This window comes from Acinetobacter sp. AL9, assembly GCF_041464035.1.
Lineage (GTDB): Bacteria > Pseudomonadota > Gammaproteobacteria > Pseudomonadales > Moraxellaceae > Acinetobacter > Acinetobacter towneri.
Genome location: NZ_JAYFSK010000006.1, coordinates 1 through 57,671, shown reverse-complemented (window position 1 = coordinate 57,671; position 57,671 = coordinate 1). Strand labels below are relative to the sequence as shown.

The window sequence follows — 57,671 nt, the reverse complement described above, 5'->3', positions numbered from 1 at the left end:
GGGTATTTTTACCCGTCGTGCGCCTGAAAGCGTTTCACCATGTTTTGCTGAAACAGCAGTGTTTCACATGGATTCATTGTCAGATTTTCAAGACAAAATTGATGTGCTGATTTTATGTGGTGGTTCAAAAGACGACTTGCCACAACAAGGTCCAGTACTGGCGAGCCAATTTAATATTGTCGATAGTTTCGATACGCATGCACGTATTCCTGAATATTATGCATCTGTAGATGCACCTGCGACAGCGAACAAGAAAACTGCACTCATCTCAATTGGTTGGGATCCAGGCATGTTCTCGATTAATCGTTTATTTGGTGAAGCGTTGTTACCTGATGGTGAAACCTATACTTTTTGGGGTAAAGGTTTAAGTCAGGGTCACTCAGATGCCATTCGTCGTGTTGATGGTGTAAAAGCAGGTGTGCAATATACCATTCCATCGAATGATGCCATTGAACAAGTGCGTAGCGGTGCGCGTCCTGTATTAAGCACCAAAGATAAACATACTCGTGAATGTTATGTCGTACTTGCAGAAGGTGCCGATGCTGCTGCGGTAGAGCAAGCGATTGTGACCATGCCAGATTATTTCGCTGACTACAACACAACCGTAAATTTCATTGATGAAGCGACTTTAGCCAAAGATCACCAACGCATGCCACATGGTGGTTTTGTCATTCGCAGTGGTAATACCAGCGATGAACAAAAACAAGTGCTTGAATTCTCATTGAAGTTAGACAGCAATCCTGAGTTTACCGCGAGTATTTTGGTGGCTTATGCACGTGCTTGCTATCGTTTAAACCAAATGCAGCAATATGGTGCAAAAACTGCTTATGATGTTGCGCCAGGTTTATTGTCAATGAAATCGCCTGAACAGTTGCGTGCAGAATTGCTCTAAACTTTTTAAAGCTATAAGCAAAAAGACGAATCAATGATTCGTCTTTTTACTTTTTGAATAAAGAAAGGTTAGGGAATGACTTTATTCAATCTACCTCAATCCCTCTTTACGAAATAGGGGTTGCAAGGCACTTAAAGTAATTCAATCGCGACCGCAGTTGCTTCACCACCACCAATACAGAGAGCAGCCACACCACGCTTGCCACCTGTACGTTTAAGCGCATGAATCAAAGTTAGGATAATACGTGAACCTGTAGAACCCACAGGATGCCCAAGCGCACATGCACCACCGTTGATATTCACTTTTTCAGGATCAAGCTTGAACTCATCCATTGGGCACATGGTGACCATAGCAAAAGCTTCATTAATTTCCCATAAATCTACATCTGCAACTTGCCAAGCTGCTTTATCCAATACTTTTTGAATCGCAGCAACAGGGGCGATCGTGAACTCCGATGGATGTTGTGAATTGGTGGCATAAGCCACAATTTTCGCTAATGGTTGTAAACCTTTATTTGCTGCATTTTCTGCAGACGTTAGGACTAAGGCTGAAGCACCATCTGAAATTGAGCTGGCATTGGCTGCGGTAATTGTGCCATCTTTGGCAAAAGCTGGACGAAGGGTTGGGATTTTTTCAATATTGGCATTAAACGGTTGTTCGTCTTTATCGACAACCACGTCACCTTTACGTGTTGAAACATGTACAGGCACAATTTCATCGGCAAAATAGCCTTCATTTACGGCAGTTTGCGCGCGTTTGAGAGAGCGAATCGCAAAATCATCCATTTGTTCACGGGTATAGCCTTTGCTATTGGCCATATCTTGTGCGAATGAGCCCATTAAACGCCCTGTTTCTGCATCTTCTAAGCCATCTAAGAACATGTGATCTTTCACATCACCGTGTCCCATGCGGTAACCCGCACGTGCTTTAGTCAGAATATAAGGTGCATTACTCATTGACTCCATACCACCAGCGACAATGATTGAGGCAGAACCTGCTTTGATTGCATCGGCTGCTTGCATGACAGCTTTCATACCAGAACCACAGAGTTTGTTGATGGTGACCGCACCTGTAGAATCTGGTAAGCCTGCTTGACGCATCGCCTGACGAGCAGGGCCTTGCTTTAAGCCTGCAGGCAGGACGCAGCCCATAATGACTTCATCGATTTCTGTTGCTTGTACCCCCGCACGTTGAATGGCCGCTTGGATACTTGCCGCACCTAATTCTGGTGCAGTCACATTGGCTAAACTGCCTTGAAAGCCACCCATTGCAGTGCGTGCACCATTTACAATAACGATATCCGTCATTTTATTCTCCCAGTTTTTTATATGTGCTTTTGTCTAGATTTAATTCCAAGCAGGAATAGATCACTTCAGCAGTATAGGCAAAAAAAGATGAGAATAAAGTGACAATATAAAGATCATTTAGACTGCTCAGTTAACATCCATTGATGTCTTCAGCTCGAGTTTGCCCCATTTTACTAAGCACCAGTCGTTTGCTCGCGACGTGAGTAGAGCAGTAAAAGAAACTACCATTCGAGCCGATCGGCAAACCTTGTTGTGCATTAAAAGTTACACTGGGTATGTTTAAAGTGCCACGCCAATCCAAGGTACCGTATTTAAGTGCAGTTTTTTCTGTATAAAGAATGTATTCATTGTTGTCTATCTGACGATTTTTATTTCGATCAATAAAAATCATAAAACCCGTATTCCAGTTTTGCTTACTGCATTGGCTAAAGTCATGTGTTGGACAGATCACAACATTACTATGATGGGTGAAGGCATGGGAGCGTGCTATTTTCAGGCTGGACTGTAATGAATACTGAATTCGCTTGAGTTCTTGTTGTGCCATCAGCTGATGAAAATAGGGCAGGGCAATCATGACTAAAATCGCACTAATTGCTAACGTGACGATCAATTCAAACAGCGTGAAGCCGTTTTTGCTTATATTTGACATAAGTCTATACCTGTTATTGTTATGTTTTTTTATGATTAATTTGAGTAATTTGTTGTTTTATAGCGCTTTATCTGCTGTATAATAAATATTAAACAACTTTCGAGAAAGCTGTTAAAATAAAGCGCAAGAAAGATAAGCTATTCACAATAAAAAATTGAGTAGAAAGTTACCGAATTACAACGGAAATTGTAAGTAATTTTGTCAATAATTTACTTGATTAAAATTATCAAGCACTTGGAAAAGTAATAAAGTGTTTGTATGATTCAAAGTGACTAGCTTAAAAATAATACTGGGGTATAAGAAAGCCTATCTCAGGGTAGTCGAAAATTTAGGCTTGAGCTTGAACAACAATTGTTATCTCTGGAGGATAAATCCATGAAAATGAGTCGTATTGCATTAGCAATGCTCGTAGCTGCTCCTTTAGCTGCTGCAAACGCGGGCGTAACTGTTACCCCATTAATGCTTGGTTACACTTTCCAAGATACTCAACACAACAATGACAAGCTAACAGATGGTCCAGAATTACAGGATGATTTATTTGTTGGTGCAGCACTTGGTGTTGAACTTACTCCTTGGTTAGGTTTCGAAGCTGAATATAGCCAAGTTAAAGGTGATGTAGAAGGTCTTGGTGCGGGTGCTGAGTATAAAGCTCAAAATATTGCTGGTAACTTCTATGCAACTTCTGACTTGATCACTAAAAACTACGACAGCAAAATCAAGCCATACGTACTTTTAGGTGCTGGTCATTATAAATACTCGCCAGAAGGCTCTATTGCTGGTGAAGATATTGAAGGTACTTTAGGTAATGCAGGTGTTGGTGCGTTCTTCCGTTTGAACGATGCTTTATCTCTTCGTACAGAAGCGCGTGGTACTTACCACTTTGACGAAAAATTCTGGAACTACACAGCTTTAGCTGGTCTTAACGTTGTTCTTGGTGGTCACTTGAAGCCAGCTGCTCCTGTAGTAGAAGTTGCTCCAGTTGAAACCGTTGCTCCAGTTCAACCAGTTCAACCAGCTCCACAAGAGTTGACTGAAGACCTGAACATGGAACTTCGTGTGTTCTTTGATACGAACAAATCAAACATCAAAGATCAGTACAAGCCAGAAGTCGCTAAAGTTGCAGAGAAGTTAGTTGAATATCCAAACGCTACTGCTCGCATCGAAGGTCACACTGACAACACTGGTCCACGTGCATTGAACGAACGTTTATCTTTAGCTCGTGCGAACTCTGTTAAATCTTCACTTGTAAATGAATACAATGTAGATCCAGCTCGTTTGTCTACTCAAGGTTTCGCTTGGGATCAACCGATTGCTGACAACAACACTAAAGAAGGTCGTGCTATGAACCGTCGTGTATTCGCGACGATCACTGGCAGCCGTACAGTGACTGTTGAACAACAAGCTCAATAATTTGAGTTAAGTTGAAAAAACGACTCTTCGGAGTCGTTTTTTTATACTTCTTTTTTTATGAGGTGTTTGGATTAAAGAGTGCCTGAAATAATTTACATTCAATACGTTTAAAAAATATTGTAAAAGTATGATTTTTAGAATAAAGAGTAAATAAGGTAGAGGCTGATGGTGCTTAATATTTCGGTCTGTTGACTCGTAAACTTAGTCGAATTTTTATACCAAGTTTATCGTCAATTCATTAAAAAACTCCAAAGCGTCGTCGCAGATCAAAATTTTAAAATAAGATATATGTACTCGATGTCTATCAGTCGATCAAGTCGTTGTTTAGCGATTATAAAATCAACATTGAGCAGTCTGTGGCGTGATCTCTCGCCGTAATAATGATAACAAAATATGTTGTAAATCGAATTTGGTTTAAATTTACCCTAAAAAACAGCCAAATGTTGGCTGTTTTTTTGAACCTTAGCTTCTTAAATGAAGTGAATAGAAGAAGAAATTTTTTAGTCATGATCAGGGTGTAGTGGTTTCACATCCATCTCCTGATATGCAATCAGTTTGGTTTTGTGTTTCCATTTATAGCCTAACCAAATGACCAAGAACAAAAGAATACCAATATAAGTCGATAAAACAGCGAGCCATTCACCTTCAAGCACTGCTTGGTAGTTTTGCCCTAATACAACAATCGCACATAAAATAAAGGCAAACCATGGCGCAAAAGGAAAGAATTTGGCGCGGTAATCTAAATCTTCAAGTTTGTAGCCTTGTGCCAAATAGCCTTTACGGAAGCGGTAATGCGATACAGCAATTCCGAGCCAAACGATAAAGCCACACATGCCTGACATATTCAGAAGCCAGTTAAATACTTGTTTTTCGCCAATAAATGTTGTTAAAAAACATAGTGCAGCGATTGCTGTTGTGGCATACAGTGCATTCATTGGGACGCCACGAGCATCCAAGCGGGCAAAAGCTTTTGGTGCACTGCCTTTACGTGCCATATCAAATAGCATACGGGTCGATGAATACATACCCGAGTTACCAGCAGAAAGAATCGCAGTTAAAATTACTGCATTCATGACACTTGCGGCAAAGGCAAAGCCTGCCTGTTCATATAGTAAAGTAAACGGAGAGAGTGCAATGTTATCGGTGGCGGCTGCTTGAAGTAAACGTGGGTCATCATAGGCGATTAAGGTACCAATAATAAAAATACACACGATATAAAACAACAAAATACGCCAGAAGATTTGTTTAATTGCAATTGGAATGGTTTTCTTAGGATTTTTAGATTCACCCGCTGCAACGCCAACCATTTCAGTACCTTGAAATGAGAATCCTGCAATCATCGCCACACCAATTAAGGCAGATAGTCCACCTACAAATGGCGCTTCGCCTTTGCTCCAATTGGCAAATGTAGCAACATCAGGGTTGAGCATGATTTTGACAATCATAAAAATACCGATAATGATGAATGCCACAATCGCAAGTACTTTGACCAAAGAAAAGAAGAACTCAGACTCACCAAAACCTTTGACGGTTAATGCGTTAATTGCGAAAACCACCGCTAAAAATAATGCACTCCAGTAAAAGCCAGGAATATCAGGAAACCAAAATTTCATGATGAATTGCACCGCAACCAATTCAAATGCCACGGTAATGGCCCAGTTGTACCAATAGTTCCAACCTAGTGCAAAACCGAAACCACCTTCGACATATTTACTGCCATAGGTAAAGAACGCGCCTGAAGTTGGATTATGCGTTGCAAGTTCGCCTAGACTGGTCATCAAAAAATAAATCATGACGCCAATTAGGGCATACGCAAGCAAGGCGCCACCAGGACCTGCATTGGCAATGGTCGCACCTGAAGCAAGGAATAAACCTGTACCAATTGAGCCACCAATGGCGATCATGTTTAAATGACGCGCACCGAGCTTACGCTGCAGTTTTCTACTGTTGTGTGAGTCGCTCATCCTACTTCCTTTGTATTTTTCTGCGTGCTGGCAAACAGCACTTTAAAGCCTTGTTGATCTGCCTTGATTGTGCATTGACCGAAACTTTGTTCAATTAAGAGTGGATAATTCAAAAAGCGATTGGCCACAATCCAAAGTTCACCACCCGATTTCAGGTGACGACGTGAGGTTTTACACAGATTTTCACTGGCATCGTAATGTGTGTGAATGCCTTGGTGGAACGGGGGGTTACTCACGATGGCATGCAAAAATAGCGGTGCATCCTCAATGCCTGTCACGGCTTTAATTTCAAGCTGTTGTGGATTGAGCTGATTTTTTTCAAACGTCATTTGCGTTGACGCTAAAGCAAAGGCATCGACATCTAAGGCAAAAATACGATTTTCAGGGTTAAGTTTGGCTAAGTAAGCACTGATCACACCCGCACCACAGCCAAAATCTGCAATTTTCCCAGCAGTAACCTGATTCAAATAAGGCAGTAATACAGCCGTGCCAACATCCAAGTGTTTTTGGCTAAATACACCCGGCAAGGCACAAATCTGTAAATCGCCTTTAGGTGTAGCAACTGTATAGTTTTGCGCCCAATCTGCTAAGGCTTTAGTTTGAACCTTGCAGTCTAAAATCAGCTGCCATAGTTGGCAGTGGCGGGCGCTATCTAGTTTGAGTGTTTTGCCATAAGGTTGTAATTGCTTTGCAGCCCGTTCAATTCCTGCTTTCTTTTCACCGACTAAAAATACGCTGCTGCCTTGTGGGAGTTGTGCGGCAATGGTGTGAATCAGGTAATTGAGCAGTTCCTTGGATTTCGGCACAAAAATAACAGCCTGATCAAATTCACCTGCAGGCAATTCTGCACCAAAATGCACTTGCGCCTGTCGATTTTGAAAGTATTGATAGTCGTTAAAATTCCATGTCCAAACAGAAGTTTGGATTGAGTCACCCAATTCTGCGAGGAGTTGATCGGTCGGGGCATTGATCAGTAGAACGCGACCAGACAAATAGTCATATTGTCTGAGTAAAACTTCGCTTTGGGGGTTCATGGTTCTCTCTCCAATAGAAAAACACTGCCCAAGTTCAGCTCAGACAGTGTTTTTTGGACATGCAATTACTTTTTAGTTTCAGGAAGCACAATATTTAAAATGAGTGCTGCAATACCGCCTGTTGCAACGCCTGAACTGAAAATATTACGGAATAATTCAGGTAAGTGTTCCAGAATTTGTGGCACTTGTGCAACACCTAAGCCTAAGCCTAATGAAATTGCAATAATCAGTAAGGCACGACGATCTAAAGCGACACCTGAAAGAATATTGATTCCCGAAGCGGCAACGGCACCGAACATCACCATCACAGCACCACCCAACACGGCTTGAGGCACAGCCTGAATCACACCCGCGACTGCAGGAAGTAAACCTAAAATGATGAGTAGAGCAGCAATCCAGATACCGACATAACGGCTAGCAACACCTGTAAGTTGAATCACGCCATTGTTTTGGGCAAATACCGAACTTGGGAAGGTGTTGAAAATACCTGCCAAGAATGAGTTAACGCCATTTACCAATACACCGCCTTTAATGCGTTGCATCCACTGTGGGCCATCGACAGGTTGATTGGAGAGTTTAGAGGTCGCGGTAATATCACCAATGGCTTCCAGTGAAGTCACCAAATAAATAAATGCTAAAGGAATGAATAAGCTCCAAGAGAAATCCAGTCCAAAATGCATCGGTGTCGGAACTTGTACCAAAGAGGCATCTTTCAGACCTGAAAAGTCGAGATGACCCATCATGCCTGCCATTGCATAACCAATCACCAAGGCAATTAAAATGGCAGAGCTTTTAATCCACGTGATATTGATGCGGTTCAAAATAATAATAATCGCCAAGACCGTACACGACATAATCAGGTTGTCGGTATTTGCAAAGGTATTATTGCTCATGGCTTGATAGCCACCACCCATACTGATTAAACCTTCTTTAATTAAGGTTAAGCCAATCAGAAGTACCACAATGCCTGTGACCAGTGGGGTAATCAGCTTTTTGACCCACGGTAAAATTTGCGATACGCCCATTTCAATAAACGAACCCGCAATGACCACGCCAAAAATTGCCGCCATGACCGATTCAACAGGTGTGCCTGCGGCGACCATGGCAGAGCCAATACCAATAATTGGGCCAATAAAGTTAAAACTGGTGCCTTGCACAATGAGCAAACCTGTACCAAAAGGGCCGACTTTTTTACATTGTAAAAAGGTTGCAATACCTGAAATGACCAAAGACATTGACAAGATCATGTTGGTATCTTGTTTGGAAACGCCTAAAGCCAAGCAAATTAAGAGGCCTGGTGTGACAATCGGAACAATAATTGCCAGTAAATGCTGAAAAGCTGCTAAAAAAGCGATGAATGGTTTTGGACGGTCATTCAGACCATAGACCAAATCGAGCTGGTCTTTTGGGTGGGGAGAGTGGTTTAAATCAGACATGAGTCATAAAAAATTGCAAAAGTGGCGCTATTCTAATCGAGTTACACAGCTTTACAAAACCCAAAGCACGCCACTCATCAAAAAAAATTGTGTGTGTCAATAAAGTGTCACTATAAAACTTTAGTATTTTTCTGTATAATTTGCCCTCAAATTTATAGCGTATTGAATTTAAATGTCTGATATTAAAACTCTCCGCAACATCGCAATTATTGCGCACGTTGACCACGGAAAAACAACTCTTGTGGATAAACTTTTACAACAATCGGGCGCACTCGGTGAACGAGCGGGCGAGATTGAGCGTGTCATGGATTCAGGCGCTATTGAAAGTGAACGTGGTATTACCATTCTTGCAAAAAACACTGCAATCAAATGGTTAGACAAACGTACTGATACTGAATACCGCATTAACATTGTGGACACCCCGGGACACGCCGACTTCGGTGGCGAAGTTGAACGTGTAATGTCGATGGTGGATTGCGTACTTCTTTTGGTTGACTCACAAGAAGGCCCAATGCCACAAACACGTTTCGTAACGCAAAAAGCGTTCGCACGTGGTTTAAAGCCAATCGTGATCATCAACAAAGTAGACAAGCCAAACGCGCGTCCAGACTGGGTTATTGATCAAGTATTTGACTTGTTTGATAACTTGGGTGCAACCGATGACCAATTAGACTTCCCAATCGTATATGCATCAGGCTTACGTGGTGTTGCTGGTCCTGCGCCAGACGAATTAGCGGAAGATATGACGCCGTTATTCCAAACAATTGTAGATATCGTCGAGCCACCAGCAGTTGATGTTGATGGTCCATTCCAAATGCAAGTCTCTTCACTTGACTATAATAGTTTCGTGGGTGTGATTGGTGTGGGTCGTATTCAACGTGGTTCTGTGAAATTGAATACACCTGTAACCGTGATTGACCAAGAAGGCAAAACACGTAACGGTCGTATCTTAAAAATCATGGGTTACCACGGTTTAGAGCGTATCGACATCGAATCTGCATCTGCAGGTGACATCGTTTGTGTAACAGGCATGGACGAATTACATATTTCTGACACGATTTGTGATCCGAAAAATGTAGAAGCTTTACCGCCGCTTTCTGTAGACGAACCAACCGTATCGATGACTTTCCAAGTTAACAACTCACCTTTTGCGGGTAAAGAAGGTAAGTTTGTGACTTCACGTAACATCCGTGAACGTCTTGACCGTGAATTGATTCATAACGTTGCACTTCGTGTAGAAGATACTGACAGTCCAGACCGTTTCAAAGTATCTGGTCGTGGTGAGCTTCACCTTTCTGTATTAATTGAAAACATGCGCCGTGAAGGCTTCGAAATGGGTGTATCTCGTCCGCAAGTCATCTTGAAAGAGATTGATGGCGAAATGCAAGAACCATACGAAAACGTGACTTTTGACGTGGAAGAACAGCACCAAGGCGCTGTGATGGAACAAATGGGTAACCGTAAAGGTGAGATGACCAATATGGAAGTAGACGGTAAAGGCCGTATCCGTATTGAAGCCACTGTGCCTTCACGTGGTTTAATTGGTTTCCGTTCTGAATTCATGACCATGACTTCTGGTACGGGTATCATGACGTCAAGCTTCTCACACTATGGCCCAATGAAAGCAGGTCAAGTTGCCAAACGTCAAAACGGTGTGTTGATCTCTATGGTTCAAGGTACGTGCTTGGGTTATGCATTGTTCAGCTTGCAAGACCGTGGTCGTTTATTCGCCAAGCCTCAGTTAGAAGTTTACGAAGGTATGATCATTGGTATTAACTCTCGTTCAGATGATATGGTGGTTAACCCAACCAAAGCGAAACAGTTAACAAACGTACGTGCTTCTGGTACTGATGATGCGTTGACACTGGTACCTGCAATTGAATTCACGCTTGAACAAGCGCTTGAATTTATTGAAGATGATGAGCTGGTTGAAGTAACGCCAAAGTCAATTCGTATCCGTAAGCGTTACTTGACTGAAAACGAACGTAAACGTAACCGTTCTGGTAAATAAGTTTTAAAAATGATGTTGTCCTCATGCGGGGCAGCAAAATTTAAAAATGCCATCAATTTATTGATGGCATTTTTTGTTTAAAATTAGCAAACCAATATATAAAAGCAGATGATTTCCGAGTAAATTACGTGGAAATGAAGCTATAAAATTAATGTATACTTCGTCACATAAATTAAAGTCAAAAAAACTGGAGATTTAAATGAGTATTATTCAAGAGTTCCGCGAATTTGCGGTAAAAGGTAACATGATCGACTTGGCTGTCGGTGTGATTATTGGTGGGGCATTTGGTAAAATTGTTGACTCATTAGTGAAAGATATCATCATGCCATTGATTACTGTGATCACTGGCGGTGGTGTGGATTTCACACAAAAGTTCTTTGTTTTGGGCGATAACCCAAACAATTTACAGTCTTTAGATGAGTTAACCAAAGCAGGTGTAAATGTCCTGACCTATGGTAACTTCCTTACGATTTTAATTAACTTCATTATTTTGGCATGGGTGGTGTTCTTAATGGTGAAAATGATTAATCGTATGCGCCGTAAACAAGAAGAAGCAGCGCCAGAACCAGCAGCAACGCCAGAAGATATCGCGTTGCTACGTGAAATTCGTGATGAATTGAAAAAACGTCAATAATTTTTAATACGCAATCAAAACAAACGGCGCTTTATGCGCCGTTTGTTTGCACCCTATTCTCTAGGATGGAGAGGCGCTGAAGGCATAAAAATTACATCCGAAACTTTACTTCTACCAAATGAAAACCAAACTGACTTTTTACAGGTCCGTGTAGTACGCGTTCTGCTGCGGTAAACACTAATTTATCAATGACGGGTACCAATTGTCCTTTTTTGACCTCACTCAATTCCCCACCTTTTTTTCCTGAAGGGCAGGTCGAAAATTGTTTGGCAATTTTGGCAAAATCAGCACCCGATTGAATCCGCTTTTTCAGTTGCTCACAGGTTTCTTTATCTTTCACTAAGATATGACGCACAATTGCGGTTCTCATATTGATTTACCTCGTTTGCTTGTTGCAGCTTTGGTCGCGGTAGGTACTTTTTTCAAAGGCTGACATTCAGGACAAAATACCGAGGCACGTTGGCCCAGTTTTAAATTTTCTAGTGTGGTTTCACAGTTCACACACATTTCACCTGCACGTCCATACGCCAACAAGGTTTGTTGGAAATAGCCATTTTCGCCCATCGCATTGCTGTAATCACGTAAGGTCGAACCGCCTAAATCAATCGCTTGTTTTAAAATGCGTTTGATTTCGAGCACTAGTTTTTCAATCTGTTTCAAACTGAGTGATGATGCAGGTTGTGCAGGGTGAATACCTAAATTAAACAGACTTTCCGTGGCATAAATATTGCCCACACCCACCACGACATGGTTATCCATAATTGCAACTTTGATGCCAACATTTTTGTTTTTGAGCTTCTGTGCAAGATAGTCGGGGTTAAAAGCGTCACTTAAAGGCTCAGGGCCAAGTGGATCAATCAGTTTCTGTTGCGAGCTTTCATCTAGCCATAAAATACAACCAAAACGACGTGGGTCGTGGTAGCGCAATTGCATATCTTCAAATTGAATAATCAGATGGTCGTGTTTGCGTAAATCTTCATGTGCATCGCAAAGACGAAAACTGCCTGACATACCCAAATGCCACAACATACTGTCTTGTTCAAACTGCGCCAAAATGTATTTGGATCTGCGGGTCAATTGCAGCAGTTTTTGCCCTTTAAGCTTGAGCAAGTCGTCTGGAATGGGCCAGCGTAAACTGGCTTGACGCACTTCTACATTGATAACTTTTTGTTCAAGCAGGGGCAATAAACTGGTTTTAGTGGTTTCAACTTCGGGTAATTCAGGCATGGGACGCTTTTGATCAAAGAATAAGGCAATTGGGCGGAAGCATTAAAACTGATGCACTTAATATAGGGGATGATTGGCAGAATACAAGTCATTGCCAAGTACCGCAAAATTATTCTGTGTGCAGTAAAATGCTGTCTTTGCAAAAATGATACAACACGTTATAAATAAAATACTTTTTATGTTGAGTATCTTGCATCATTTGAGTTAGTTTTAATTCAAATTTTCAGAAAATAGATTCATCCCGCCATCTTAAAAATGTAGCCTGCTTTAAAGTGGATGATTGCTTTAAACAACAATGTTGGCATGGATGAATTAACTTCAAATTATCTTTGATCAGGTTACATTTTGAGTGTAATCGCACAATATGAGGGCGTGCAGCGTGACGTTACTTTTTCAGCCGATTCAATTTGGATCACTGCAACTTGCCAACAAAATTGTTATCGCCCCGATGTGTCAATATTCTGCCAATGAACAAGGTGAGTTGAGCTATTGGCATGAGCAGCAATGGGCCAATTATGCCTTGTCCGGCGCAGGGATGTGTATAGTAGAAGCCACGGCAGTGCAGGCAGAAGGACGTATTAGTTATGCAGATTTAGGCTTATGGAATGACATGCAGCGTGCGCAGATGAAAGCACTATTGCATAAAGTTAAAAGTTTATCGCCTATGCCATTTGCTGTGCAGTTGGCACATGCGGGTCGTAAAGCTTCAACCGATAAACCGTGGCAGGGCAAAGGACAGTTTGCACCGAATGAAGAACATGGCTGGCAGACGGTATCGGCCAGTGAGTTACCATTTCAACCGCACGAACATCCTCCGCATGCTTTAACGCAAGATGAAATTCAACAGGTCATTGCAGACTTTGCCAGCGCCGCAGTGCGAGCGGTGGATGCAGGTTTTGACTTAATCGAAATTCATGCCGCACATGGCTATTTATTGCATCAATTTATGTCGCCATTGTCTAATCACCGCCAAGATGAATATGGCGGCAGTTTGGAAAATCGGATTCGCCTTACATTGGAAGTATTTCAAGCCATTCAAAATGCTGTACCAAAAGGCTATCCAATTGGCGTGCGAATTTCTGCAACAGACTGGATGGATGATGCAGATGGCTGGAATGTGGAATCTTCTGTGGGTTTGGCAAAGGCACTAGAGCATTTAGGTGCGGCTTATATTCACGTGTCTAGCGGAGGTTTGCATGTCGATCAAAAAATTGATGTGCATGCGGGTTATCAAACGTCGTTTGCTCATGCAATTAAGCAAGCTGTAAAAATTCCTGTAATTGCGGTGGGTTTGATTACCGAAGCGATGCAGGCAGAAGGTATTTTGCAATATGAACAGGCCGATGCGATTGCGATCGCACGTGCGATTTTATATGACCCTCGTTGGCCATGGCATGCTGCGGCAGAATTGGGTGAAAAAATTGAGATTGCCCCGCAATATTTGCGCTGTCAGCCGCATGGGTTTCGTACTTTATTTGCGCCGTTTAAATCCACAGATACGGAAGTGGAATCCTAATATTTTATCTGCTTAAAATAAGTGAAACTTAAACTATTTTGCCGTGCTTTATAGGGAGATTCGGTGTAAGGTAAATCAGTAAAAACCATGTCGATCATGGGCAACACTGAAAAAGGATGTCAGGGTGTTACTGAGTATTTTATTTCCCATTTGTACCGTAGTACTGTTGGGATATTTTGCCGTCAGAAGCCAATTTATTGAGACCAGTGCGATTCAGTTTCTAGGTCAATTTGTCATGAAAGTGGCGTTGCCTGCATTTCTTTTGCAGGCATTGGCCAGTAAAAGTTTGTCAGAAATCTGGCATCCCGCTTATTTTTTAGGTTACGGTGGCGGTTCTATTCTGCTGTTTATCTTTGCCTTTTTACTGTATCGGCATTATTTTAATTCAAACTTAACCCATGCCAGTGTCTTGGCAATGGGTGCATCAATGTCAAATACAGGGTTTATTGGCACTGCTATTTTGACTTTGTTGATTGGCAGTCAATCGGCAATTTATTTGTCTTTAACTTTAATTGTCGAAAATTTAATTATTGTGGCATTGATGCTGATTTTGGCAGAACGAGGGCTACAATCTTCAGCGAAATCAGGTTGGCAGGTGTATGCCGAAACTGTGCAGCGCTTACTGAAAAATCCAGTAATTTTATCTATTTTATTGGGTATGCTGTGCGTATTGTTGAATTTCAAACTGCCGCAAGCTATTGCACAAGTGCTGGAAATGTTGGGCAAAACTGCTTCACCTTTGGCTTTATTTGTGATTGGTGGAAGTTTGGTCGGCATGCAAATCAAGTCGGTGAATTTGTAAAGTCTTGTTTTGGTTGCATTCAAAGTATTGCTGATGCCACTCACGATTTTTGGAATTTTATGGGCATTAGATGTGAACCGAGAAATGCTATTTGTCGGGACTTTGCTTGCGGCTTTACCAATGCCAATTGCCTTTGGTATTTTCGGGCAGCACTATGGTTTACATGAAAAAGCCTTAGCCCCCTTGGTGTTGAGTACAGTTTTTGGTTTTGTGATGGTGGCGATTTTATTGACACAATCGGGTAAGTATTTATAGCAACGGTATCGAAGTGCTCAAATCATAAAAAAAAGTCTGTACCATGCTGATACAGACTTTTTTAAAAATTTCTCTGATTAATAGCTTTTATAAAGAAACTATCTTAACTTTTCTTAGCGGTTGCCTTGTTGGAAGCTTTGGCTTGATCTGCCATCATTTTTTCAACCACAGCCAATGATTCTTTGGCTTGCGCTACATTTTCCTGTGCCAGTGAGGCAAAAATCTTTTTCGCTTCAGGCAAGTTTTGCGGCACGATATTGCCATTCACAAACATATTGCCCACTGCCATGAGTGCAGGAATATAACCCTTTTGCGCCAAGTTTTGAATGCTTTGCAGCCCTTGCTTAATTGGTGCTTCATCTTTGTTTTTAAAGCCTGTGCTAATTTCGTACAAGGCTTTTGCATGTATGGCTTGATAATGATCTTTGGCAATTAAAGGTTGTAATAGTTTTAAACCTTTTTGGTCAGATGCTGCCGTATTTTCCGAGAAATATAAAACGGCTAAATCGACTGTGGCATCATTAAAACCCTGATTGGATGCCGTCTGTAAATATTGTTTGGCTTTTGCAGCATCCTGTTTTAAACCCAGTGCGCCAGTAAGATAGTTTTTGCCTAAAACATAACTCGCAACAGGGTAGCCTTTTTGGGCAGATTGCTCATACAACTGAATGGCTTTCTTTTCATTTTTTGCTGTGCCTTGTCCAGTTTGTGTCAAATAGCCTAAGTTATACATGGCTTGCGCATTGCCTGTTTTGGCAAGCTTTTCTAATTCCTGATAGGCATCTTTAACCTTGTTGGCTTGCATTAATTGTTCAATTTTGGCAAAAGCAGGATCGGTTGGAATGTTGCTATTTGCCATACTGATGCTGCTAGATAGGGCGATTGCACCCGCAATGAGTAGTTTTTTCATCATTTGAGTTGTACCTTGTTCTCTTTTACACATTATTCCGTTGATGTGCGTTTTGTTTTTACAGTGGTGCATTCATCATAAGTTGAAAAGTGTGAATGTAAATATAAAAAATGTGTACGAATGCTTTTTTTTTCATTGTCATTTGAAGGGAATCTTGCGACTCCCTTAACCTGAGCGGGTGGAATCTATTTTATTGCGGACGTGCAACATCGCCATTCAAATGTTCAGGCAAAGCCAATACTTGTACAGCTAACTCTTCCAAAGCACTTGGTTTGGCAACCACCAACGCTTTAAAACCTTCTGCAGTCGCTATGCTATTCACCACTTCCACATCATTATTCAGTTTGGCGGCAGGTGCAGGTGCTTCGCCTGAACCCTGAATTAAATGCAACCAATGTTTTGGTTTGGCTTTAAACCATAAACGTGCCACGACTTCCTGACCCAAATAACAGCCTTTGTCATAATGCACGCCATCTCGTTGATGCAAACGCAATTCCTGCGGTTGAAACACTTCTGCTGTTGAGGCTTGAATCCATGCCTGACCTGTTTCAATCGCTTGTAGTTGCCATGCGTTTAAATCAGTCACTTCAGCTGAAAATTCAGTTTGATTGCCCTGAATGGTTGGGTAAACCGTACCGATGGTTTCAAGCTGCATTTTTGAAAATGCACCAAACTTTTTAATATGTTTGGCTAAATCTTCGGCTTGGTCGGCTGTGCTGATGATTTCAAAACATTCGGACGAGATTTTTTTAAGCCAGAAGCCAAACTGAACGCGTCCTTTTAAACTGCAAATTGCGGTATAACAGGTTGTATTTTCAGCTAATGTTTCGACATTGACTGTTACCTGACCTTGCAGGAATTTTTGTGCATCGACACCGTTTAAACTTAAAGCACTGAAAGCTAAATCGCGCATGAATAACCTTTCACATTGAAATCTAAGACTAAAGAATGAGGTCAATTTTGCGCTATTTTTCAAAAAAAAGCATTTTTAGGGCAAGAATTTTACTCAAAATGTAATTAAATGTTTCAAAAACCCCTGTTTTTATATTTAAGTGTATGAAATATATAGGATTTGGGAAATGGGTTTTTGGCAGCGTACAATGCTTTCGACGGGTGGAAACAATCATCCCATAAGATGTTGAGAACAATAGAGTAAGGGCGAATACCAGATGAATAACAACTACCGCAAACCACTGCAAGGCACTCAGCTCGATTTTTATGACGTGCGACAAGCCGTTGAAGATATCCAGCCAGGCGCTTATGCCAAACTTCCTTATACCTCAAAAGTACTTGTAGAACAGTTAGTGCGCCGTTGTGATCCTGCAATTTTAGAACAATCTTTAAAACAATTGATTGAGCGTAAACAAGAGCATGATTTTCCGTGGTATCCAGCGCGTGTGGTATGTCACGACATCTTGGGGCAAACTGCGCTCGTTGACTTAGCAGGTTTACGTGATGCAATTGCCGATCAAGGTGGCGATCCTTCTAAAGTGAATCCTGTCGTACCTACCCAGTTAATTGTCGATCACTCTTTAGCTGTGGAATATGGCGGTTTTGACCCAGATGCTTTCCGTAAAAACCGTGAAGTGGAAGATCGTCGTAATGAAGACCGTTTCCACTTTATTGAATGGACGAAAACTGCATTTGAAAATGTTGATGTGATTCCTGCAGGCAACGGCATCATGCACCAGATTAATCTGGAAAAAATGTCACCAGTCATTCAAAACCGTGAAGGCATTGCATTCCCAGATACTTGTGTGGGTACAGACTCACACACACCACATACCGATGCTTTGGGTGTCATTTCTGTAGGTGTAGGCGGTCTTGAAGCTGAAAACGTGATGTTGGGTCGTGCTTCTTGGATGCGTCTGCCAGATATTATTGGTGTGGAATTAGTCGGTCAGCGTCAGGCGGGTATTACAGCAACTGACATCGTATTGGCTTTAACCGAGTTCTTGCGTAAAGAACGTGTGGTAGGTGCTTATTTAGAATTCTTTGGTGAAGGTGCAGACAGCATGTCGGTGGGTGATCGTGCCACGATTTCCAACATGACCCCTGAATATGGTGCAACTGCAGCGATGTTCTACATCGACCAAAACACCATTGACTATTTAACCCTGACTGGTCGTGAAGCAGAGCAGGTAAAACTGGTTGAAAACTATGCCAAAGAAATTGGTCTTTGGGCATCTGATATGACTCAGGCAGAGTATCCACGTGTGTTACGTTTTGATCTTTCGACGGTTACGCGTAACATTGCAGGCCCATCTAACCCGCATGCGCGTGTATCTACCGCAGACTTGAAAGAAAAAGGCATTGCAGGTGTGGTTGAGCAGCGTAGCGATGGCTTAATGCCAGATGGTGCGATCATTATTGCGGCCATTACCTCTTGTACCAATACCTCAAACCCACGTAATACCGTGGCGGCAGGTTTATTGGCACGTAAAGCCAATGAATTAGGCTTGGTGCGTAAGCCTTGGGTGAAGTCGTCATTTGCACCAGGTTCTAAAGCAGCTGCATTGTACTTGGAAGAAGCAGGCGTACTGAAAGACTTAGAAAAACTTGGCTTTGGTATTGTGGCCTATGCATGTACTACCTGTAATGGTATGTCTGGTGCATTAGATCCAGTTATTCAGCAAGAAATTATTGATCGTGATTTGTATGCGACTGCGGTGCTTTCAGGTAACCGTAACTTCGATGGTCGTATCCATCCGTATGCGAAACAAGCTTTCTTGGCATCTCCACCATTGGTTGTGGCTTATGCGATTGCGGGTACCATCCGTTTTGACATCGAAAAAGATGCATTAGGTACAGATCAAAATGGCAACCCAATTTACTTAAAAGATATTTGGCCATCTGATGCTGAAATTGATGCTTTGGTGAAAGAGTCAGTTAAACCTGAACAATTCCGCCAAGTGTATATCCCAATGTTTGATTTGGGCGAGTCTGAAAAATCCGAAAGTCCGCTATATGACTGGCGTCCACAAAGTACTTATATCCGTCGTCCGCCGTATTGGGAAGGTGCATTGGCGGCACCGCGTACTTTAGCCAATATGCGTCCTTTGGCTATTTTGGGCGATAACATCACCACAGACCATTTATCTCCATCGAACGCGATTATTTTAGATTCGGCAGCAGGTGAGTACTTGGCAAAAATGGGCTTGCCAGAAGAAGATTTCAACTCTTATGCAACGCACCGTGGTGATCACCTAACAGCACAACGTGCAACTTTGGCGAATCCAAAACTGTTTAATGAAATGGTGGTACGTTCAGACGGCACAATTAAGCAAGGTTCTAAAGCGCGTGTTGAGCCAGAAGGCGAAGTAATGCGTATGTGGGAAGCGATTGAAACCTATATGAACCGTAAACAGCCGTTAATTATTATTGCGGGTGCGGATTATGGTCAGGGTTCAAGCCGTGACTGGGCTGCAAAAGGTGTGCGTCTTGCTGGTGTGGAAGCAATTGTCGCTGAAGGTTTTGAGCGTATTCACCGTACCAACTTGGTGGGCATGGGCGTATTGCCACTTGAGTTTAAAGCGGGTGTAAACCGTAAAACTTTAGGTTTGGATGGTACAGAACTCTATAGCGTGATGGGTAATATTGCGCCACGTTCAGACTTAACTTTGGTGATTGAGCGTTCAACTGCAGACGGCAAAAATCAAATGATTGAAGTGCCAGTAACTTGTCGCTTAGATACTGAAGAGGAAGTGTCTGTGTATGAAGCGGGCGGTGTATTGCAACGCTTTGCGCAGGATTTCTTGGAAGGGAATGTGGCTTGATGATGTTTTAAGAATCTTCTTTAATTTTTCTTCTTTAAAGAAATGTTAGAGAATGATTATTGTTGAGAAAAGACCTCATTGTTAAGTGAGGTCTTTTTTTTTGGAAGATGAATATATTGTGAATTAAACAGCAAACTCCTTGTAAACCTAACTTAATTTTCTAAAAAGTATCTTTCATTCAAAAAATCAGCAGTTATCAAAAACAATAAAATTTAAAAGTAGAAGTTTATTTGGTTGAAAAACACCCAATAAATACCTATCATAAGATATGTATCAAAAACGATGGAGTAGCCCAATGACTACCGCAAAAGTTTTTATGACAGGACGAAGTCAAGCCATTCGATTGCCTAAAGAATTTCGCTTTGAAGGCAAAGAAGTTGAAATCTTTCGTCGTGGTGATGAAGTGATTCTTCGTGAAAAACCAGTCACGGTAGATCGGTTATTTAAAGCGTTATCCCAAATGCCAAATGACTTTTATGCAGATGAAAGAGAAGATCTGCCGCCTCAAGAACGGGAAATGTTCTAATGCAAGTACAATATTTATTAGATACAAATATTTGTATTTACATTATTAAATACCAAACTGAAATTGTGCGTCAGTATTTTGAAAAACATCTTCCGCATCGAAATATATTAATTTCTGTCATTACGTTGGGAGAATTACGTTTTGGTGCAGAAAAAAGTCAACATAAAGAAAAGGCTTTAAAAGTCATAGATGAATTAACATCAATGATTCAAGTGGTTGAATTGGATGAAAATGTTGCACACCATTATGCAGAAATACGCCAGAACTTTGCATCTAAGGGGCAGATCATTGGCGCAAATGACTTATGGTTAGCAGCACATGCACGTGCAAATCATTGGGTCATGGTCACCAATAACGAAAAAGAATTTACTCGTGTCGATGGATTAAAAGTCGAAAACTGGGTATCTAATCCTTTGTAAGTGAGTTAGATTTTTTATAAAAATCATCCTTTGCCTAACTGCCCTCATCACCCGTCAAAATGGACAATAGACAATCATCACAGAATAGATATACTGGATTGACCATTTCTAAACCACACGGAGAACAAAGATGGTAACTGCAGGTGATAAACCAGGAACAGGCTTCTATTTTTGTGTCCAATGCGGGCATCGCGTTTACTTAGAAATTGGTACAGACCGTCTACCACCGTGTACCAAATGCCATGGCACCGAATATAACAACAAGGTTGCCTAAGCTAGACGACTTAAAACAGCTGATCCTGTTTTTAATCTAAAGCCCTATCACCCGATGGGGCTTTTTGCTATTTTAGCCATAGAAAACCCAAGGCAATGAGGTACAACATGGAAACAATACTCGGTTTATGTGTCGGCATTGGACTAAGTGCTGCCAGTGGTTTTCGGGTTTTCGTGCCTTTGCTGGTCATGAGTGTCGCAGCACTCATGGGTTGGTTTGAACCCTTGAAAGGTTTTGAATGGTTGGCGATGCCTGCTGTTTGTCTAGCTTTGACCGTGGCAACAATCAGTGAAATTGCTGCGTATTATGTGCCGTGGGTCGATAATTTGCTCGACACTGTTGCAACGCCTGCCGCCATGATTGCAGGTACACTCACTACAATGGCTGTAAGCAGTGGCGAAATGTCGCAATTTGCCAGTTGGGCTTCGGCCATTATTGTCGGTGGCGGTACAGCGGGTGTGGTGCAAATGAGTACAGTTGCGGCACGTGGCGTATCAACCGCAACCACAGGCGGTGTTGCTAATCCTGTGATTTCTACAGGAGAGTGGATTGGGGCTGCCGTACTTTCAGTGTTGTCTTTCATTGTGCCTGTATTGGTGGTTTTTGTAGTGCTACTGACCTTAATTTGGGCAACTCGCTGGATTCGAGGCAAAAAGAAAGTTGTTGAATCCTCCACATAGATTTTTGGTCAGTTTGAAAACATTTGAAAATAATCATGGTAATAAATTCAATATTTAAGCTTTATTTGATGATTTAAGTGCATAAAAAATGTCTATTTGGAAAATTTTTTAAAATATAACTTAAAAAGTGATAAAAATTTTAAAAATTAATCAAAATAAAATCATTTCGGGGAAACAATCCCATCCTCAAATCACTACTATATATCTCAAGGGTGTGATGGGGATCGAAAAGAGTAGATTGCTGCCAGTTGCGTACAACGTGCGTGTAGTACTTACCCAAAAGGTCTCGATTCGGCTTAGGACGCTATAAACCAGAAGTTTATAGGCTATAAGATCATGACTTATCCAGCATGATAGTTGAAGTAAACCACAGTTGTTTTCCCTAACACCCTAAAGAATATTGTTAAAAATATAAAAAACAAAACATGATCAAGAAAATAAAATCCAGACAAAATAAAAACTTAAATGAATTTTAAACCATCTTTTAGCTACAAAACTCCCATCAAATTTTTCATTCAAATCTGTTAATTTGCAATAATCATCTACATCTAATTAGGTGTGATATGAGTGTTGATTACGATTTTTGGTGTCGCTTATTACTGACCTGCGCACTGATTAACTATGCCATTTTAATGCTGTGGTTTGTGGTGGTGATTTTTGCGCATGACTGGCTGCGACAGTTACATGGTAGATGGTTCAAATTGTCAGACGCAAGTTTTGATGCCATTCATTATGGCGGCATGGCGGTCTATAAAATTGGGGTATTGCTATTGAATATCGCGCCACTCATCGCGCTGTATATGATGCGACCTTAATTTAAAACTCTATAAACAAGCAACCGCTTTAAACAGTACATTAAAAACACACGGTCATCGAAATAGAGGCGAAAAGCCCGCAATTTGAGGAGTTGGCAAACATGAATCAATTTAAACCTGCACTGATTTTAGGCGGTCTAATTTGTTTGGGGATGGTGCTCGCGGGTTGGATTTTGGGCAATAGCGCACTCAAAATTAAACAATATGAGCGTGTGGTTTCAGTCAAAGGTTTGTCTGAACGAGAAGTAAAAGCCAATGTGGCGGTGTGGCCAATTCGTTTTAGTACTGCCAGTCAAGACTTGGCAGCGCTATACGACACCATGCAAAGCCAAACCTCCCAAATTCAAAACTTTTTAAAAAATGAAGGTTTTAGTTCTGAAGAAATTACCATTGCGGCACCTGTAATTACCGATAAATACGCCCAGCAATATGGTGGCGATGGTAATGTTGCTTTACGTTATACCGCACATCAAACCATTACGGTCTATACCAAAAATATTGATAAAGTGCGCAGCGCACAAAGTCGCTTGGTCGATTTAGGTAAAAATGGAATTGCCTTTGGCGGTGAGGATTACGGGCAACGCACCGAATATTTATATACGCAACTAAATGACATCAAACCTGCCATGATTGAGCAAGCCACACAAAATGCCCGCAGTGTTGCAGAAAAATTTGCTGCAGATTCTGACAGTCGTTTAGGCAAAATTAAATCGGCCAATCAGGGCGTATTTAGTATTGAAGACCGTGACAGCAACACGCCATATTTGAAAAAAGTACGTGTGGTGTCTACGGTGGAATACTATTTAGCAGACTAAGTTTGGCAGACTAAGTTTCGCAGACTAAGTTTGGCAGATTTAGCTTGGCAGACTCAGCCAATTCAAAATTTAAATCTTTACACTAAAAAGTACATCGCCCGACTGAATTGACAGTTTGGGCTGTGCTTGATATTTTGCCCGCACCGCTTTGCATGCTGTATGTTCATGGCTTTAAACGACAACTTTATTTATGCACCTCCACAAGAACCCTTAGTGATTGTCTATGAAGATGACGATTTATTGGTGATTGATAAGCCCGCAGGTTTATTGTCGGTGCCTGGGCGTTTGCCTCAACATCAAGACAGCGCATATTTAAGAGTGCTCGCAAATTATCCTCAGGCAAAAATTGCCCATCGTTTAGACATGGCCACCTCAGGTATTCTCATGTTTGCCAAGCATCGTGATGCAGAAGTCGCATTGAGTAAAATGTTTCAGGCACGAACAGTAGAAAAAAACTACATTGCTTTAATTCAAGGCAAACTTGAAGGTGAGGGCAGTGTCGATGTGCCTTTAATTACTGACTGGGAAAACCGTCCACGCCAAATTGTGCATTTCGATTTAGGCAAGCCTGCGCAAACGCTGTATCAAGCTTTGGAATATTGTGCGGTTGAAGATATTACCCGTGTTTTGCTCACCCCAATCACAGGGCGTTCGCATCAGTTACGGGTACACATGCAATATATTGGACATCCCATTACAGGCGATAAGTTATATCATCCTGAACCGAAAAAAAGTACTTTAGGTCGGATGGCGCTGCATGCCAGTTATTTGGCTTTCACGCAACCTTTAAGCCAAGTTCCTGTTGCAATTCGAGCACAGCTTCCTTTTTAGAGATTTTGGGATTCAATTTTTCTAACAGGCGCACATTTTTCAATTTTTTTGTGAAAATACTCAAAAATTGGGATAGTCTTCGTGCCGCTAACTCGCTAACGTATCCTTAGAGCTGTCGTTATTCATTTGCCTTGGCATAAATGAAGGAAATGAATAACTCGCTGTTTTAAAATTTTGTGTTTTTGAGTGTGGTGGGCTGTCAAAGCGGGTTAGAAAGCGTCTTTAAAACTGAAGATGACTTTTTAAAATATGGCAGACCAATGCGGTGGGAGAAGTTATATGCTGTATATATTGGGTGCAATCATTATTGTTTTGGTGGTGATTATTTTTTGGCAATCTCAGCGCCGCCGTGAGTTGTCTGCCAGCATTCAATCTTTACAAAGCAATTTAGACCGCACTCGCTCCAATTTGGCGTCCGATGAGTTAGAAAGTAATGAATTAGAGCATCAGCTCACCATGCTACGCATCGAAATAGGCAGTTTAAAAGGTCGTTTAGAAACCTTGCAGCACTATCAACATATTTTAGACGTTGAGCAATATGTATTAGAACGTCGTCAACAAGTAGAAATGTTTGTAGAAATGATTAAATCCGAAGCGGAAAATACGCGGGAGCAGTGCAAGCAACAAGTTGAAAAAGTCCGAGATTTTTTAGCCGAGCATGAGCAAAAAACCAAAGCCAAAACGCTTAAAACAGCACAAGATCAATTGGGTGCTTTTTATAACTTGGTTGAAGAACGTCAGCAACTCGAACAGATTATGACCGCGCTGTATCATAAAATTGAACATCATACGCCTGCTTTTCAGTTGCCTGCACAGCAGCTATTGGATGATCTGATTGAAGGTTATGGCTATAGTGATGCAGCACAACACCTGCAGCAAGTACGACACAAGATTCAAGATGCGGTCAAAAATCAAGAAGTTGCGCATTGTGCTTTTGTCGATGAGCAACGCCGTCTAGCGGCAGTGACTTTACTGACTCAAGCATTTAATAGTAAAGCAGATTTATATTTGGCGCAGCTGACTGAACATAATCTGGCTGAATCGCTTCAAGCTTTGCAGGATGATTTTACTTTGCTGAATCATTATGCGGCTGCATTTGGACACGCAAAAATTCTAGACTCTTACTTAACACTTCGACAAGAAGAATTAAAGTTTGCTGCTTTACTGTTGGCATTTAAACAGGAAAGCATCTTGTCAGATGCCACAAATTAAACTGGCTGCAAATGCTTAAAGCAATTGTAGTGTCATGTAAAAGCAAGCTTCTGGGTAATTCAGACTAAAGTCAGTGTAAAACGAGATGAAAATTGAGTCCTTCGGGCAAATTTGTGCTATGTTGAATTCACTATTTTGTCACTTGCCAGATATATATTGGCTAAAAAGATAACAAGGATATTCGCATGACACGTGACTATGAACAATTCCCTGATGATGATAATGGCAATGTACTTTGGCAAATGCATGAAGATGGGGATGACCTGACAGAGCCACATGAGATTGAGTACTCCATCGCTTTTACCACACAAGAACAAGCTGAAAAATGTGCTTTGTATTTGTTGGCCGAAGAACAAAAAATTTCATTATTCCAAGATGAAGAATCTGACGCAGTTGAATGGATCATTACCATTTATGTTTACATGGAACCAGAGTATTCAGACATTATCGATTTAGAGCAATGGTTCAGCAAAATTGCTGAAGAACATGGCGGTGAATACGATGGCTGGGGCTGTATGGCTTACGTCTACGATGATGAAGACGAAGACGATTACGAAGATTAAATCGGGTATCTGAAAAGCATGTGTTGATCACATGCTTTTTTATTTGTGATACATAATCTGCTGCCTAAAACTTTGGCGCTGATGACGTCATCATAAAAGATGCAGAGGTGCAAATATGGATATTGCAATGAAACGCGCTTATCTTGAAGCGACTCAGGCAGATGGAACACGGGTGCTGGTTGATCGCTTATGGCCGCGTGGTGTGAGTAAAGAACGCGCTCGTATTGACTTATGGCCCAAAGAAATTACGCCTTCGACTGGGCTGCGTAAATGGTATCATCAAAACCCTGAACAACATTGGGATGAGTTTCAGCAGCGTTATATAGCTGAATTAGCAGAGCAAGAAGAGGCTTTACAGGCGTTGTGTGAACTGGCACAGCAGCAAAAAATCACTCTGGTCACAGCAGCTAAAGATGAGCAGCACAATCATGTAGTGGTATTAAAACGCGTGATGCTGCAACGCTTAGCACAGTCCAATTAAAGAGTTTTATTTGATTATCCTTGTGCTTTATAAGGATTTTAAGTTTATGAAAATTCAGTAAAAAATGCTATAATATAGTTTTTGAGGTTTTTTATGTCTTTGCCAAATTGCCCAAAATGCCAATCAGAATACACTTACCAAGATGGCGACCTACTGATTTGTCCTGAATGCTCACATGAGTGGAAAGAAGGGGAACAGCTAGAAGAAACTGCTGCTGTGATTAAAGATGCAAACGGCAACGTGTTGGCAGATGGCGACACGGTGACTGTGATTAAAGACCTGAAAATTAAAGGTTCTTCGGCTGCTGTAAAAGTGGGAACGAAAGTGAAAAATATTCGCTTAATTCCAGATGCAGCAGATGGTCATGACATTGATTGTAAGATTGATGGCATGGGGGCTATGAAATTAAAATCTGAATATGTGAAAAAAGCTTAAGTTTAAGCAGATTTCAACAGCGCAGGCGACTTGAGTTGCCTGCGCTTTTTTATGGAGTTTATAAAAGTATTTTAGTATTCAAATTGAGCAACAATAACTTTAAGAGTGTACAAAATTAATACTGTTTTCTTGTGCCTAAGTCCTTTATATTTTAAGTGAAAAGAATAATTTTTAGGCAGTTTAAAGCCTAGCATCATTCAACAACACACTTCACCACTCATAAGAAAACTGGGGGCAAGTATGTCAGGATGGTTTGAGATTTCACAAGCAAGCAATGGTCAGTACCGCTTTGTACTTAAAGCTGGGAATGGCGAAATTATCTTAACCAGTGAACAGTATAAGGCGAAAGCATCGGCAAAAAATGGCATCGCTTCGGTACAAAAGAACAGTCAGGATGATGGGCGTTATGATCGACTGACATCTAAGAATGATAAGCCGTATTTTAATTTAAAAGCTGCCAACCATCAGATTATTGGTACGAGTCAGCTCTATACTTCTGAACAATCACGTGACAAAGGAATTGAGTCAGTGAAAACCAATGGCGCAAGCACCACGGTCAAGGATTTAACACAGGAATCGTAATTTTTTACATTAAATCTTGATGTTCAATTGCATTAGAAAAGCATGCTCTGGCGTGCTTTTTTATTGAGCTGAGTAGGCAAGGTGCTAAATTTAGCTTTGATTGAGCCGTTGAATTATAGATGACCATTTCAGGAGTTGCGAAGATTATGAATTTCAGATGCAATCTAAAAATATTGCTGGCGATCAGTGGTTTATTCGGTAGTGTTGGTATTTTTGCAGCACCGATCACTGCTGAAAAAACGATTGCTTCAAGCCAGTCGACTGCTTTGCAAGGACTGTATTTTCAGCATCAAGATTGGGAGTTGGCCTGTGATAATACAGGAACCTGCCGTGCCGCAGGCTACCAAAGCGATGATGATTTTGAACAACCGATCAGTATGTTATTGACCCGTCAAGCAGGTGCAAAGAGTGCTGTACAAGGGCAATTGCAAATTCAAGAAGATATTGCTCAAGCGACTTTATTTTTAAATGGACGCACTTTGCAACAATTAAACTTTCATGAAAGTATCGCCAATTTATCTGCTGCCAGTGTGCAAAAGCTGTTGGCGCAGGCGCGTCAGCATGTCGTGATCGAGTTAAAACATGGTCAACAACGCTGGAAATTGTCTGATGCAGGCATGAGTGCAGTGTTGCTAAAAATGGATGAATTTCAAAAACGTGTGGGTACAGACTCCGCAATATTGGCAAAAGGCAATCAAGCATCCACGCAGGTCTTAAAAGCGCAAGCGATGCCTAAAATTAACATTCTCATGCAGCCTCAACACCGAACCGCCAAAGCACAGGTGCTTACCGCGGCCAGTGCAGAAAAGTTATATCCAATTTTACAAAAAACCGTAGATCGTGAAGATTGTTATATGCTGTTTGAACCTGAACAAGCAGAACAGCAGATTCATACTTATCTCTTAAATCAAGATAGCGTGTTGGTTGAGGCAAGCTGTTGGCGAGGGGCTTATAATTGGGGTGTGGCTTATTGGGTTATGGATAAAAAACTGCAAAAGATACAGCAATTTGTAACTGATTCTGCTTCAGAATTTAGCAATGGACAGATTTTTGCCTATCAAAAAGGGCGTGGAATTGGCGATTGTTTCAGTCAAATTGAGTGGGCGTGGAATGGTCAGCAGTTTGTCAAAAGCTATCAATTCGATGCAAGACAATGCAAAGGTTTTGCAGGCAGTGCATGGGAAATGCCAAGCTTTGTCAGCAAGGTTGAATAGCCGATATTCACTAGGGGCTTTTGACATTTCATAAATGGCTTGCGCTGTAGGCTAAAACTGAGCAGATCAGGCATGAAACGCAAGTAATAGCGAGACTATTGCTAAGTTTCATAACACAATCTGAGAAAGTTTTAGCCACAGCCTTTCAGGGCGAGCATATTTTTTGCTGCTATTGCGTTATGTGCCAGTCATTTAGAATGACTAAATTTCCTGTCCCATGCCTTATATCAGCTAAAAAATATGCATCGCCGCAAACATAGACGAATTGTCAGCAGACCCTAATAAAAGCTGAAATTTTTTAGATGAAGCTTGAGTTTGATGGATTCAATGTTTAAGTCGTGTGCGCGACTAATTTTTCAATGATTTCATCCAGCTTTTTCAGACGCTTGATTTCATCCCACAAAGCTTTGGCTTCGGGATAATGTTTCGACATCATGCCGAGCCATTGTTTATAACGTCCCAGCATCCCAATTTCTGTTTTGGCAGGGCCGTGAATAAAGCGAATTTGTAGTTGCAGCAAATCTTGCCAACTCAGCAAAGGCAGGTCTGAATTTTGACGAATACATTGGGTCAAGTCTGGGGTGGTGACCGCACCACGACCAATCATCAAATCTTCACAGCCCGATTCTAACTGGCATTGTTTGGCATCGGCATTGTTCCAAATTTCACCATTGGCGATGACGTTAATCTTCAAGGCTTCACGAATAGGACGTAGCTGATCCCAAAATGCGGGAGGCGTATAGCCATCGGCTTTGGTACGTGCATGTACTGTAACCCATGCTGCGCCTGCATCTTCAATGGCGTGCGCATTTTCTAGCATGAAGTTCCGATCCATATAGCCTAGACGCATTTTGGCGGAAACTGGAATATGAGCAGGAACGGCATCGCGAACCGCTTTAACCAGTTCATATACTACTTCGGGTTCATCGAGTAAAACTGAACCGCCACGATGCCGATTGACTGTTTTGGCAGGGCAGCCAAAGTTCATATCAATTGCAGGTGCACCCATAGCCGCAACTTTGGCTGCATTGGCGGCTAACATTTCAGGATTATTCCCCAAAAACTGAACATGCACAGGCGTACCTGCCGCAGTTTTGCCATTGGTGAGTAGTTCTGGGCAATAGGTGTGGTAGATATGGTCTGGCAAAATGCTGTCTGTGACCCGAATAAACTCTGTTACACACCAGTCAAAACTGCCTACAGACGTGATTACATCACGCATGATGGGGTCGGTTAAGCCTTCCATGGGTGCAAGAATCAGTTTCACAAGATGCTGCCAGTTCAAACAAAAGTGGAGTTATACGTTTTTTTCTGTGGGTTGTCTAGGAAAAGGGTTTTGAATTGAAGTGGTTGTAGCTAAGGTTCTGGTATTTAAGCTGTTTTATTTGACACAGTGATCTGTATCTCAAGTTTTATCTAGTCCATGCAGTTGATGTGCATCCTAGACTAGATCTTTTAATTGAGTTCTTACATCGTTAGAAATCATTTAAATGATTGGCTTAATTTAAACAGCCCATTCCCCCTCGACTATGCTATTAAATAATTGATCATCCTACACTTTGAATGAGCAAAATAAAAACACCTTACTTACTCAAAATCATTTCCAACACAAATTTAGAACCAATAAAACCGAGCGCCAATAAAAAGAAGCCAATAATGGTAAAGCGAATCGCTTTTTGTCCACGCCAGCCAAACTTATAACGCCCAAGTAACAACGACCCATAGACAAACCAAGAAATAATACTAAAGGCAGTTTTATGTGCTAAATGCTGTGCAAAGAAATGTTCTACCGTAAAGAAACCAAAACCTAGTGCGACTGTGAGTAAGGCAAAACCTGCAATCAACATATCAAACAGCAAAGATTCCATATCTTGCAAAGACGGCAGCAAATTTACCCAAACCCGACGTTTTTGTTTGTTTTTCAGTTCGCGGTTTTGAAACCACATGAGCACGGCATGAATGGTCGCCATCAACAATACGGCATAAGCAGACAGCGATAAAATAATATGAATATCTAAACCAATCGAGTTTTGGTTAATAAATAAATTATGTTGGCTGAATGAAAAACCTGCAATTAAACCCACTGCTGCTACAGGAATACCAATCAAATTTAGCGCAATTACAGGTCGGTAACTGCTGAACAGCAAGCTCAATAACAACATTAAACCTGCAGTAAATGACATCAGGTTAAACACGTTGTAGTTGACACCCATCGGTGTCCACATATCGTTATACAACACGGCAGCATGCAGCAATAAGCCTAAACTGAGCAGAAAACGAATAAACCAGTGATTTGGCGCACGTTTAGACATTAAATGTGAAAATAAATACCAAAAAGAACTGGTATAAGCGATTAATGCTAAAATCGTATAAACCAAGGGGAGACTGATCATGTCAAACCTTTTTCAGGATGATGAATATTCATTTATATAAATTCGATGCGAACTACAGTATCCTATAGCATCTTGTGCATAAATTTTCTATTTTAAAGAAACATTTTTTTGCTAATGGCTATTTTAAGCGGAATTTGCAATGTTTGATACCTTAACAGAACGACTCACGCAGAGTTTAAGAAATGTTACTGGCTCAGGGCAGCTAACCGAAGACAATATTAAAGATACGTTACGTGAAGTACGTATGGCACTTCTTGAAGCCGATGTGGCGTTACCTGTAACTCGTGAATTCATCGCGAAAGTTAAGGAAGAGGCATTGGGTCAGGAAGTGATGACTCAGTTATCCCCTGGTCAGGCGTTCGTCAAAATTGTCTATGACGAACTCACAAAAATGATGGGCGAGGCCAATGAAAGCCTTGACCTTGCTGCCAAGCCACCGGTTGTGGTGTTATTGGCAGGTTTGCAGGGTGCGGGTAAAACCACCACTGCAGCAAAATTGGCACGTTTCTTACAAGAACGTCAAAAGAAAAAAGTGGCGATGGTGTCTGCCGACGTTTACCGTCCTGCGGCAATTAAACAGCTACAAACGGTTGCAGGCGAAGTTGGCGCAATTTTCTTTGACTCAAATGCCAATGAAAACCCTGTCGATATTGCCAACCGTGCCATCGAACAGGCAAAAATTCAGTTTGCTGATGTGTTAATTGTCGATACTGCAGGTCGTTTGCACGTCGATGATGACATGATGGATGAAATCAAGGCATTACATTCAGCGATTAAACCGACTGAAACCTTGTTCGTGGTCGATGCCATGACGGGTCAGGATGCGGCAAATACAGCCAAAGCCTTTAATGATGCCTTGCCATTAACAGGTGTAATCCTTACTAAAACTGATGGTGATGCGCGCGGTGGTGCAGCACTTTCAGTTCGTGCGATTACGGGTAAACCAATTAAATTCTTGGGGATGGGTGAAAAACTCGATGCCCTAGAGCCATTCCACCCAGAACGTGTTGCACAACGTATTTTGGGCATGGGTGACGTGCTGTCTTTGGTCGAAGAAGTTGAACGTAAAATCGACAAAGAAAAAGCCGAAAAAATGGCGAAAAAACTGCAAAAAGGCGGCAGCTTCAACTTTGAAGATATGCTGATGCAGTTTGAACAAATGAATAAAATGGGCGGCATGATGGGCTTCTTAGACAAGTTGCCTGGCATGAGCAACTCAGGTATTCAAGATGCAATTGCGCAAGCCAATCCTGAAAAGCAAGTGAAAAAGATGGAAGCGATTATCCAGTCGATGACCATCAAAGAGCGTCGTAACCCAGACCTGATGAATCCAAGCCGTAAAAAACGTATTGCTGCGGGTTGTGGTATGGATGTGTCAGAAGTGAATAAGTTGATCAAGCAACATGCACAAATGGCAAAAATGATGAAAAAATTTGCCAATCCATCGGGCATGGCAAAAATGATGCGTTCACTGGGCGGTTTACAAAAGCAATTCAGTGGCGGCGGTATGGGGCCATTGTTTGGTGGCAACGACCCAACCAAGAAATAATTGTTAAAAACATCTTAGAATCAAAGTGTTAAAAAAGCAGGCGCATAAAAATGCGCCTGCTTTTTTGTTGTTCTTTATTCGTAGATGACAGCTATACCGAAAGATTTATCAGCGTAGATGGAGCAATGTTTGGTTTTTAGTGCACTTCATGGGTTGCATATTGAATATAACGCTGCAAACCTTTGAGCAATAAATCTTGCTCGACTTGCGGTTGATATTGCTGCAAGAATTTGGCAAACAGCGGTGCATCGCCACCCGTTAAAATCAGTTTACGTGGTGACTGTCGAATTACATGCTCAATGGTGCTGAGCAAGCCGAGTAAAATACCATGATGAACAGCATCAATGGTGCTGCGTCCTGGGGTGAGTTCATCAAATGCAGCATCGGGAATTTTAATGCCTTTGGTGTTTTGAATCAGTGCATCACGTTGCAAATATAAGTTCGGTAAAATATAGCCGCCTAAATGCGTCAGTCCATCCGCCAAATCAATAGTCAGCGCCGTACCACAACTAATGACACAATAATTTTCTTGTGGGTCATTTGCCACGGCAAGCACTTGCAGCCAGCGATCTATCCCCAGTTGTTGAATATCATATTCACAATGCAAACCTGCATAATCTGCATGCACTTTGGCATAAATCACAGGCACATTCAGGGTTTTTAAAATCAAGTGAATGCGTTGATTATTCTTCTGATCTTGTACCGATGACACGCCTACTTTATGCACATTCAGACTTTTAAAGTGTTGAATCAAACCCAGCAACAAATCGGCAGGAGATTGCAAATGCAATTCTGCTTCATGTTCGATGATGCGGTCTTGTTCTGTGACCCAATATTTCAGGCGGGTGTTACCAATATCTAGCCATAAATTTTTCATGAAGATGACTCGGCATGATCGATAGGGCGTAAACGTCCCTGATAAAAAACTTCAAGCCCTTGTGCTGTTTCAATTTGCACTGCGCCATCATCCTGAATGCCTAAAAAAGTACCCTGACAAGTACCTTTAAAATGTTCAAATTCAACTTGTTGTTGCATAAATGCGGCATGATGATTGAAGCGAGATGCCAAATTATAGCAATCGTGATTAAACCAGTCGCAGGCTTGTTGAATGGCAAGATAAAGCTCTGCGATCAGGCGCACACGATCAATAGATACCAAACCCAGTTCGGTTAAAGATGTGGTTTTTTGATCAATAACTGCTGAGCTGACAGGTGCAAGATTAAGCCCAACCCCAACAATGACTTGCTGTGCAGAAATTGGCTCAATTAAGATGCCGCCCCATTTGCCTTGCGGGCTGTATAAGTCATTTGGCCATTTTACTTGTAGATTCAGCGCCTGTAGACTCGGCATTTGCAAGATATTTAACGCAATTTCTAAAGCCAAACGCCCATTTACAGGTGTTCGTAAATTTAGCAATGTGCTTAAATAGATGTTCCCTTCGGGTGATACCCATTGCCGTTGACGTTGTCCTCGACCATGCGTTTGTCTGGTACTGCATACCAAGACACTCTGCACACCTTTTTGTGCAATTTCCCGTACATCATCATTGGTGGAAGTGGTAATCGGCTTCAGGATGAGTACTTCTGGAAGCTGTCCTGCTTCTGTGAGTTGTTGTTGCAGTTGTCGGGTTTCTACATCCATACGAATTTACAAATAGTGGAATATATTTATGGAGTTAATCATATATTTATTGATTGGTGCAATTGCTGGATTTGCAGCAGGGCTGTTTGGCGTGGGCGGCGGCTTAATTATTGTGCCAATTTTATATATTGTGTTCACTCAACTCAATTATGACCCATCGGTGTTAATGCACATGGCGGTGGGGACATCATTGGCAACCATTATTGTAACTTCGATCAGCTCAGTTACGGCACACCATAAAAAAGGTGCGGTGATGTGGCCTGTATTTCGTAATCTTGCGCCTGGTTTAATTGTGGGTGCATTTGTTGGTGCAGGTATTGCCGATTTCCTTTCGGGGCAAGGCTTACAATTATTAATTGGCGGTTTTGCACTGTGGGTGGCTTTTAAGATGTTTAGAGGCGCAAATATTGCGGTTGATCCTTCACATCATTTGCCTTCAACTGCAAAGCAAGTCATGGCGGGCGGTGGGATTGGCATTGCCTCTGCAATTTTTGGGATTGGCGGTGGCAGTTTAACAGTGCCGTACTTAAACCGTTACGGCGTGGTCATGCAAAAAGCGGTAGCAACCTCAGCCGCTTGTGGTTTGCCAATTGCGGTGGCGGGCGCATTAGGCTTTATGTGGTTTGGTAAGCAAGCCGAAGTTGCAGTACCCAATACCATTGGTTATATCCACATTTATGCATTTATAGGCATTAGTGTGATGAGCTTTATTACTGCCAAAGTTGGTGCGAAAGTGGCACATTTGTTATCGCCAGCGATGTTGAAAAAATGTTTTGCCTGCTTGCTGACCACCGTTGGCTGTTATTTTGTATATCAGGGTATGCGAGTATTTTTCTAAGTTGAGTCGCTATTTTCTTTGTTTTAAGCCATGTAAAATTGGCTCTAGCGCCATGAAATTGTCGGACAATGTCATGGCGTTGTGATCTGTTTCGCAGTAAAAAGAAAGATGCTTGTATCGGAGCTATGCTTGCAGTCGAAGGATGATCCTGAGATGTCTTAAATGAGAGTAGCTCCGAATTTTCATCACTGCATCTTATAAAAACAAGATAGGAACAGTATGCAACAACAAGAATCAGAAAGTTTATCGGAACAAATTGCCCGACACATCGCAGAACAGATTATTAGCGGTGATTTGGTTGAAGGTGAGCGTATTCAGGAATTGCGCATCGCCAAAGAACTGGACGTGAGTCGTGGTTCGGTACGTGAAGCGCTGTTGTTATTGCAACGTACTCATCTGATTGAAATTTTTCCACGTCGTGGTGCAATTGTGTCGGAAATGTCGGCACAGCAAGTCCGAGCTTTGTTTGACAGCAGCAGTTTGTTATTGGGTTATATTGTGCAGCGTATTGCGGACACGTGGCGAATGCATGAAGCTGAAGCCTTACAACAACTTTTGCTGCAACTGGCAGAGCAATGTCGCTTGGGCAATACTGAAAAGTTTTATGATTTAATTTTTCAATATCTGGCACGGCAGCCTGATATGGTGGGAAATTTATATTTAATGAAGTTCTATCAAGAGTTATTGCCATCGTTAAGACGCAGTTACTTTTTGACCTTAAATACTTCGCGTCGGGAGTTACAAGAATCTTTTGAATTATTTAAACTGGTGAGTGATGCAATTTTAAGCAGAAAATCACAACAAGCCACTTTATTTATGGAAGATTTTTGCCGACACTTGCGCAACTTGGTGTTGGAATCTCTGACCCGTATGAAACAGATCGAGCTTGCATGGGCAAGACGTTCACGCCGTTAATTGGGACATTATGCGTTTAAGCAGTTTAAAACTTTCTGGCTTCAAATCTTTTGCCGACAGTACGACCTTACATTTTAAAGCCAACCGTACCGCTGTGGTGGGGCCGAATGGTTGTGGTAAATCCAATGTGATTGACGCCATTCGTTGGGTGATGGGCGAATCTAGTGCGCGCCAGTTGCGTGGCGGCAGTATGCAGGATGTAATTTTCACAGGAACTGCCAAACGCAAACCTGTAGGTGTAGCCAGTGTTGAACTGCGTTTTGACAATACCTATGGCAAATTGGGCGGTGCTTATAACGCCTATAATGAACTGTCGGTACGTCGGCAGGTCAACCGTGATGGTAAGTCTGAATATTTTTTAAATGGAACCAAGTGTCGTCGTCGTGACATCACCGATATTTTTCTGGGTACAGGTTTAGGCCCGCGTTCTTATGCAATTATTGAACAGGGCATGATTAATCGTTTGGTTGATGCTAAACCTGAAGAAATGCGGGTGTTTATTGAAGAAGCGGCAGGCGTGTCACGTTATCAGGCGCGTCGTCGTGAAACCATGCTGCATTTGGATCACACCACGCAGAACTTGGCGCGTTTGGAAGATATTGCTTCAGAACTAAAATCGCAATTAAAAACCTTAAAACGTCAGTCAGAAACAGCAATTCAATACAAAGCGCTTGAGAGCGAAATTCGCACCATTAAAGTCGAAGTGTTGTCTTTTCAGTGTGAACAAAGTGCACGTTTACAGCAAGAATATACCCTGAGTATGAATGAGTTAGGGGAAAGTTTTAAATTGGTGCGCTCTGAGCTGACCACTTTGGAACATGACTTAACTGCGACCAGTGAGTTGTTTCAGCGTTTGATTCAGCAATCGACACCGCTACAGCAAGAATGGCAACAGGCAGAAAAGAAACTGGCTGAACTGAAAATGACTTTGGAACAAAAACAAAGTTTGTTTCAGCAAAATACCGCGACTTTATCGCAGCTTGAACAACAAAAAGCACAAACCAAAGAGCGTTTGCAGTTGATTGAATTGCAGCTAGAGAGTTTGGTCGATCAGCAAGAAAACCAACAGGAAAATCTACAGCAGCAAGATCATTTGGCGCAGCAGCAGAGCCAGCAATTTCAGGATTTAAAAGCACAGCAACAAACCCAAGCTGCACAATATGCCCAAGTCAAAGCGCAAGTAGAACAGCAACAACAAAAGCATGTGCACATGCAGGCGCAAAGTGAGCAGTTAGCCAAAAATATCAGCCGTATTGAACAGCAAAAACAAACCCTGACACAGCAGTTTGCACAAATTCAGCCGCAAGATCAGCAAGAGGGAATGCAACAACTGCAAGACGAAAAGACCCGCTTGCAGGCTGAAATGCTAACACTAGAACAGAATATTCAAGACAGCACTCAGCAACTCGCCACGTTGCAGACCAACTATAATGAGCACAAAGCACAGTGTGCGACCTTAAAATCTGAGATTCAGATTTTGCAGTCAGAACAGAAAAACCTCAATCAATTGCTCATTAAGCAAAGTCCAAAAGCCCAAACCGATGTGGTGCAGTTGATGCAAGTATTACAACTTGCAGATGTGGCGAAACCACATGCCAATTTAATTGAAAAGTTCTTGGCTAAATGGTTATCTGCGCAGGTGGTAGAAGCAGATATTGAATTTCAGGACAGCCGCGCACGTCAGCTAAAAATTCATTTGGCTGTAGATTCAAAAACATCAAAAATACAGCTTTCGGGGTGTGAGTCGCTCAGTGACTGGATTGCTTCACCGCAAAGTAGCTTGTGGCAAAGTGTCGCAATTACAGAAAGTTTATCGCAGGCTTTGGCATTGCAAGTGCAATTACAAGCAGGGCAGTCTATCCTTAGTTTAGATGGTTATCATGTGGGAGCAGACTGGGTAATCGGGCTGTTTTATGATGAAGCGGCACAGGCAGGGCAAGGGGCATTAAGCCATCGGATTCGCTTGGATGAAATTGAACAGGCGTTGGCGTTGCAACTGCCACAATATGAGCAAGCAGAACAGCAACTGCCTGAATTGCAGCAACAGGTAAAACAGTTGCAGCAGCAATTGCAGCAACAACAGCAACAGCTCAAACAGCAACAGCAAGCCTTGCAAACGCTAGATGTGCAAATGGCGAAAGCCGAAAGTGCGGCACAGGCTTTTGCAGTACAGCAACAGCAATTACAGCATCAATTGGCACAATTAGATGAGCAGCTTGAAGAAGATGCCATGCAAAAAGATGATCTGGAAATTGATTTGCATGCTTTGGCTTTTAAACTTGAGCAAGCCTTACCGCAGTATAAAATCTTGCAATTTCAGGTCGAGCAGCTGAATGAGCAGCTGGATAGTTCACAGCAACAGTTTCAGCAGCAGCAACAAGAAGTGGATCTGTTACGTTGTCAAGCGGTACAAACTCAGCAGCAAATTGAACTGTTAGAAAAAGATGCCACTTTCTTAAAAGCACAATATCAACAAATTGTGGCGCAAATGGAACAAGCCAAAAAGTTTGTCGATCCTGTTCAGTTGGAATTGCCTGCCTTAGAAACTCAGTTTTCAGAGCAGCAGCAACAGACTGAAAAGCTGCAAAAAACTTGGCAGGAATGGCAAGTGGAATTGAACAGTGTGCAGTCCAAACAGCAGCAACTGACCGAGCAACGGCAGCAGCAACAGCAGCAAGATGAACAATTACGTGCCAAACTCGAAGAAAAGCGCTTGGCATGGCAATCGGCAAAGTCGGACTATCAGCATTATTCTGAACAGTTAAAAGATTTAAACAGCGAGATCATCACAGGTTTGCAGATTGATGTCGCTGCGCATCAACAAAAACTGGCGAAAGCGCAGCAACAGTTTGATAAATTGGGTGCGGTCAATTTGGCGGCTTCGGAAGAATATGAAGAAGTATCTGCCCGTTTTGCAGAATTAAGCCATCAAATTGAAGACTTGGAAAATACCGTTTCGCAGTTACAGGCGGCAATGAAAAGTATTGATCAGGAAACTCGTAAACTGTTTATGAATACTTTTGATCAGGTGAATACCGAATTGCAGGAGTTGTTTCCTAAAGTCTTTAATGGCGGTGAAGCGAGTCTGAGCTTGGAAGATGACTGGCAATCTGGGGTGAAATTGATGGCGCGTCCACCGGGTAAGCGCAACAGTTCTTTGGCCTTACTTTCAGGGGGTGAAAAAGCACTGACAGCTTTGGCTTTGGTTTTTGCAATCTTCCGTTTAAACCCAGCGCCATTTTGCGTACTCGATGAAGTTGATGCACCGTTAGATGATGCTAACGTGGGGCGCTTTTGTAATTTAGTAAAAGAACTTTCTGAACAAGTGCAATTCATTTACATTACACATAATAAACTTGCTATGACGATGGCAACCGACCTCTTAGGTGTTACCATGCCTGAACCGGGAACCTCAAAATTAGTAACCGTAAATTTAGAAGAAGCCGCAGAATACGGCCTAGTCGCGGAGGCATAATATGGAAATCACCACAATCGTTGGAATTGTCATCGCTATTGTGATCATGGCGTTTGGTTTGAAAATGATTCTAAAAAAACCTGTAGATTCAGCGCCATCCTTAGATTCGGAACTGCAATTTAATGCAGAAAGCCAAAAACCGATTATTCCACGCCATGTACGTGACCAATTGCAAAGCGACGCTACGCCACCGCGTGTGGAGCCGACTTTAACGGTAGATGAAGTTACGCAAGATGCGCCTGCCAAGTCTGAACCACAGGCTTTAACGGATGATGTCGTGGCTTCTTCAAGCACAGAAACTGACAAAGTTGAACCGAGTTTGCAGGCAAATACAGAAAATTCTGAGCTTGATCCATCCACAACGATATCGAAGTCTGAAGTTGCACAAGACACGCCAAGCCCGACAGCGACAACTTCAGAATATTCATTATCGGATGAAATTCAGCAAGTGATTATAGAAACTGAACCGAATGCGCAGACTGTCGAGCAAAACAAAGCTTCGACTGAATACAGTCTGAATCAACACATTGAAACTGCCGAAATTTCAGAATTTAATGAAGAAAGCAGCATTTTAGATTCGCATTTGCATGAACAAAAAATCATGGATGAAGAAAGTGCCTTGGCAACCGCTGAATCTTTTATCGCGCTGAATGTCTTCCCTGAACGTCGCATACTTTCGGGCGATAAAGCCTTAAAAGTCTTGATGAAATATGGTTTACGTTTCGGTGAAATGTCATGTTTCCATCGCTATAACGAAGATGGCACTAAATTATTATTTTCAGTTTTACAAATTAATGATGAAGGCGCAGATGGTTTTGATTTAGAAACTTTATCGAGCGAACAAGTTAAAGGTTTAGCGTTCTTCCTCGCTTTGCCGCACAGCGATGTGCAAAATGCCTTTGATACCATGGTCAGCATTTCAGGACTGATTGCACGTGAAATTGATGGAACGGTCTATGACCAAAACCATTTAGAGTTTACTCCACAATTACGTGAACACTGGCGTCATCAGGCGATAGATTATCGTGCTGGTCAGGCAAGTCATGTCTAGAATTGCGATCTCGTACTGGGTATAAGCTACGTCAAGTGTTTGGCAAATGAACTGAGTGCAGTAGGATAAATTGCAACTTTGCAGCAGCATTTTTATAATGTGCGCAGCAATACAAGCTGTAGCATGCGCTACATAGAAAAAATTGAAGGGCGGAACAAGACCGCCCTTTTTTATGGTGGAAAATATGTCTGTAGATTTAACCGTCGTGGCGCAAATGCGTCAATTGATTCAACTGCTTGCCAAGCACAATCATGCCTATTATGTGATGGATCAACCGACAATTGCAGACAGTGAATATGATCAGCTTTTCCATCAACTCAAAGCGTTGGAACAACAGTATCCAGATTTAGTTCAACCCGATACACCGACCAATAAAGTCGGTGGCACACCTTTGGCAAAGTTCACCACGGTTACACATGCTGTGCCAATGTTGTCTTTAGGCAATGTGTTTAATCAGGAAGAATTATTTGCCTTTGCAAGACGTGTCGAAGAGCGTTTGCCCAACCAAAATATTGAATACGATGTCGAACTCAAATTTGATGGTTTGGCGATTTCACTTTGGTATGAACATGGTGTTTTAGTGCGTGGTGTGACCCGTGGTGATGGGGAAACAGGGGAAGACATTACCCACAACGTCAAAACTATCCGCAATTTACCGAAAGTTTTGAGTGCGACAGAAACGGCTATTCCTGAATTTTTGGAAGTGCGTGGTGAAGTGTTGATGCCAAAACTTGGTTTTGAAAAACTCAATGCGGCCAATACAGCCAAAGGTGAAAAAACCTTTGCCAATCCACGCAATGCAGCAGCAGGCAGTTTGCGTCAGTTAGACCCGAATATTGCGGCTTCACGTCCTTTAGCATTCTATGCTTATGGCATTGCACAATGTGTGCCGCCTCATGGACAAAGCACCATGTCCGACAGTTTGGCATGGTTGGGGCAGTTTGGTTTTGAAATTGGCGAACGTCATTTTGTCTGCAAGAGCATTCAAGATGTTCAGGCGGCCTATGAGCAAATTAACCTTGAGCGTCCGAATTTAAGCGTTGAAATTGATGGCATGGTGGTCAAGGTCAATGACTTGAAACAGCAACAGCAATTGGGCTTTTTAAGTCGTGAGCCGCGCTGGGCGACTGCCTATAAATTCCCTGCAGTTGCCGCTTTAACCACCATTGAAAATATTGATTGGCAAGTGGGGCGCACAGGTACGTTGACGCCTGTGGCACGTTTAAACCCCGTTGCGGTAGGTGGTGTGACGGTATCCAATGTTACTTTGCATAATATTGGTGAAATTCACCGTTTGGATGTGCGTTTAGGCGATACGGTCAGTGTTTACCGTAGTGGTGATGTGATTCCCAAAGTTGAAAAAGTCTGGCCTGAATTTCGCCTTGCCGATGCGCAAGAAGTGCATTTACCTGAACAATGCCCTGTGTGTGATTCGCCTGTGGTGATGCCTGAAGGTGAGGCTTTGGCGCGTTGTTCAGGCGGTTTGTATTGTGCGGCACAGCGTATTGAAGCGATTCGTCATTTTGTGTCACGTAAAGCCATGGATATTGAAGGTTTGGGTGATCGTTGGGTGGAGTCATTACTGCATCTGAACTTGCTACAAAATGTGGCTGATATTTATCATTTACACGAACACCGCGACACTTTGCTCGGCATTGAAAAAATGGGTGAGAAGTCGGTTCAAAACTTGATTGACTCGATTGAAAACAGCAAAAAAACTACTTTGGCTGCGTTTATTTATGCCTTGGGAATTCGTGGTGTGGGCGAAACCACCGCGCGGATGCTTGCCAATACTTTTCAGACTTTAGAGGCTTTGCGTGAAGCTGATTTAGAAGCGTTAAAGAAAACTCCAGATGTGGGAGATATTACGGCAGAATGGATTTTGGACTTTTTCCAAGCGCCGCATAATTTAGAAGTGTTGGATCGTTTATTAGCTGCAGGCATTCATTGGGATGCTCCGATTGCACCGACACGTCAGCCTTTGAATGGTGAAAGTTGGGTGATTACAGGGACGTTGAGCCAAATGGGACGCGATGAAGCGACTCAGTTGTTGCAGGCTTTGGGTGCACGGGTGAGTGGTAGTGTTTCGGGTAAAACCAAATGTGTCGTGGCGGGTGAGAAAGCTGGCTCAAAGCTGGAAAAAGCCGAGAAGTTGGGTGTGCAGGTCATGAATGAAGCTGAGTTTATTCAGCTGATGCAGGAATATGGTGTGCTTGAATAAGCATCATCCTACATTTTATCCACTAATAGGTACAAAGGCACTTCAACGATGAAGTGCCTTGGTTTGTACTGAGAGAAGTCGAAGGTTTAACGTTTCTTCACAATGCCATCATCAATGAGTTGCTGAAAATGTTCGACTAGACTGGTTTCAATATTGCGGTAGTGCATACCCAATTCACGCTGACTTTTTTCCGCATTAAAATAAATTGGGTAGCCCATATTCAGTTCCACAAATTTACGGGAAAAACCAAGTAGAGGGCCAAAGGCTTTAAAGGCAAATTTAGGTAACTGATTGCGTGGGAAAGGGTATTTACGTCCAAAGTGCTGCGCTAAAATTTTGCCCATTTCCAATAAGCTGAGTGTGCCACCGCTAATAATATAGCGACCTTCAGCAGCAGGGTTGAATGCGGCCTGAATGTGAGCATCGGCAACATCACGCACATCGACAATGCCATTCCACATAGCAGGGACACCTGCCAAGGTCATACCGTTGGCAAACTGCAATAACACTTCCACGCTGCCCGATTGGGTGTTTTTGGTCAACGATGGGCCAAGCACCAAAGCAGGGTTGATACAGACCAAATCCCAGCGGTTTTGTGCCTTTGCCATTTCCCAAGCTTTGCGTTCAGCTGCCACTTTTGAATAAGGATAAGGCTGATGCTCAGGGCTGCTGCTAGTATTCCAGTGACTTTCATCAAAGCGATTATTGGCCGTATTTAAAATATCAATCGCATCGCCATAGGTTGCAGCAATACTTGAAGTCACCACTACACGCTTTACCGATGCAGTACGATTAACGCTGTTTAATACATTTTCGGTGCCTATGACGGCAGGTTCAATAATGTCTTTAACTGCATCTTTATAATTGGTGACCACAAAAGGCGAGGCCATGTGCAGCACGATTTCACAACCTTGCATGGCGGCATCAAAAGCACCTTCTTCAAGTAAGTTGGCTTGGAATAATTGTAAGTTGCCTGTGCTTTTTGCCGCGATATCAGTCAGATGTTGAAAACTGTGGGTTTTATTCAGATCACGCACCGTCGCGTGTACGGTATGTCCTTGTTCAAGCAGGTTTTTAATGACCCAACTGGCAATATAGCCTGTTGCGCCTGTGACTAAAATGGGTGCAGATGTATTTAGATTTGTCATTATTTTAAGAAAGTGATGGAACTCGTGACTATCATAAAGCAGCTGGGTTTTAAAATCCGCTTTTTAGGCGTTTTTTACGATACTTGAGCGTCAAAGTATGGTTTCTTTCAATATTTACAAAATGATGCAAAATCATTGTATTGTCATTTTTAAAGCTAAGTTTTGCCAAGCAGTTGTTTTATATATGGGAATTTTTAAGTTATATTGCAAATGCGTATGTTTCTCATTTTAATTTTATAAAAATCATGGGTTTACAATAATTAACTTTTGCAATTTTGCCTGAATGTGTCCATAATGACTGGATTAAGAAAGGGAGTACAGCAAATGCGTGGCAATCCAGAAGTCGTAGACTATTTAAATATGTTGATTGGTGGCGAACTGGCTGCTCGCGATCAATACCTGATTCATTCGCGTATGTATGAAGATTGGGGTTTAAGCAAAATTTTTGAGCGCATTGACCATGAAATGCAGGAAGAAGCGCAGCATGCCGATGCTTTAATTCGTCGTGTATTGTTCCTTGAAGGCACTCCAAATATGCAGCGCGATGACATCGACGTGGGTGAAGATGTGGTGTCTTGCTTAAAAGCCGATTTAAAACTGGAATACGAAGTACGTGAAAAATTGGCGCAAGGCGTAAAATTGTGTGAAGAAAAAGGCGACTATGTCAGCCGTGATATGTTGCGTCAGCAAATGACCGACACAGAAGAAGATCATACGTATTGGTTGGAAAAACAATTACGTTTAATTGAATTGATTGGTTTGCAAAACTACATTCAATCGCAAATGTAATCTGATCAAAGCAAATTAAGCCAAAACCCGATTTATGATAAATCGGGTTTTTTTATAGATCGGCTTTTATATTTAGATTCGTTTTGATTGACGTATCTTGGTGCTTTGCAGATGTTGATTGAGCCGATTCAGTATTATACTGAGGTGATTTTCTAACTAGCGAGCAAGCCACGTGCAACAACAGATTTTATTGATTACAGGCTGGGGCGGTGGTACTGCACTATTAAATCCGTTACAGCAAGCCCTAACAGCACAAGGTTTTCGGGTTGAGCTCATCAATATTTTTAACGCTGCTGATGCACAGGTCATGCAGCAACAGGTCGAATTTGCACGTCAGTTTGATGTGATTATGGGCTGGTCACTGGGTGGGCAATTGGCAACGCTGTTGGTCGATGCGATTGCCAGCCAATATGCAGAATATAAAACCTTAATCACCATTGCATCCAATCCGTGTTTTGTTGCACAAGCAGATTGGGATACAGCCATGCCACAAGCCACATTTGCCCAGTTTAAACAATCTTTTGCACAAGACCCAGTTTTAACTTTAAAGCGTTTTGGTTTTATGGTGTGTCAGGGCGTGAGTAGCAGTAAAACCGACCTATTACAATTACAAAGTTTGGTTCAGCCACAGCCGCAATCTTTGCTTCAACACGATTTGAGTTTATTGGAAAACTTAAACTTGGTGACTAAGCTTAAAAATTATGCAGGTCTGCAGTATCATCTTTTTGCAGAGCAGGATGTTTTAGTTGATTGCAAAGTTGCAGCTAAACTGCAAAATTTAGCTGCAAAGTTTTTAAGCGTAGATGTTTTACAAGGCTCGCATGGGCTGCCATTATTCCATGCCGATGAGTTGACTAGCAAAATCTGCCAATATTTACAGAAAAACCTGCCAACAGATCCATAAGTGACAAATCTCGCAATTTATTTTATCTGTAGACAGGTTTAAGATTTAGCACATCAAGTTTTTTACAAGATCAAGGATGATGGTGGGATGACAGAACTGATGGATTTGGCTTTTGATCGTGAACATCTTTGGCATCCTTACACCTCTATGACTCAGCCCTTAACAACCTTTAAGGTTAAGCGGGCATTTGGCAGCACCATTGAACTTGAAGATGGTCGCCAGTTGATTGACGGCATGTCATCGTGGTGGTGCGCGATTCATGGCTATAACCATCCTGAGCTGAACCGTGCTGTGACTGAGCAACTCGACAGTATGGCGCATATCATGTTTGGTGGATTGACCCATCGTCCTGCTATTGAGTTAGGGCGTTTGTTGCTCGAAATTACCCCACCGAGTTTAGATAAAATTTTTTATGCAGATTCAGGCTCCGTCGCCGTTGAAGTGGCGCTGAAAATGGCTGTGCAATACTGGACTGCACAAGGCAAAACTGAAAAAACCAATTTTATTACCACCCGTTCTGGCTATCATGGCGATACATGGAATGCCATGTCGGTTTGTGATCCTGTTACAGGGATGCATCAGGTTTTTGGCTCAAGTTTGGCGCGTCGTTATTTTGTATCTGCACCACAAACAGGTTTTGACCAAGAGTGGAATCCTGCCGATATTGCAGAATTGGCGCAAAGTTTGGTAGAGCATCATCAGCAGATTGCCGCCATGATTATTGAACCAATTGTGCAAGGTGCAGGCGGCATGCGTTTTTATCATCCTGAATATTTGCGTCAAGCCAAATTGCTTTGTGAGCAATATGACGTGTTGTTAATTTTTGATGAAATTGCCACAGGTTTTGGGCGTACAGGCAAGTTGTTTGCATGGGAACATGCTCAGGTCGAACCCGATATTATGTGTATCGGCAAAGGGCTGACAGGCGGTTATATGACTTTGTCTGCCACATTGACCACGAAGCATGTTGCAGAAATGATTTCGCAGGGTGAGGCAGGTGTGTTTATGCATGGCCCGACCTTTATGGCAAATCCACTGGCTTGCGCGGTTGCAGTAAAAAGTACCCAATTATTATTAGAACAAGACTGGCAAGCCAATATTCAACGTATACAACAGCAACTTGAACAGCATTTAACACCATTGGCTAATTTGGCATGGGTGCAGGATGTGCGGGTTTTAGGTGCAATTGGTGTGGTAGAACTTAAACATGCTGTCGATATGCAAAGCCTGCAACAAGAATTTGTGCAACGCGGTATTTGGGTGCGTCCATTTGGTAAATTGGTTTATGTGATGCCGCCGTATGTGATTACAGCAGCAGAACTAAATACTTTATTGCAGCAATTGGCTGAGGTGGTGACAGGTATGCAAGGAGCGAGCGCATGAGTTTACTCGATCACTATGCAGAACAGCTTGATCAGCTTCGCCAACAGGGCAATTTTCGTCAATTTCGCAGCAATCAGCAGCAAGGTAAAACAATTGAAATTCAGCAACAGCAGATGCTGAATTTATCTTCCAATGATTATTTGGGTTTAGCCTCTGATTTGCGCTTACGTGAACAGTTTTTTGATGAAACGCCCAATGCACAGCGTTTAATGAGTGCATCTTCATCACGTTTGCTGACTGGAAATTTCCCTGCCTATGAACAGCTTGAAGCCACATTAACGCAATTATTTCATGGGCGAGCTGCCTTGCTGTTTAATAGCGGCTATCACATGAATATTGGTATTTTACCTGCATTGGCAGATGCGAAAACCCTAATTTTGGCCGATAAACTGGTACATGCCAGCATGATTGACGGCATTCGTTTGTCATCTGCCAAATATTTGCGTTATCGGCATAATGATTTGGCACATTTGCAGCAATTGCTGATGCAATATCATGCTGATGACAATTATGAACGCATTATTGTGGTGACTGAATCCATTTTTAGTATGGATGGTGATGAAACTGATTTAGCCGCATTGGTCGCGCTGAAACAGCAGTTTGCCAAAGTTATGTTATATGTCGATGAAGCACATGCGATTGGTGTGCGTGGGCAGCAAGGTTTGGGCTGTGCCGAACTATATGACGTGATTGATGCCATTGATTTTCTGGTCGGGACGTTTGGTAAAGCTGTTGCTTCAGTTGGGGGATATTTGATCTGTGATCCGATTATCCGCGATTACCTGATTAATCGAATGCGCCCGCTAATTTTTAGTACCGCACAGCCACCTATTTGTATGGCATGGACGCAGTTTATGCTGAATCAGATTGTGCACATGCAGACACAGCGTCAGCATTTGGCGGCCTTGAGCCAATTTATGCAGCAGGGGATTCAGGCCAAAGGTTTTGCTTGCCCATCTACTTCGCAAATTGTACCTGTGATTATTGGCGACTCTACTGCAACTGTAAGCAAAGCCCAACAGTTACAGACTGCAGGTTTTTATGTGATGCCTGTACGTCCACCGACTGTGCCGCAAGGCAGTTCAAGACTGCGGATTTGTTTAAATACGCAATTTGAAACGGCAGATTTAACACAGTTACTGGATTTGCTTTGAGTGTGCGTATGCGTATAGATAAGGCACAAGTGGCACAGCGTTTTGCCCGCGCTCATCAGAGTTATAAAACGCATGCCGTGGTACAGCAGCAAATTTGTCAGCAGTTAATGGCAAAAATGCAGCAATATATTGTGCAGCAAAAGTTGTCAGATCAACCTCAGCTTTGCTTTGAAAACGTCTTGGAAATCGGCTGTGGTTCAGGGAATTTAACCGACTTGCTACTGCGTGAATTTCAAATTCAACAGCTGACTTTAAATGATTTATATGCCGAAGTGTTGCATGCGTATCTGCATCATCCTCAAACAACTAGTACGCAAATTCATGGCTTAATTGGCGATATAGAACAGCTCGATTTTCCGCAGTCTTTGGATTTAATTTGTTCGAGTTCGGCTTTGCAATGGGTGGAAGATTTTGGAGCATTATTGCGCAAGGCGAATCAAGCGTTAAAGCCGCAAGGGTATTTGTGCTTTTCGACGTTTGGCCCTCAAAACTTGACTGAAATTAAGCAATTAACAGGTCAAGGCTTACATTATTTGAGTATGGATGCGTTACAACAACAGCTTAAACAGCAGGGCTTTGAAGTATTACACTGTTCAGAGCAGCTTGAATCATTAAGTTTTGAACATCCTAAACAGATTTTGCAGCATTTAAAAGCCACAGGTGTCACGGGTACAGCACAAGGGCAGCGTTGGAACAAAACGACTTTAACCGAATTTTATCGGGGCTATGAACAGTTTAGTCAGCAGCATAGCTCACAGCAAAAAAGTTATACGCTCACGTATCATCCTATTTATTGTCTTGCACGGAGAATGCCATGACAGCTCAAGTCTATTTTGTGAGTGGTATTGATACAGGGATTGGCAAAACCTATGCCACGGGTTATTTAGCCAAGACCATGAATGAACAGGGTATTCAGACCATTACCCAAAAACTGATTCAAACGGGCAATCAAGACGTTTCAGAAGATATTGAGCAGCATCGTAAAATTATGGGCAGTGAATGGTTGCCTGAAGATGATGACAAACTCACCATGCCTGAAATTTTTAGCTATCCTGCTTCACCGCATTTGGCTACACAAATTGATGGTCGTGAAATTGACTTTGCTAAAATTGAGGCTGCGACTGCGCAACTGGCGGCAAAGTATGATGCAGTATTATTAGAAGGTGCGGGCGGGCTCATGGTGCCGCTGACCACAGACCTACTCACCATCGACTATATTGAGCAAAAACAATATCCTGTTATTTTGGTGAGTTCTGGGCGTTTGGGCAGTATTAACCACACTTTGCTCAGTTTGGAAGCTTTAAAAACACGTGGTTTGAATTTACATGCATTGGCATATAATTTGAACGATGAATCACAAGACCCTTTAATTTCGCAGGATACTGCCAAATATTTAAAAAATTATTTGTCAAAAAGCTTTCCAAAAGCACAGTGGATTGAAATTCCTGTATTGCCAAATATTTAATTTTTATTATTTTTTGTCCAACAAATTTGCCCAATAAAAAAGCCACACATGAACGTGTGGCTTTTTATCAATTTGGCGTATTTCAGCTTTTAGAATTTTTTAAAGCTTTTATTGCCAAACGGTTTGCGTGGTGCATTTTCGTCACGACGTTCACGGTTGCCGTAGCTGTTGCCATCCTGACGTGGTTCACGGTTGCCATAGCTGTTACCATCTTGGCGACGTTCACGGTTGCCATAGCTGTTGCCATCTTGGCGACGTTCGCGGTTGCCATAGCTGTTACCATCTTGACGACGCTCACGGTTGCCGTAACTGTTACCGTCTTGGCGTGGTTCGCGGTTGCCGTAACTGTTACCGTCCTGACGACGTTCACGCGGTGCAAAACCTGTGTTTTGTGCAGCTTCTTCGGTGTCACGACGTTGCTGACGCAAGAAACCACCACGACGTGCTGCCAACGGTTTTTCCTGCATACGCTCATTGCGACGTTTTGCCATGCCGTACAAACCTGTGCCTTGACGTGGTTTTAACTCAACCGCTTTGGCAAGGTTATCGATGTCATTTTTATCCAATTCCATCCAGCGACCTGTACGTAATTCACGCGGTAAAATTACCGTGCCGTAACGGGTACGCAATAGACGGCTGACTTTCAGACCTTGTGATTCAAAAATACGACGAACTTCGCGGTTACGACCTTCTTTTACCACCACTTGATACCAGCGGTTAATACCATCACCGCCAATTTCAGAGAAAGATTCAAACTTGGCAGGGCCATCATCTAGCACTACGCCGCGCAGCATGTTGTTTTTCAGTTGTGGTGTCACTTCACCCATCACACGAACTGCATATTCACGTTCAATTTCGTTCGATGGGTGCATTAAACGGTTGGCTAATTCACCATCGTTGGTGAATAGCAATAAACCTGTCGAGTTAATGTCCAGACGACCAACCATTACCCAACGATCATTGGCAATTGCAGGCAGGTTATCAAATACAGTTGGGCGCTGTTCTGGGTCGTTGCGTGAGCAAATTTCGCCTTCTGGTTTGTAGTAAATCAGAACACGACGACGAATTTCATCTTCAATTTGGAACTGAACTTTACGACCATCGATGCGAAGCTCATCACCTGGTTCGATACGTTCACCCACTTGGGCAACTTGGCCGTTGACACTCACACGACCAGCGGCAATGACTTCTTCCATATAACGGCGAGAACCCAAGCCTACTCGTGCGAGTACCTTTTGCAACTTTTCACTCATGACAGCATAACCTTAGAAATGATCATCAACAGTTTACCTATTCAAGACACAGACGCAGATGCATCGAGTGCCATGAAAGCTTCCTTGGCATCCTGTAGGGGAGGCAATTGACTTAAGGAATTCAAGCCAAACGCATTTAAAAATTGAGGCGTTGTAACCAACAACGCAGGTCTTCCTGGGAGTTCTCGGAAACCTGATTCTTTAATCCAGTTCCAATCAAACAATGTACGTAAAATTTGACTATTGTTTGATACTCCGCGAATTTGTTCAATATCTGCACGGGTCACAGGTTGGTGGTAGGCAATCACAGCCAGTATTTCTAGCAGTGAGGGTGAAAGTCGGGTCGGACGTTCAGGCCATACCTGTGTAATAATTGTACGATACTTTGCCCGCACCTGAAAACGGAAACCTTGTGCGGTTTCGATCAGTTCAATCGAGCGACCATGTTGTAACATGGCCAATTGTTGTAAAAACTGGCGCAATTGCGCTTTGCTGTACTTATCTTGAAACGCTTCTTTCAGACGTGCTAAAGACACAGCACTGTCACTGGCAAAAATAATTGCTTCGAGTTGCATCAGCACTTCATGCTGTTGTTCGCCTTCAGACAAGCTTGAAATTATTGGTTCTGGATTCATGTCTGCGCCCCTTGAATGCTCAATGGTGCTTCAATACCGCTGCTGATAATGCACACTTTTTGCTGGCGGGTCAGTTCTAAAATCGCCATAAAGGTCACCACCATGCCCATGCGTCCCTGACTTGGTTTAAGCAACGCGTCAAAACTTAGTACTTCACCCGATGCGAGTTTGGCTTCAATAAATGCAATCCGTTCTTCAAGTAAAACAGGTTCTTGCAAAACTTGATGGGTGACAGGTTCAGGACGATTAAAAATACAGAACAAGGCATCACGTAATTGATCGGCTGCATAGCCAACATTATTGACTGCGGTATGCCCTAAGCTAAGATTGGTAGCAAAGGTATCGCGTTCCAAAACAGACATTTGCCCCAAGCGTTCAGCTGCTTGCTTGATTCTTAAATAGGTTTCTAAACGGTCAATCAGCTCTTGTTTTGGGTCTTTTTCAATGCTGCTGATACTTGCAGGTTTAGGCAACAACAGGCGGGATTTTAAATCGGCCAGTAATGCCGCCATCACCATATAATCGGCAGTCAGTTCAATATTTAGCGATTTCATGGCATCCATATACGACAAATATTGCGATGCAATCGGGGCAATATCTAACTGAAGTAAATCGAAGCCATTTTTTTGAATCAGGTAAATTAAAAAGTCGAGTGGTCCTTCGAAATGCTCTAACAGAATTTCAAATGCTGCAGGAGGAATATACAAATCCTCAGGAATCGACTCTTGCCACTCATCTAACACACGAATGTGTTGGGCAGGTTCCATCGCATTGTGGAGGGATTGATTCATTACAGTGTTGGGCCACGCGAATTTTCAAAAGCATGCAAATGCTATTTCCGCTTCAGATAAGAAGGAGATGGAGAAATAGCTCAGAATTAATAGCGGCTAGTCTAAAGGATATCGTGATTGAAATAAATCTGTTCTACGACCAAATATCAAAAAAAGCCTAAAATAAATCGGGATTGAGGGAGATTTAAGGCAAGTTGTAAAAATTAACTCATTCAATCTTTAAGTATTTATTTCTGTTTATTCTGTAATGCGTATTCAATCATTGCCATGCAGCTGTCTTGCAGGCAAAGATTACGGCTTTCTGATTGTGCCAAAAGTGCTTTGCATAATGCTGCATCTAAAAAATAAGTATAAGTAGCGGGAGGTTCAGGCATTGTTGCTGTGAATGCAGTTTTGGAACATACGATTGCATCGGACTCTAATGTCCAAGGATGTTGCACATAAATGTGCATCTCATCCGAGAACTGCTGCAAATTTAACAATACCTGAAATAAAGTCATCGGTTTAATTCATGCAAGCAAGGCTTTTAAACTGCCGTGCTGTCAATCACTTTGAAGGTAGTGAATGCTTATTCAAAAGCACTCACATCTCCCACACCACGACGCACAATTTGCGGGTTGTCGCCCGATAAATCAATAATACTGGTGGTGCTAAGTGTGCCTAAGCCACCATCAATCAGTACATCAATACGTTTGTTGAGTTGTAGATCAATCTCGTATGGATCATCTAAAGGGTCTTCTTGCCCCGGTAAAATCAGGGTGCTGGTCAGTAAAGGTTCGCCTAATTCTTTAAGCAGCATGCGACAAATGGGGTTGCTTGGAATACGCAAACCAATGGTTTTTTTATTGGGATGCATCAAGCGACGCGGAACTTCACTGGTCGCAGGTAAAATAAATGTGGTGACCGCAGGCGTATTGTTTTTCAGTAGACGATACATGGCATTGTCCACTTTGGCGTAGGTGGCAATATCCGATAAATCGGCACAAATAATAGCGTATTGGTGTTTTGCGCCTAAACCACGAATTTGTGAAATGCGTTCCATCGCGTTTTTATTACCAATTTGGCAACCAATCGCATAAGCAGCATCGGTTGGATAGACCACCACATCGCCTGCGCGTATGCGTTCAACCGCTTGGCTGATTAGACGCGGCTGTGGATTTTCAGGATGTACTCTTAAATGCAACATATGAATTCCTCAGTAGCGTAAGTGTGACGTTAGGCTCATTATGAAAGGGGATTGATGTCACTTGCAATCATTGCCTTGTGCTTTATTGCATTTAATCCAAATTTTTTCGTTCAAACTCTGTAATTTGTAATGTTTTGCCACCTCGGGTGCAGTAACAAATACATTCAATAAAGCGTTTTGCATCGCGTGGTAATTTGGCTTCTCCGTTAAAATAACGCTGCACTTGGGCAAAGACATTGTCTTTAAATGTGCGGCCATCTCCACCTTCACCGGTCAGGTTATCTAAAGATACACGGAATTTTCGTCCAAACGCTTGAGCAAACAGCCATTCAATGGCTTGAGGCTTAATTTCAACCTGTTCAAATAAGGCTTGTTGTTCCTGAGTGCGACCATCGGGAGCATACCAATAGCCTAAGTCTGGCAATAAACGTCGTTGTTCGCCTGCAATGCACCAATGGCTAATTTCATGCAAGGCACTATTAAAGAAACCATGTGCAAATTGAATTCGTGCAGGCTGTGTTACCGTGGCAGGAAAGTACTCAGGTTCAAAATCACCTTTGACCAAGTTCACATTTAGGTGGGAAAACCAGTGATTAAAGTGTAAGATGAGCCAGTCCACCTGTTCCGTTTCTGTATTGAGTTTTGCCCAGTCCGAGAGTTGCACTTGGGGGTGCGAAGTGTCAGAATTGGTGGTTGGAAGTGTGCTCACAAGTGATGAAAAATTCACTTCTGTTTGCGGCTGCAACAGATGCATGACTGTGTTACCCAAAATTGGTCTGTCTAAATAAGTACAAAATTGTATCTTAATCTTTGACAGAGTACTGATGAATTTGTAGAATTGCCGCCTTAATTATGTCAGCAAATACCTTTCCGGCACAGATTGAGCCGTTTAAATGGGCTGAACAGGGCTTTACATGGTCAGGTAACCTGCCATTGTCTCGCTTTGCTCGTATCGCCCGTGAAGCTGTTGGATCAATTGATGATCAATTGGTTAACATAGACTGTAAGCTATCAATGGATGCGTATCATCGCATTGTATGGCTAGATGGTCATATTGAAACGAAAGTTCCAATGGAATGCCAGCGCTGCTTGGGTTCTGTAGAAATAGACCTCGTTTCAGATTTTCATCTAGCTCTTGTGGATGATGAGTCACTGATAGAGCGCTTGGATGAGGATGCTGATTTCATTGTATTAGGTGAAAGTGAAGCCACCACCAAAGGCGATTATGATTCGCCTGCGACGGCTAATTTACTGTCACTTATAGAAGATGAATTGTTATTGTTGTTGCCTTTATCTCCTAAGCATGACGCTTGCGAGCATAAGCATCAACCTGCCATTCAGAACATTGCCGAAGAAAAACGTGATAATCCGTTTGATGTTTTGGCAAGTTTGAAAGGTAAACTTAACTGAAAATTATGTTATAATTTTTAGTTAAGACAACTCAATTTGTTCTGATCCATTTTTTCGATCTTTGTAAGGAGCCATCATGGCCGTTCAGCAAAACCGTAAAAGTCGCTCTCGCCGTGACATGCGCCGTTCACATGACGCTTTAACCGAGAATGCATTAACTGTAGACCAAGCTACTGGTGAAACTCATCGTCGTCACCACGTAACTAAAGATGGTTTCTACCGTGGTCGTCAATTATTCGCTAAAGCAGATGCTGAATAATTGGTGATGTATTAAGCGTCAAGCTTAGTAGAAAAAATGGGAGCGTAAGCTCCCTTTTTTTGTGCACGATTTTTGTTGTATTTGGCAATTACTAAAAACAAAATTAAGTGTTAAATTTCCGCTCCATAACTGAGCTTACATGAGAAGGTGTGGGTTGTAGCTGCAAAAAACTACAATTTGCGCATCTTAATTAAAGGATTTTTTATGTCTGCTAAACGACTCGAGCAAGCAGCTCAAGCCACTAAAACTGCATTTGTCTTTCCTGGTCAAGGCTCACAAAAAGCCGGTATGTTGGCTGAGCTTGCAGAACAGTTTAGCGGTGTGCGCGAAACATTTGCAGAAGCCTCTGAAGCGATTGGCTTTGACTTATGGCACATTGCACAAAGTGGTGAAGGTTTAGACCAAACAGAATTTACTCAGCCTGTATTACTCACTGCAAGTATCGCTTTATGGCATGTGTGGTTAGAGTTGGGTGGTGTTGCACCAAAATATTTGGCAGGACACTCATTGGGCGAATACAGCGCATTAGTAGCTGCAGGCAGCTTGAGCTTGGGCGATGCCGTTAAACTGGTAAACTTGCGCGGCAAATTAATGCAAAACGCTGTGCCACAAGGTCAGGGCGCAATGGCTGCCATTTTAGGCCTTGAAGATGCCAAAGTGCTTGAGCTATGTGAACAAGTGAATGTGCAAGGTCGTGGCTCGGTAGAAGCAGCCAACTACAATGCACAAGGGCAAGTGGTTATTGCAGGCGATAAAACTTTAGTCGAAGCAGTAATGGCATTGGCCAAAGAAAATGGCGGTAAAGCCATTGCCCTGCCTGTATCTGTACCTTCACACTGTTCATTGATGAAACCTGCTGCCGAACAGTTTGCACAAGCTTTGGAACAAACTGCCATTGAGCTACCGCGTATTCCTGTAATACAAAATGTCAACGCTGGAATCGCGGCAGATGTTGCGCAATTAGGTCAGGCACTCACTGCGCAATTGTACCAATCGGTGCAGTGGACACAAACCATGCAATACCTACAAGATCAGGGTATTGAATATATCGTGGAATGTGGCCCAGGCAACGTATTGGCGAATCTTGCGAAGCGTTTACCGAATATCGAAAAAGCATTCCCACTCGACACACAAAGTCGTATGGAAGATGCACTAAATGCCATTTTAGTGGCAGAAGGGAAAATTGCATGACACAAGAACGTAAAGTTGCATTAGTCACAGGTGCAAGCCGAGGGATTGGTGCAGCCATCGCTCAGCAACTCATTCAAGACGGTTTTTTTGTGGTAGGTACTGCCACTTCTGAAGCGGGCGCAGAAAAATTATCGGCAAGTTTTGCAGAAAACGGTGCAGGTAAAGTATTGGATGTCCGTGATGGTGCAGCCATTGATGCATTGGTTTCTGAAATTGAACAAAGCTATGGTTCAGTTTTGGTTTTAGTTAACAATGCGGGCATTACCAAAGATAATTTGTTACTGCGTATGTCAGAAGATGATTGGGATGACATTCTCAACATTCACTTAAAGGCAGTTTACCGTTTATCTAAACGTGTCTTGAAGGGCATGACCAAAGCACGTTTTGGACGCATTATTAATATTAGTTCTGTGGTGGCACATTTTGCGAACCCAGGACAAGCCAACTATTCTGCGGCAAAAGCGGGTATTGAAGCATTCAGCCGTAGCCTTGCCAAAGAAATGGGCAGTCGTCAAATTACAGTAAACTCGGTTGCGCCGGGCTTTATTGCAACTGAAATGACAGATCAGCTAAGTGAAGAAATTCGCAAAAAAATGAGTGAGCAAGTGGCATTAAACCGTTTAGGTGATCCACAAGATATCGCAAATGCAGTGAGTTTCTTGGCTTCAGACAAAGCTGGTTACATCACTGGTACAGTGTTACACGTAAATGGTGGTTTATACATGAGCTAAGCTCAACTATAAACTTTCAAAATTTTATAGATTCAATTAAACTAACGGCATTAAAAACGCCACAAGCAATGAGGAGAATTCCTGTGAGCGATATCGAACAACGCATTAAACAAGCGGTTGCAGAACAACTTGGTCTTAAAGCTGAAGAAATCAAAAACGAAGCATCTTTTATGGATGACTTAGGTGCTGACTCTTTAGACTTAGTAGAGCTTGTAATGTCTTTCGAAAACGATTTTGACATCACAATCCCAGACGAAGATTCTAACGAAATCACAACAGTTCAATCAGCAATCGACTACGTAACTAAAAAACTTGGTTAATTGTTGATTTCAGCTCTGCTGAAATGAAAGCCACCGCAAGGTGGCTTTTTTATGCGCTGTCGTTTTTACAATCGAATATGAAAAAGGCGCATTTTGTTAAATGTATGATGTAGCTTACATTTTGTTACCAGGCTAGTGTCTAATCACAACCGAAGTCGCTTATTTTTTAGTTACGCAGATTCAAATCTCAAGTGCAACACATTTGTAGTTAGTTGAAAAAGTTAGGTGTATTCATAGAATCATTAGACTTTTTCAACCCGCAATTGGAAAGCACACGATGAAGAAATACACCCAACTTT

Annotated in this window: 55 protein-coding genes and 2 pseudogenes (1 of these 57 running past the window's edge); 37 read left to right on the top strand and 20 right to left on the bottom strand. The window is 42.2% G+C overall.

Features of this window, described 5'->3' with window-relative positions; translation table 11 throughout:
* Positions 1-892 carry the 3' portion of a diaminopimelate dehydrogenase gene (locus tag ACEO2X_RS02600; protein ID WP_004972441.1) on the top strand. It extends 95 nt beyond the left edge of the window, so the window shows 892 of its 987 coding nt (coding positions 96-987); its start codon lies off the left edge, out of view; the stop codon is at positions 890-892.
* A 131-nt stretch (positions 893-1,023) separates the two neighbouring features.
* On the opposite strand, the gene ACEO2X_RS02595 is transcribed toward ACEO2X_RS02600, so the two are convergent.
* Both ACEO2X_RS02595 and ACEO2X_RS02590 read right to left on the bottom strand, forming a co-directional pair.
* On the bottom strand, positions 1,024-2,199 hold the full coding sequence (locus tag ACEO2X_RS02595; protein WP_371971028.1) for an acetyl-CoA C-acyltransferase: 1,176 nt from the start codon (positions 2,197-2,199) through the stop codon (positions 1,024-1,026).
* Positions 2,200-2,329: 130 nt separating this feature from the next.
* Positions 2,330-2,848: a GspH/FimT family pseudopilin gene (locus tag ACEO2X_RS02590; RefSeq protein WP_178867341.1), complete on the bottom strand. Its 519-nt coding sequence runs from the start codon at positions 2,846-2,848 to the stop codon at positions 2,330-2,332.
* Between the two features lie 375 nt (positions 2,849-3,223).
* On the opposite strand from ACEO2X_RS02590, the gene omp38 reads away from it, so the two are divergent.
* Positions 3,224-4,258: an outer membrane protein Omp38 gene (gene omp38, locus ACEO2X_RS02585; RefSeq protein ID WP_371971027.1), complete on the top strand. Its 1,035-nt coding sequence runs from the start codon at positions 3,224-3,226 to the stop codon at positions 4,256-4,258.
* A 500-nt stretch (positions 4,259-4,758) separates the two neighbouring features.
* Here omp38 and ACEO2X_RS02580 read toward each other — a convergent pair whose 3' ends face one another.
* From ACEO2X_RS02580 to ACEO2X_RS02570, 3 genes are all read right to left on the bottom strand, one after another.
* Entirely contained in the window at positions 4,759-6,222 is a 1,464-nt protein-coding gene (locus ACEO2X_RS02580) for an amino acid permease (RefSeq protein ID WP_136144722.1), read from the bottom strand.
* Positions 6,219-7,256, bottom strand: a complete 1,038-nt coding sequence (locus ACEO2X_RS02575) for a methyltransferase (RefSeq protein WP_096901563.1) — start codon at positions 7,254-7,256, stop codon at positions 6,219-6,221. The genes ACEO2X_RS02580 and ACEO2X_RS02575 overlap by 4 nt, the downstream gene beginning before the upstream one ends.
* A gap of 65 nt (positions 7,257-7,321) precedes the next feature.
* Entirely contained in the window at positions 7,322-8,692 is a 1,371-nt protein-coding gene (locus tag ACEO2X_RS02570; RefSeq protein ID WP_371971026.1) for a uracil-xanthine permease family protein, read from the bottom strand.
* A 172-nt stretch (positions 8,693-8,864) separates the two neighbouring features.
* Here ACEO2X_RS02570 and typA point away from each other — a divergent pair, with 172 nt between their 5' ends.
* Both typA and mscL read left to right on the top strand, forming a co-directional pair.
* Complete coding sequence (gene typA / locus ACEO2X_RS02565; RefSeq protein ID WP_104853091.1) at positions 8,865-10,703, top strand: translational GTPase TypA; 1,839 nt, start codon at positions 8,865-8,867, stop codon at positions 10,701-10,703.
* Positions 10,704-10,902: 199 nt separating this feature from the next.
* Entirely contained in the window at positions 10,903-11,337 is a 435-nt protein-coding gene (gene mscL, locus ACEO2X_RS02560) for a large conductance mechanosensitive channel protein MscL (protein WP_004972423.1), read from the top strand.
* Positions 11,338-11,428: 91 nt separating this feature from the next.
* On the opposite strand, the gene ACEO2X_RS02555 is transcribed toward mscL, so the two are convergent.
* On the bottom strand, positions 11,429-11,707 hold the full coding sequence (locus ACEO2X_RS02555; RefSeq protein ID WP_371971025.1) for a peptidylprolyl isomerase: 279 nt from the start codon (positions 11,705-11,707) through the stop codon (positions 11,429-11,431).
* Complete coding sequence (gene mutM / locus ACEO2X_RS02550; protein WP_180072169.1) at positions 11,704-12,564, bottom strand: bifunctional DNA-formamidopyrimidine glycosylase/DNA-(apurinic or apyrimidinic site) lyase; 861 nt, start codon at positions 12,562-12,564, stop codon at positions 11,704-11,706. Before mutM ends, ACEO2X_RS02555 begins: the two co-directional genes overlap by 4 nt.
* A 379-nt stretch (positions 12,565-12,943) precedes the next feature.
* Here mutM and ACEO2X_RS02545 point away from each other — a divergent pair, with 379 nt between their 5' ends.
* Positions 12,944-14,080: an NADH:flavin oxidoreductase/NADH oxidase gene (locus tag ACEO2X_RS02545; RefSeq protein ID WP_371971024.1), complete on the top strand. Its 1,137-nt coding sequence runs from the start codon at positions 12,944-12,946 to the stop codon at positions 14,078-14,080.
* 124 nt (positions 14,081-14,204) lie between these two features.
* Positions 14,205-15,137 (top strand): annotated as a pseudogene (locus ACEO2X_RS02540) (AEC family transporter).
* Between the two features lie 103 nt (positions 15,138-15,240).
* On the opposite strand, the gene ACEO2X_RS02535 reads toward ACEO2X_RS02540, so the two are convergent.
* Together ACEO2X_RS02535 and ACEO2X_RS02530 are read right to left on the bottom strand one after the other, a co-directional pair.
* Positions 15,241-16,047: a tetratricopeptide repeat protein gene (locus tag ACEO2X_RS02535; protein ID WP_026438287.1), complete on the bottom strand. Its 807-nt coding sequence runs from the start codon at positions 16,045-16,047 to the stop codon at positions 15,241-15,243.
* A 190-nt stretch (positions 16,048-16,237) separates the two neighbouring features.
* Positions 16,238-16,960, bottom strand: coding sequence for a folate-binding protein YgfZ (locus tag ACEO2X_RS02530; RefSeq protein ID WP_004972410.1), 723 nt, complete (start codon positions 16,958-16,960; stop codon positions 16,238-16,240).
* Positions 16,961-17,216: 256 nt separating this feature from the next.
* Here ACEO2X_RS02530 and acnD point away from each other — a divergent pair, with 256 nt between their 5' ends.
* From acnD to ACEO2X_RS02460, 14 genes are all read left to right on the top strand, one after another.
* Positions 17,217-19,823: a Fe/S-dependent 2-methylisocitrate dehydratase AcnD gene (acnD, locus tag ACEO2X_RS02525; RefSeq protein WP_371971023.1), complete on the top strand. Its 2,607-nt coding sequence runs from the start codon at positions 17,217-17,219 to the stop codon at positions 19,821-19,823.
* A gap of 295 nt (positions 19,824-20,118) precedes the next feature.
* Positions 20,119-20,349 carry an antitoxin gene (locus ACEO2X_RS02520; RefSeq protein ID WP_004972406.1) on the top strand — a complete coding sequence of 77 codons (231 nt, stop codon included), beginning with the start codon at positions 20,119-20,121 and terminating at the stop codon, positions 20,347-20,349.
* Entirely contained in the window at positions 20,349-20,768 is a 420-nt protein-coding gene (locus ACEO2X_RS02515; protein WP_179993677.1) for a type II toxin-antitoxin system VapC family toxin, read from the top strand. Before ACEO2X_RS02520 ends, ACEO2X_RS02515 begins: the two co-directional genes overlap by 1 nt.
* Positions 20,769-20,898: 130 nt before the next feature.
* A complete protein-coding gene (locus tag ACEO2X_RS02510) occupies positions 20,899-21,042 on the top strand; it encodes a hypothetical protein (protein WP_096901556.1) in 144 nt (47 codons plus the stop codon).
* Between the two features lie 107 nt (positions 21,043-21,149).
* Complete coding sequence (locus ACEO2X_RS02505) at positions 21,150-21,722, top strand: DUF4126 domain-containing protein (protein WP_019837767.1); 573 nt, start codon at positions 21,150-21,152, stop codon at positions 21,720-21,722.
* Positions 21,723-22,285: 563 nt separating this feature from the next.
* Positions 22,286-22,537 (top strand): DUF6868 family protein, encoded by a 252-nt coding sequence (locus ACEO2X_RS02500; RefSeq protein WP_004972400.1) that lies wholly within the window; start codon positions 22,286-22,288, stop codon positions 22,535-22,537.
* A 101-nt stretch (positions 22,538-22,638) separates the two neighbouring features.
* Complete coding sequence (locus ACEO2X_RS02495; protein WP_178319260.1) at positions 22,639-23,352, top strand: SIMPL domain-containing protein; 714 nt, start codon at positions 22,639-22,641, stop codon at positions 23,350-23,352.
* 165 nt (positions 23,353-23,517) lie between these two features.
* Positions 23,518-24,183, top strand: a complete 666-nt coding sequence (locus ACEO2X_RS02490; protein ID WP_167845806.1) for an RluA family pseudouridine synthase — start codon at positions 23,518-23,520, stop codon at positions 24,181-24,183.
* 279 nt (positions 24,184-24,462) lie between these two features.
* Positions 24,463-25,395, top strand: coding sequence for a DUF4041 domain-containing protein (locus ACEO2X_RS02485; protein WP_371971022.1), 933 nt, complete (start codon positions 24,463-24,465; stop codon positions 25,393-25,395).
* 185 nt (positions 25,396-25,580) lie between these two features.
* Complete coding sequence (locus ACEO2X_RS02480) at positions 25,581-25,958, top strand: ribonuclease E inhibitor RraB (protein ID WP_096901552.1); 378 nt, start codon at positions 25,581-25,583, stop codon at positions 25,956-25,958.
* Positions 25,959-26,073: 115 nt separating this feature from the next.
* On the top strand, positions 26,074-26,439 hold the full coding sequence (locus ACEO2X_RS02475) for a DUF488 domain-containing protein (RefSeq protein ID WP_004972391.1): 366 nt from the start codon (positions 26,074-26,076) through the stop codon (positions 26,437-26,439).
* Between the two features lie 93 nt (positions 26,440-26,532).
* Positions 26,533-26,874, top strand: coding sequence for a zinc ribbon domain-containing protein YjdM (locus ACEO2X_RS02470; protein WP_004972388.1), 342 nt, complete (start codon positions 26,533-26,535; stop codon positions 26,872-26,874).
* Between the two features lie 240 nt (positions 26,875-27,114).
* Entirely contained in the window at positions 27,115-27,456 is a 342-nt protein-coding gene (locus tag ACEO2X_RS02465; protein ID WP_004972386.1) for a YegP family protein, read from the top strand.
* A gap of 146 nt (positions 27,457-27,602) precedes the next feature.
* Positions 27,603-28,670 carry a DUF1176 domain-containing protein gene (locus ACEO2X_RS02460; RefSeq protein WP_371971021.1) on the top strand — a complete coding sequence of 356 codons (1,068 nt, stop codon included), beginning with the start codon at positions 27,603-27,605 and terminating at the stop codon, positions 28,668-28,670.
* 331 nt (positions 28,671-29,001) lie between these two features.
* Here ACEO2X_RS02460 and ACEO2X_RS02455 read toward each other — a convergent pair whose 3' ends face one another.
* Both ACEO2X_RS02455 and ACEO2X_RS02450 read right to left on the bottom strand, forming a co-directional pair.
* The gene (locus ACEO2X_RS02455) at positions 29,002-29,937 is read right to left on the bottom strand and encodes a tRNA-dihydrouridine synthase (RefSeq protein WP_026438289.1); all 936 of its coding nucleotides are present in this window, start codon (positions 29,935-29,937) and stop codon (positions 29,002-29,004) included.
* A gap of 316 nt (positions 29,938-30,253) precedes the next feature.
* Complete coding sequence (locus tag ACEO2X_RS02450) at positions 30,254-31,063, bottom strand: inner membrane protein YpjD (RefSeq protein ID WP_104853102.1); 810 nt, start codon at positions 31,061-31,063, stop codon at positions 30,254-30,256.
* A gap of 139 nt (positions 31,064-31,202) precedes the next feature.
* Between ACEO2X_RS02450 and ffh the strand changes: the two genes are divergently transcribed.
* Complete coding sequence (gene ffh, locus ACEO2X_RS02445; protein WP_096902093.1) at positions 31,203-32,612, top strand: signal recognition particle protein; 1,410 nt, start codon at positions 31,203-31,205, stop codon at positions 32,610-32,612.
* Positions 32,613-32,748: 136 nt separating this feature from the next.
* Here ffh and ACEO2X_RS02440 read toward each other — a convergent pair whose 3' ends face one another.
* Both ACEO2X_RS02440 and ACEO2X_RS02435 read right to left on the bottom strand, forming a co-directional pair.
* Positions 32,749-33,489, bottom strand: a complete 741-nt coding sequence (locus ACEO2X_RS02440; protein ID WP_004972372.1) for a type III pantothenate kinase — start codon at positions 33,487-33,489, stop codon at positions 32,749-32,751.
* Complete coding sequence (locus tag ACEO2X_RS02435; protein ID WP_004972369.1) at positions 33,486-34,253, bottom strand: biotin--[acetyl-CoA-carboxylase] ligase; 768 nt, start codon at positions 34,251-34,253, stop codon at positions 33,486-33,488. Before ACEO2X_RS02435 ends, ACEO2X_RS02440 begins: the two co-directional genes overlap by 4 nt.
* A 28-nt stretch (positions 34,254-34,281) precedes the next feature.
* Here ACEO2X_RS02435 and ACEO2X_RS02430 point away from each other — a divergent pair, with 28 nt between their 5' ends.
* From ACEO2X_RS02430 to ligA, 5 genes are all read left to right on the top strand, one after another.
* Positions 34,282-35,091: a sulfite exporter TauE/SafE family protein gene (locus ACEO2X_RS02430; protein ID WP_004972366.1), complete on the top strand. Its 810-nt coding sequence runs from the start codon at positions 34,282-34,284 to the stop codon at positions 35,089-35,091.
* A 219-nt stretch (positions 35,092-35,310) separates the two neighbouring features.
* On the top strand, positions 35,311-36,006 hold the full coding sequence (locus ACEO2X_RS02425; protein ID WP_004972365.1) for a GntR family transcriptional regulator: 696 nt from the start codon (positions 35,311-35,313) through the stop codon (positions 36,004-36,006).
* Between the two features lie 10 nt (positions 36,007-36,016).
* Positions 36,017-39,481: a chromosome segregation protein SMC gene (gene smc / locus ACEO2X_RS02420; RefSeq protein WP_371971020.1), complete on the top strand. Its 3,465-nt coding sequence runs from the start codon at positions 36,017-36,019 to the stop codon at positions 39,479-39,481.
* 1 nt (position 39,482) lies between these two features.
* A complete protein-coding gene (locus tag ACEO2X_RS02415; RefSeq protein WP_180062400.1) occupies positions 39,483-40,532 on the top strand; it encodes a cell division protein ZipA C-terminal FtsZ-binding domain-containing protein in 1,050 nt (349 codons plus the stop codon).
* A 184-nt stretch (positions 40,533-40,716) separates the two neighbouring features.
* Positions 40,717-42,753 carry an NAD-dependent DNA ligase LigA gene (gene ligA / locus ACEO2X_RS02410; RefSeq protein WP_004972359.1) on the top strand — a complete coding sequence of 679 codons (2,037 nt, stop codon included), beginning with the start codon at positions 40,717-40,719 and terminating at the stop codon, positions 42,751-42,753.
* A gap of 86 nt (positions 42,754-42,839) precedes the next feature.
* Here the strand turns inward: ligA and ACEO2X_RS02405 are convergent, their stop codons facing one another.
* Entirely contained in the window at positions 42,840-43,901 is a 1,062-nt protein-coding gene (locus ACEO2X_RS02405; protein ID WP_004972358.1) for an aldehyde reductase, read from the bottom strand.
* Positions 43,902-44,225: 324 nt separating this feature from the next.
* On the opposite strand from ACEO2X_RS02405, the gene bfr reads away from it, so the two are divergent.
* The 6 genes from bfr to bioD all read left to right on the top strand — a co-directional run bounded on the left by bfr (position 44,226) and on the right by bioD (position 49,596).
* The gene (bfr, locus tag ACEO2X_RS02400) at positions 44,226-44,690 is read left to right on the top strand and encodes a bacterioferritin (protein WP_004972356.1); all 465 of its coding nucleotides are present in this window, start codon (positions 44,226-44,228) and stop codon (positions 44,688-44,690) included.
* 172 nt (positions 44,691-44,862) lie between these two features.
* Positions 44,863-45,594: a hydrolase gene (locus ACEO2X_RS02395; protein WP_371971019.1), complete on the top strand. Its 732-nt coding sequence runs from the start codon at positions 44,863-44,865 to the stop codon at positions 45,592-45,594.
* A 99-nt stretch (positions 45,595-45,693) separates the two neighbouring features.
* The gene (gene bioA, locus ACEO2X_RS02390) at positions 45,694-46,977 is read left to right on the top strand and encodes an adenosylmethionine--8-amino-7-oxononanoate transaminase (RefSeq protein ID WP_131260786.1); all 1,284 of its coding nucleotides are present in this window, start codon (positions 45,694-45,696) and stop codon (positions 46,975-46,977) included.
* The gene (locus tag ACEO2X_RS02385; protein ID WP_371971018.1) at positions 46,974-48,131 is read left to right on the top strand and encodes an 8-amino-7-oxononanoate synthase; all 1,158 of its coding nucleotides are present in this window, start codon (positions 46,974-46,976) and stop codon (positions 48,129-48,131) included. Before bioA ends, ACEO2X_RS02385 begins: the two co-directional genes overlap by 4 nt.
* An 8-nt stretch (positions 48,132-48,139) precedes the next feature.
* Positions 48,140-48,949, top strand: coding sequence for a malonyl-ACP O-methyltransferase BioC (gene bioC, locus ACEO2X_RS02380; protein WP_371971017.1), 810 nt, complete (start codon positions 48,140-48,142; stop codon positions 48,947-48,949).
* The gene (gene bioD / locus ACEO2X_RS02375; RefSeq protein ID WP_096902081.1) at positions 48,946-49,596 is read left to right on the top strand and encodes a dethiobiotin synthase; all 651 of its coding nucleotides are present in this window, start codon (positions 48,946-48,948) and stop codon (positions 49,594-49,596) included. The genes bioC and bioD overlap by 4 nt, the downstream gene beginning before the upstream one ends.
* 332 nt (positions 49,597-49,928) lie before the next feature.
* Here bioD and rluB read toward each other — a convergent pair.
* The 6 genes and pseudogenes from rluB to ACEO2X_RS02345 form a co-directional block, all read right to left on the bottom strand.
* Positions 49,929-50,849, bottom strand: a pseudogene (rluB, locus tag ACEO2X_RS02370) (23S rRNA pseudouridine(2605) synthase RluB); the annotation flags it as partial.
* Positions 50,850-50,890: 41 nt separating this feature from the next.
* Positions 50,891-51,484 (bottom strand): SMC-Scp complex subunit ScpB, encoded by a 594-nt coding sequence (gene scpB, locus ACEO2X_RS02365; RefSeq protein ID WP_004972340.1) that lies wholly within the window; start codon positions 51,482-51,484, stop codon positions 50,891-50,893.
* Positions 51,481-52,275 (bottom strand): ScpA family protein, encoded by a 795-nt coding sequence (locus ACEO2X_RS02360; protein ID WP_180061022.1) that lies wholly within the window; start codon positions 52,273-52,275, stop codon positions 51,481-51,483. Before ACEO2X_RS02360 ends, scpB begins: the two co-directional genes overlap by 4 nt.
* Positions 52,276-52,502: 227 nt before the next feature.
* Positions 52,503-52,775 (bottom strand): hypothetical protein, encoded by a 273-nt coding sequence (locus ACEO2X_RS02355; RefSeq protein ID WP_096902074.1) that lies wholly within the window; start codon positions 52,773-52,775, stop codon positions 52,503-52,505.
* A gap of 68 nt (positions 52,776-52,843) precedes the next feature.
* Positions 52,844-53,461 carry an L-threonylcarbamoyladenylate synthase gene (locus tag ACEO2X_RS02350; protein WP_004972336.1) on the bottom strand — a complete coding sequence of 206 codons (618 nt, stop codon included), beginning with the start codon at positions 53,459-53,461 and terminating at the stop codon, positions 52,844-52,846.
* A gap of 91 nt (positions 53,462-53,552) precedes the next feature.
* Entirely contained in the window at positions 53,553-54,215 is a 663-nt protein-coding gene (locus ACEO2X_RS02345; RefSeq protein ID WP_371971016.1) for an elongation factor P hydroxylase, read from the bottom strand.
* Between the two features lie 98 nt (positions 54,216-54,313).
* On the opposite strand from ACEO2X_RS02345, the gene ACEO2X_RS02340 reads away from it, so the two are divergent.
* The 5 genes from ACEO2X_RS02340 to acpP all read left to right on the top strand — a co-directional run bounded on the left by ACEO2X_RS02340 (position 54,314) and on the right by acpP (position 57,372).
* A complete protein-coding gene (locus tag ACEO2X_RS02340) occupies positions 54,314-54,871 on the top strand; it encodes a DUF177 domain-containing protein (RefSeq protein ID WP_004972332.1) in 558 nt (185 codons plus the stop codon).
* Between the two features lie 76 nt (positions 54,872-54,947).
* Entirely contained in the window at positions 54,948-55,130 is a 183-nt protein-coding gene (rpmF, locus tag ACEO2X_RS02335) for a 50S ribosomal protein L32 (protein WP_004972331.1), read from the top strand.
* 204 nt (positions 55,131-55,334) lie between these two features.
* The gene (gene fabD / locus ACEO2X_RS02330) at positions 55,335-56,321 is read left to right on the top strand and encodes an ACP S-malonyltransferase (RefSeq protein ID WP_179988534.1); all 987 of its coding nucleotides are present in this window, start codon (positions 55,335-55,337) and stop codon (positions 56,319-56,321) included.
* Positions 56,318-57,052 (top strand): 3-oxoacyl-ACP reductase FabG, encoded by a 735-nt coding sequence (gene fabG / locus ACEO2X_RS02325; RefSeq protein ID WP_004972328.1) that lies wholly within the window; start codon positions 56,318-56,320, stop codon positions 57,050-57,052. The genes fabD and fabG overlap by 4 nt, the downstream gene beginning before the upstream one ends.
* An 83-nt stretch (positions 57,053-57,135) precedes the next feature.
* Complete coding sequence (gene acpP / locus ACEO2X_RS02320; protein WP_179993624.1) at positions 57,136-57,372, top strand: acyl carrier protein; 237 nt, start codon at positions 57,136-57,138, stop codon at positions 57,370-57,372.
* The last annotated feature ends 299 nt before the right edge of the window (positions 57,373-57,671 follow it).

Bases quoted from the DNA above. Each gene is read 5' to 3' on its own strand.
- ACEO2X_RS02595 (WP_371971028.1), bottom strand. From the start codon at position 2,199: ATGACGGATATCGTTATTGTAAATGGTGCACGCACTGCAATGGGTGGC.
- ACEO2X_RS02590 (WP_178867341.1), bottom strand. From the start codon at position 2,848: ATGTCAAATATAAGCAAAAACGGCTTCACGCTGTTTGAATTGATCGTC.
- omp38 (WP_371971027.1), top strand. From the start codon at position 3,224: ATGAAAATGAGTCGTATTGCATTAGCAATGCTCGTAGCTGCTCCTTTA.
- ACEO2X_RS02580 (WP_136144722.1), bottom strand. From the start codon at position 6,222: ATGAGCGACTCACACAACAGTAGAAAACTGCAGCGTAAGCTCGGTGCG.
- ACEO2X_RS02575 (WP_096901563.1), bottom strand. From the start codon at position 7,256: ATGAACCCCCAAAGCGAAGTTTTACTCAGACAATATGACTATTTGTCT.
- ACEO2X_RS02570 (WP_371971026.1), bottom strand. From the start codon at position 8,692: ATGTCTGATTTAAACCACTCTCCCCACCCAAAAGACCAGCTCGATTTG.
- typA (WP_104853091.1), top strand. From the start codon at position 8,865: ATGTCTGATATTAAAACTCTCCGCAACATCGCAATTATTGCGCACGTT.
- mscL (WP_004972423.1), top strand. From the start codon at position 10,903: ATGAGTATTATTCAAGAGTTCCGCGAATTTGCGGTAAAAGGTAACATG.
- ACEO2X_RS02555 (WP_371971025.1), bottom strand. From the start codon at position 11,707: ATGAGAACCGCAATTGTGCGTCATATCTTAGTGAAAGATAAAGAAACC.
- mutM (WP_180072169.1), bottom strand. From the start codon at position 12,564: ATGCCTGAATTACCCGAAGTTGAAACCACTAAAACCAGTTTATTGCCC.
- ACEO2X_RS02535 (WP_026438287.1), bottom strand. From the start codon at position 16,047: ATGAAAAAACTACTCATTGCGGGTGCAATCGCCCTATCTAGCAGCATC.
- ACEO2X_RS02530 (WP_004972410.1), bottom strand. From the start codon at position 16,960: ATGCGCGATTTAGCTTTCAGTGCTTTAAGTTTAAACGGTGTCGATGCA.
- acnD (WP_371971023.1), top strand. From the start codon at position 17,217: ATGAATAACAACTACCGCAAACCACTGCAAGGCACTCAGCTCGATTTT.
- ACEO2X_RS02520 (WP_004972406.1), top strand. From the start codon at position 20,119: ATGACTACCGCAAAAGTTTTTATGACAGGACGAAGTCAAGCCATTCGA.
- ACEO2X_RS02515 (WP_179993677.1), top strand. From the start codon at position 20,349: ATGCAAGTACAATATTTATTAGATACAAATATTTGTATTTACATTATT.
- ACEO2X_RS02510 (WP_096901556.1), top strand. From the start codon at position 20,899: ATGGTAACTGCAGGTGATAAACCAGGAACAGGCTTCTATTTTTGTGTC.
- ACEO2X_RS02505 (WP_019837767.1), top strand. From the start codon at position 21,150: ATGGAAACAATACTCGGTTTATGTGTCGGCATTGGACTAAGTGCTGCC.
- ACEO2X_RS02500 (WP_004972400.1), top strand. From the start codon at position 22,286: ATGAGTGTTGATTACGATTTTTGGTGTCGCTTATTACTGACCTGCGCA.
- ACEO2X_RS02495 (WP_178319260.1), top strand. From the start codon at position 22,639: ATGAATCAATTTAAACCTGCACTGATTTTAGGCGGTCTAATTTGTTTG.
- ACEO2X_RS02490 (WP_167845806.1), top strand. From the start codon at position 23,518: ATGGCTTTAAACGACAACTTTATTTATGCACCTCCACAAGAACCCTTA.
- ACEO2X_RS02485 (WP_371971022.1), top strand. From the start codon at position 24,463: ATGCTGTATATATTGGGTGCAATCATTATTGTTTTGGTGGTGATTATT.
- ACEO2X_RS02480 (WP_096901552.1), top strand. From the start codon at position 25,581: ATGACACGTGACTATGAACAATTCCCTGATGATGATAATGGCAATGTA.
- ACEO2X_RS02475 (WP_004972391.1), top strand. From the start codon at position 26,074: ATGGATATTGCAATGAAACGCGCTTATCTTGAAGCGACTCAGGCAGAT.
- ACEO2X_RS02470 (WP_004972388.1), top strand. From the start codon at position 26,533: ATGTCTTTGCCAAATTGCCCAAAATGCCAATCAGAATACACTTACCAA.
- ACEO2X_RS02465 (WP_004972386.1), top strand. From the start codon at position 27,115: ATGTCAGGATGGTTTGAGATTTCACAAGCAAGCAATGGTCAGTACCGC.
- ACEO2X_RS02460 (WP_371971021.1), top strand. From the start codon at position 27,603: ATGAATTTCAGATGCAATCTAAAAATATTGCTGGCGATCAGTGGTTTA.
- ACEO2X_RS02450 (WP_104853102.1), bottom strand. From the start codon at position 31,063: ATGATCAGTCTCCCCTTGGTTTATACGATTTTAGCATTAATCGCTTAT.
- ffh (WP_096902093.1), top strand. From the start codon at position 31,203: ATGTTTGATACCTTAACAGAACGACTCACGCAGAGTTTAAGAAATGTT.
- ACEO2X_RS02440 (WP_004972372.1), bottom strand. From the start codon at position 33,489: ATGAAAAATTTATGGCTAGATATTGGTAACACCCGCCTGAAATATTGG.
- ACEO2X_RS02435 (WP_004972369.1), bottom strand. From the start codon at position 34,253: ATGGATGTAGAAACCCGACAACTGCAACAACAACTCACAGAAGCAGGA.
- ACEO2X_RS02430 (WP_004972366.1), top strand. From the start codon at position 34,282: ATGGAGTTAATCATATATTTATTGATTGGTGCAATTGCTGGATTTGCA.
- ACEO2X_RS02425 (WP_004972365.1), top strand. From the start codon at position 35,311: ATGCAACAACAAGAATCAGAAAGTTTATCGGAACAAATTGCCCGACAC.
- smc (WP_371971020.1), top strand. From the start codon at position 36,017: ATGCGTTTAAGCAGTTTAAAACTTTCTGGCTTCAAATCTTTTGCCGAC.
- ACEO2X_RS02415 (WP_180062400.1), top strand. From the start codon at position 39,483: ATGGAAATCACCACAATCGTTGGAATTGTCATCGCTATTGTGATCATG.
- ligA (WP_004972359.1), top strand. From the start codon at position 40,717: ATGTCTGTAGATTTAACCGTCGTGGCGCAAATGCGTCAATTGATTCAA.
- ACEO2X_RS02405 (WP_004972358.1), bottom strand. From the start codon at position 43,901: ATGACAAATCTAAATACATCTGCACCCATTTTAGTCACAGGCGCAACA.
- bfr (WP_004972356.1), top strand. From the start codon at position 44,226: ATGCGTGGCAATCCAGAAGTCGTAGACTATTTAAATATGTTGATTGGT.
- bioA (WP_131260786.1), top strand. From the start codon at position 45,694: ATGGATTTGGCTTTTGATCGTGAACATCTTTGGCATCCTTACACCTCT.
- ACEO2X_RS02385 (WP_371971018.1), top strand. From the start codon at position 46,974: ATGAGTTTACTCGATCACTATGCAGAACAGCTTGATCAGCTTCGCCAA.
- bioC (WP_371971017.1), top strand. From the start codon at position 48,140: ATGCGTATAGATAAGGCACAAGTGGCACAGCGTTTTGCCCGCGCTCAT.
- bioD (WP_096902081.1), top strand. From the start codon at position 48,946: ATGACAGCTCAAGTCTATTTTGTGAGTGGTATTGATACAGGGATTGGC.
- scpB (WP_004972340.1), bottom strand. From the start codon at position 51,484: ATGAATCCAGAACCAATAATTTCAAGCTTGTCTGAAGGCGAACAACAG.
- ACEO2X_RS02360 (WP_180061022.1), bottom strand. From the start codon at position 52,275: ATGAATCAATCCCTCCACAATGCGATGGAACCTGCCCAACACATTCGT.
- ACEO2X_RS02355 (WP_096902074.1), bottom strand. From the start codon at position 52,775: ATGACTTTATTTCAGGTATTGTTAAATTTGCAGCAGTTCTCGGATGAG.
- ACEO2X_RS02350 (WP_004972336.1), bottom strand. From the start codon at position 53,461: ATGTTGCATTTAAGAGTACATCCTGAAAATCCACAGCCGCGTCTAATC.
- ACEO2X_RS02345 (WP_371971016.1), bottom strand. From the start codon at position 54,215: ATGCATCTGTTGCAGCCGCAAACAGAAGTGAATTTTTCATCACTTGTG.
- ACEO2X_RS02340 (WP_004972332.1), top strand. From the start codon at position 54,314: ATGTCAGCAAATACCTTTCCGGCACAGATTGAGCCGTTTAAATGGGCT.
- rpmF (WP_004972331.1), top strand. From the start codon at position 54,948: ATGGCCGTTCAGCAAAACCGTAAAAGTCGCTCTCGCCGTGACATGCGC.
- fabD (WP_179988534.1), top strand. From the start codon at position 55,335: ATGTCTGCTAAACGACTCGAGCAAGCAGCTCAAGCCACTAAAACTGCA.
- fabG (WP_004972328.1), top strand. From the start codon at position 56,318: ATGACACAAGAACGTAAAGTTGCATTAGTCACAGGTGCAAGCCGAGGG.